This is a genomic window from Micromonospora sp. MA102, from assembly GCF_025460765.1.
Taxonomy (GTDB): Bacteria; Actinomycetota; Actinomycetes; order Mycobacteriales; family Micromonosporaceae; genus Micromonospora; species Micromonospora halotolerans.
In genome coordinates this window covers 504,775-560,721 of record NZ_JAMWEG010000001.1, presented here as the reverse complement: position 1 = coordinate 560,721, position 55,947 = coordinate 504,775, and the positions used below count along the sequence as shown (strand labels likewise).

Annotated in this window: 53 protein-coding genes (1 of these 53 only partly in view); 43 read left to right on the top strand and 10 right to left on the bottom strand. The window is 74.9% G+C overall.

The window, feature by feature from the left end; genetic code table 11:
• Nucleotides 1–567: the 5' portion of an N-acetylmuramoyl-L-alanine amidase gene (locus tag NFX44_RS02705; RefSeq protein WP_262281859.1), read on the bottom strand. It extends 567 nt beyond the left edge of the window; 567 of the gene's 1,134 nt are visible here — the first part of the coding sequence; its start codon is at nt 565–567; its stop codon lies off the left edge, out of view.
• A 285-nt stretch (nt 568–852) separates the two neighbouring features.
• On the opposite strand from NFX44_RS02705, the gene NFX44_RS02700 reads away from it, so the two are divergent.
• The 15 genes from NFX44_RS02700 to NFX44_RS02630 all read left to right on the top strand — a co-directional run bounded on the left by NFX44_RS02700 (nt 853) and on the right by NFX44_RS02630 (nt 19,246).
• A complete protein-coding gene (locus tag NFX44_RS02700; RefSeq protein ID WP_262281858.1) occupies nt 853–1,935 on the top strand; it encodes a LacI family DNA-binding transcriptional regulator in 1,083 nt (360 codons plus the stop codon).
• Entirely contained in the window at nt 1,932–2,864 is a 933-nt protein-coding gene (locus NFX44_RS02695; RefSeq protein ID WP_262281857.1) for a carbohydrate ABC transporter permease, read from the top strand. The genes NFX44_RS02700 and NFX44_RS02695 overlap by 4 nt, the downstream gene beginning before the upstream one ends.
• A gap of 1 nt (nt 2,865) precedes the next feature.
• Nucleotides 2,866–3,705, top strand: a complete 840-nt coding sequence (locus tag NFX44_RS02690) for a carbohydrate ABC transporter permease (protein ID WP_254339735.1) — start codon at nt 2,866–2,868, stop codon at nt 3,703–3,705.
• 40 nt (nt 3,706–3,745) lie between these two features.
• The gene (locus tag NFX44_RS02685) at nt 3,746–5,041 is read left to right on the top strand and encodes an ABC transporter substrate-binding protein (RefSeq protein ID WP_262281856.1); all 1,296 of its coding nucleotides are present in this window, start codon (nt 3,746–3,748) and stop codon (nt 5,039–5,041) included.
• 2 nt (nt 5,042–5,043) lie between these two features.
• The gene (locus NFX44_RS02680; RefSeq protein WP_262281855.1) at nt 5,044–6,177 is read left to right on the top strand and encodes an ADP-ribosylglycohydrolase family protein; all 1,134 of its coding nucleotides are present in this window, start codon (nt 5,044–5,046) and stop codon (nt 6,175–6,177) included.
• Nucleotides 6,174–7,577 (top strand): ADP-ribosylglycohydrolase family protein, encoded by a 1,404-nt coding sequence (locus NFX44_RS02675; protein WP_262281854.1) that lies wholly within the window; start codon nt 6,174–6,176, stop codon nt 7,575–7,577. Before NFX44_RS02680 ends, NFX44_RS02675 begins: the two co-directional genes overlap by 4 nt.
• Complete coding sequence (locus NFX44_RS02670; protein ID WP_262281853.1) at nt 7,574–8,506, top strand: PfkB family carbohydrate kinase; 933 nt, start codon at nt 7,574–7,576, stop codon at nt 8,504–8,506. Before NFX44_RS02675 ends, NFX44_RS02670 begins: the two co-directional genes overlap by 4 nt.
• Complete coding sequence (locus tag NFX44_RS02665) at nt 8,503–10,452, top strand: formylglycine-generating enzyme family protein (RefSeq protein WP_262281852.1); 1,950 nt, start codon at nt 8,503–8,505, stop codon at nt 10,450–10,452. Before NFX44_RS02670 ends, NFX44_RS02665 begins: the two co-directional genes overlap by 4 nt.
• Complete coding sequence (locus tag NFX44_RS02660) at nt 10,449–12,596, top strand: alpha/beta hydrolase-fold protein (RefSeq protein WP_262281851.1); 2,148 nt, start codon at nt 10,449–10,451, stop codon at nt 12,594–12,596. Before NFX44_RS02665 ends, NFX44_RS02660 begins: the two co-directional genes overlap by 4 nt.
• Nucleotides 12,593–13,786: a CaiB/BaiF CoA-transferase family protein gene (locus NFX44_RS02655; RefSeq protein ID WP_262281850.1), complete on the top strand. Its 1,194-nt coding sequence runs from the start codon at nt 12,593–12,595 to the stop codon at nt 13,784–13,786. The genes NFX44_RS02660 and NFX44_RS02655 overlap by 4 nt, the downstream gene beginning before the upstream one ends.
• Entirely contained in the window at nt 13,786–14,607 is an 822-nt protein-coding gene (locus tag NFX44_RS02650) for a CoA ester lyase (protein ID WP_262281849.1), read from the top strand. The genes NFX44_RS02655 and NFX44_RS02650 overlap by 1 nt, the downstream gene beginning before the upstream one ends.
• A 155-nt stretch (nt 14,608–14,762) precedes the next feature.
• Nucleotides 14,763–16,541 carry a hypothetical protein gene (locus tag NFX44_RS02645; protein WP_262281848.1) on the top strand — a complete coding sequence of 593 codons (1,779 nt, stop codon included), beginning with the start codon at nt 14,763–14,765 and terminating at the stop codon, nt 16,539–16,541.
• 336 nt (nt 16,542–16,877) lie between these two features.
• Entirely contained in the window at nt 16,878–17,783 is a 906-nt protein-coding gene (locus tag NFX44_RS02640; protein ID WP_262281847.1) for an SPFH domain-containing protein, read from the top strand.
• A gap of 42 nt (nt 17,784–17,825) precedes the next feature.
• Nucleotides 17,826–18,173, top strand: coding sequence for a PadR family transcriptional regulator (locus tag NFX44_RS02635; RefSeq protein WP_262281846.1), 348 nt, complete (start codon nt 17,826–17,828; stop codon nt 18,171–18,173).
• Nucleotides 18,170–19,246 carry a hypothetical protein gene (locus NFX44_RS02630; RefSeq protein ID WP_262281845.1) on the top strand — a complete coding sequence of 359 codons (1,077 nt, stop codon included), beginning with the start codon at nt 18,170–18,172 and terminating at the stop codon, nt 19,244–19,246. The genes NFX44_RS02635 and NFX44_RS02630 overlap by 4 nt, the downstream gene beginning before the upstream one ends.
• A gap of 22 nt (nt 19,247–19,268) precedes the next feature.
• Here the strand turns inward: NFX44_RS02630 and NFX44_RS02625 are convergent, their stop codons facing one another.
• Genes NFX44_RS02625 through shbA form a run of 4 tightly spaced genes read right to left on the bottom strand, consistent with a single transcriptional unit; the run spans nt 19,269 to nt 22,333 of the window.
• On the bottom strand, nt 19,269–20,270 hold the full coding sequence (locus NFX44_RS02625) for an ATP-binding protein (protein ID WP_262281844.1): 1,002 nt from the start codon (nt 20,268–20,270) through the stop codon (nt 19,269–19,271).
• A gap of 57 nt (nt 20,271–20,327) precedes the next feature.
• Entirely contained in the window at nt 20,328–20,879 is a 552-nt protein-coding gene (locus tag NFX44_RS02620; RefSeq protein WP_262281843.1) for a CHASE3 domain-containing protein, read from the bottom strand.
• 42 nt (nt 20,880–20,921) lie between these two features.
• Complete coding sequence (locus NFX44_RS02615) at nt 20,922–21,758, bottom strand: anti-sigma-D factor RsdA (protein WP_262281842.1); 837 nt, start codon at nt 21,756–21,758, stop codon at nt 20,922–20,924.
• Nucleotides 21,755–22,333 (bottom strand): RNA polymerase sigma factor ShbA, encoded by a 579-nt coding sequence (gene shbA, locus NFX44_RS02610; protein ID WP_262281841.1) that lies wholly within the window; start codon nt 22,331–22,333, stop codon nt 21,755–21,757. The genes NFX44_RS02615 and shbA overlap by 4 nt, the downstream gene beginning before the upstream one ends.
• A 165-nt stretch (nt 22,334–22,498) precedes the next feature.
• Between shbA and NFX44_RS02605 the strand changes: the two genes are divergently transcribed.
• From NFX44_RS02605 to NFX44_RS02530, 16 genes are all read left to right on the top strand, one after another.
• Entirely contained in the window at nt 22,499–23,470 is a 972-nt protein-coding gene (locus NFX44_RS02605; protein ID WP_315974552.1) for an ABC transporter ATP-binding protein, read from the top strand.
• Complete coding sequence (locus tag NFX44_RS02600) at nt 23,467–24,237, top strand: ABC transporter permease (RefSeq protein ID WP_262281840.1); 771 nt, start codon at nt 23,467–23,469, stop codon at nt 24,235–24,237. The genes NFX44_RS02605 and NFX44_RS02600 overlap by 4 nt, the downstream gene beginning before the upstream one ends.
• 1 nt (nt 24,238) lies before the next feature.
• Entirely contained in the window at nt 24,239–25,042 is an 804-nt protein-coding gene (locus NFX44_RS02595) for an ABC transporter permease (RefSeq protein WP_262281839.1), read from the top strand.
• Nucleotides 25,043–25,044: 2 nt separating this feature from the next.
• Nucleotides 25,045–26,334, top strand: coding sequence for an MCE family protein (locus NFX44_RS02590; protein ID WP_262281999.1), 1,290 nt, complete (start codon nt 25,045–25,047; stop codon nt 26,332–26,334).
• Nucleotides 26,331–27,365 carry an MCE family protein gene (locus tag NFX44_RS02585; RefSeq protein ID WP_262281838.1) on the top strand — a complete coding sequence of 345 codons (1,035 nt, stop codon included), beginning with the start codon at nt 26,331–26,333 and terminating at the stop codon, nt 27,363–27,365. Before NFX44_RS02590 ends, NFX44_RS02585 begins: the two co-directional genes overlap by 4 nt.
• Nucleotides 27,362–28,348 carry an MCE family protein gene (locus NFX44_RS02580; RefSeq protein ID WP_262281837.1) on the top strand — a complete coding sequence of 329 codons (987 nt, stop codon included), beginning with the start codon at nt 27,362–27,364 and terminating at the stop codon, nt 28,346–28,348. Before NFX44_RS02585 ends, NFX44_RS02580 begins: the two co-directional genes overlap by 4 nt.
• Complete coding sequence (locus NFX44_RS02575; RefSeq protein WP_262281836.1) at nt 28,348–29,592, top strand: MCE family protein; 1,245 nt, start codon at nt 28,348–28,350, stop codon at nt 29,590–29,592. The genes NFX44_RS02580 and NFX44_RS02575 overlap by 1 nt, the downstream gene beginning before the upstream one ends.
• Nucleotides 29,589–31,025 (top strand): MCE family protein, encoded by a 1,437-nt coding sequence (locus NFX44_RS02570; protein ID WP_262281835.1) that lies wholly within the window; start codon nt 29,589–29,591, stop codon nt 31,023–31,025. The genes NFX44_RS02575 and NFX44_RS02570 overlap by 4 nt, the downstream gene beginning before the upstream one ends.
• The gene (locus NFX44_RS02565) at nt 31,022–32,260 is read left to right on the top strand and encodes an MCE family protein (protein WP_262281834.1); all 1,239 of its coding nucleotides are present in this window, start codon (nt 31,022–31,024) and stop codon (nt 32,258–32,260) included. Before NFX44_RS02570 ends, NFX44_RS02565 begins: the two co-directional genes overlap by 4 nt.
• Nucleotides 32,257–33,069 carry a hypothetical protein gene (locus tag NFX44_RS02560; protein WP_262281833.1) on the top strand — a complete coding sequence of 271 codons (813 nt, stop codon included), beginning with the start codon at nt 32,257–32,259 and terminating at the stop codon, nt 33,067–33,069. The genes NFX44_RS02565 and NFX44_RS02560 overlap by 4 nt, the downstream gene beginning before the upstream one ends.
• Nucleotides 33,070–33,086: 17 nt before the next feature.
• Nucleotides 33,087–33,587, top strand: coding sequence for a hypothetical protein (locus NFX44_RS02555; protein WP_262281832.1), 501 nt, complete (start codon nt 33,087–33,089; stop codon nt 33,585–33,587).
• Nucleotides 33,588–33,827: 240 nt separating this feature from the next.
• The gene (locus tag NFX44_RS02550; RefSeq protein WP_262281831.1) at nt 33,828–35,468 is read left to right on the top strand and encodes a serine/threonine-protein kinase; all 1,641 of its coding nucleotides are present in this window, start codon (nt 33,828–33,830) and stop codon (nt 35,466–35,468) included.
• A 55-nt stretch (nt 35,469–35,523) separates the two neighbouring features.
• The gene (locus NFX44_RS02545; RefSeq protein WP_262281830.1) at nt 35,524–36,438 is read left to right on the top strand and encodes a hypothetical protein; all 915 of its coding nucleotides are present in this window, start codon (nt 35,524–35,526) and stop codon (nt 36,436–36,438) included.
• Between the two features lie 73 nt (nt 36,439–36,511).
• Complete coding sequence (locus NFX44_RS02540) at nt 36,512–37,513, top strand: hypothetical protein (RefSeq protein WP_315974551.1); 1,002 nt, start codon at nt 36,512–36,514, stop codon at nt 37,511–37,513.
• Nucleotides 37,514–37,710: 197 nt separating this feature from the next.
• Nucleotides 37,711–39,063: an MFS transporter gene (locus NFX44_RS02535; RefSeq protein ID WP_262281829.1), complete on the top strand. Its 1,353-nt coding sequence runs from the start codon at nt 37,711–37,713 to the stop codon at nt 39,061–39,063.
• A gap of 95 nt (nt 39,064–39,158) precedes the next feature.
• Nucleotides 39,159–41,012 carry a transketolase gene (locus NFX44_RS02530; protein WP_262281998.1) on the top strand — a complete coding sequence of 618 codons (1,854 nt, stop codon included), beginning with the start codon at nt 39,159–39,161 and terminating at the stop codon, nt 41,010–41,012.
• Nucleotides 41,013–41,052: 40 nt separating this feature from the next.
• On the opposite strand, the gene ligD is transcribed toward NFX44_RS02530, so the two are convergent.
• Nucleotides 41,053–42,006: a non-homologous end-joining DNA ligase gene (gene ligD, locus NFX44_RS02525; RefSeq protein WP_262281997.1), complete on the bottom strand. Its 954-nt coding sequence runs from the start codon at nt 42,004–42,006 to the stop codon at nt 41,053–41,055.
• 133 nt (nt 42,007–42,139) lie between these two features.
• Between ligD and NFX44_RS02520 the strand changes: the two genes are divergently transcribed.
• Together NFX44_RS02520 and NFX44_RS02515 are read left to right on the top strand one after the other, a co-directional pair.
• Nucleotides 42,140–42,529 carry a DUF2267 domain-containing protein gene (locus NFX44_RS02520; protein WP_262281828.1) on the top strand — a complete coding sequence of 130 codons (390 nt, stop codon included), beginning with the start codon at nt 42,140–42,142 and terminating at the stop codon, nt 42,527–42,529.
• 73 nt (nt 42,530–42,602) lie between these two features.
• Nucleotides 42,603–43,397: a maleylpyruvate isomerase family mycothiol-dependent enzyme gene (locus tag NFX44_RS02515; RefSeq protein WP_262281827.1), complete on the top strand. Its 795-nt coding sequence runs from the start codon at nt 42,603–42,605 to the stop codon at nt 43,395–43,397.
• Between the two features lie 19 nt (nt 43,398–43,416).
• Here the strand turns inward: NFX44_RS02515 and NFX44_RS02510 are convergent, their stop codons facing one another.
• The gene (locus tag NFX44_RS02510; protein WP_262281826.1) at nt 43,417–44,151 is read right to left on the bottom strand and encodes a FadR/GntR family transcriptional regulator; all 735 of its coding nucleotides are present in this window, start codon (nt 44,149–44,151) and stop codon (nt 43,417–43,419) included.
• 185 nt (nt 44,152–44,336) lie between these two features.
• Between NFX44_RS02510 and NFX44_RS02505 the strand changes: the two genes are divergently transcribed.
• The 8 genes from NFX44_RS02505 to NFX44_RS02470 all read left to right on the top strand — a co-directional run bounded on the left by NFX44_RS02505 (nt 44,337) and on the right by NFX44_RS02470 (nt 51,962).
• Nucleotides 44,337–45,578, top strand: a complete 1,242-nt coding sequence (locus tag NFX44_RS02505) for a sugar ABC transporter substrate-binding protein (protein WP_262281825.1) — start codon at nt 44,337–44,339, stop codon at nt 45,576–45,578.
• A 76-nt stretch (nt 45,579–45,654) separates the two neighbouring features.
• Nucleotides 45,655–46,602, top strand: a complete 948-nt coding sequence (locus tag NFX44_RS02500) for a carbohydrate ABC transporter permease (RefSeq protein WP_262281824.1) — start codon at nt 45,655–45,657, stop codon at nt 46,600–46,602.
• Nucleotides 46,599–47,414, top strand: a complete 816-nt coding sequence (locus NFX44_RS02495; RefSeq protein ID WP_262281823.1) for a carbohydrate ABC transporter permease — start codon at nt 46,599–46,601, stop codon at nt 47,412–47,414. Before NFX44_RS02500 ends, NFX44_RS02495 begins: the two co-directional genes overlap by 4 nt.
• A gap of 5 nt (nt 47,415–47,419) precedes the next feature.
• Complete coding sequence (gene dgoD / locus NFX44_RS02490) at nt 47,420–48,568, top strand: galactonate dehydratase (protein WP_262281822.1); 1,149 nt, start codon at nt 47,420–47,422, stop codon at nt 48,566–48,568.
• A gap of 2 nt (nt 48,569–48,570) precedes the next feature.
• Nucleotides 48,571–49,194: a bifunctional 4-hydroxy-2-oxoglutarate aldolase/2-dehydro-3-deoxy-phosphogluconate aldolase gene (locus tag NFX44_RS02485; protein WP_262281821.1), complete on the top strand. Its 624-nt coding sequence runs from the start codon at nt 48,571–48,573 to the stop codon at nt 49,192–49,194.
• Entirely contained in the window at nt 49,191–50,174 is a 984-nt protein-coding gene (locus NFX44_RS02480; RefSeq protein ID WP_262281820.1) for a sugar kinase, read from the top strand. Before NFX44_RS02485 ends, NFX44_RS02480 begins: the two co-directional genes overlap by 4 nt.
• 23 nt (nt 50,175–50,197) lie before the next feature.
• A complete protein-coding gene (gene manD / locus NFX44_RS02475) occupies nt 50,198–51,427 on the top strand; it encodes a D-mannonate dehydratase ManD (protein WP_262281819.1) in 1,230 nt (409 codons plus the stop codon).
• Nucleotides 51,417–51,962, top strand: coding sequence for a gluconokinase (locus NFX44_RS02470; protein ID WP_262281818.1), 546 nt, complete (start codon nt 51,417–51,419; stop codon nt 51,960–51,962). Before manD ends, NFX44_RS02470 begins: the two co-directional genes overlap by 11 nt.
• 43 nt (nt 51,963–52,005) lie before the next feature.
• On the opposite strand, the gene NFX44_RS02465 is transcribed toward NFX44_RS02470, so the two are convergent.
• Both NFX44_RS02465 and NFX44_RS02460 read right to left on the bottom strand, forming a co-directional pair.
• Complete coding sequence (locus NFX44_RS02465) at nt 52,006–52,425, bottom strand: YchJ family protein (protein WP_262281817.1); 420 nt, start codon at nt 52,423–52,425, stop codon at nt 52,006–52,008.
• A gap of 21 nt (nt 52,426–52,446) precedes the next feature.
• Complete coding sequence (locus NFX44_RS02460; protein WP_262281816.1) at nt 52,447–53,058, bottom strand: histone H1; 612 nt, start codon at nt 53,056–53,058, stop codon at nt 52,447–52,449.
• 212 nt (nt 53,059–53,270) lie between these two features.
• Here NFX44_RS02460 and NFX44_RS02455 point away from each other — a divergent pair, with 212 nt between their 5' ends.
• Nucleotides 53,271–53,888: a DsbA family protein gene (locus tag NFX44_RS02455; RefSeq protein ID WP_262281815.1), complete on the top strand. Its 618-nt coding sequence runs from the start codon at nt 53,271–53,273 to the stop codon at nt 53,886–53,888.
• Between the two features lie 2 nt (nt 53,889–53,890).
• A complete protein-coding gene (locus NFX44_RS02450; protein ID WP_262281814.1) occupies nt 53,891–55,114 on the top strand; it encodes an MFS transporter in 1,224 nt (407 codons plus the stop codon).
• Nucleotides 55,115–55,122: 8 nt separating this feature from the next.
• Here NFX44_RS02450 and NFX44_RS02445 read toward each other — a convergent pair whose 3' ends face one another.
• A complete protein-coding gene (locus tag NFX44_RS02445) occupies nt 55,123–55,899 on the bottom strand; it encodes an SGNH/GDSL hydrolase family protein (protein ID WP_262281813.1) in 777 nt (258 codons plus the stop codon).
• Nucleotides 55,900–55,947 lie beyond the last annotated feature (48 nt).

Here is a 55,947-nt window from a genome sequence, read left to right as displayed (position 1 = left end):
CGCGTGCAGCCCGTACTGCTGGCAGACGGTGGTGCAGAGCTTCACCAGCGAGTCGAACAGCTCCTCGGGCGGCGTCTCGGTGACGTAGGTGCCCTCGTTCTCGATGCCGATGGCCCGGCCGTTCTCGCCGGGGCAGTGCGCCGAGATCATCTGCCGGTCGCCGGCCTGCAACCGCTCCAGGCTGCCGTGCCGGCCCTCCAGCACGTGGCCGCCCCGGCTGACCGTGAAGTGCTGCCCGGTGTCCGACCACCGGTTGGTGTCCATGTGCAGGTCCTGGCAGTCGCGGGCGAGCTGCTTGGCGTGCTCCTCGGAGTAGTCCGTGCTGTTCGGGAACGCCATGTGGTGCACGATGATCTTGTTGGTCGCGATCGCGCTGATCGACAGCGGGTCCGCCGGCGGGCGGGCGCCCCACTCGTCGCAGCTGATGATCCAGTCGAGGTCCGCGCCCGGCGCGGCCTGCGCGGCGGCCGGGAAGGCGAGTTCGCTCCCGACGACCGCCACCGCGGCGGCGCCGAGGCCGGCCCGCAGCAGGGTACGACGGTCCAGCTCGGGGTGGTCGAAGTGCATGGCATCTCCTCAATGGCCCGACGGGTGTGCGGGCATGTAAAGGAACTCCAACTGCTGCGCGCGAAGTGGAGAATATTGCCAGGGACGGTGGGAGCGCCAGAGGACAAATGTGACGACGACCGATTACCGGGCCCGGGCCGATCGGCCCCCGAACCGTCCGGCTCGGCCCGTCCGGCCCAGCTCAGCCCCGGTTGGAAACGTTTTCGTAACGAGCCCTTGACCTGACCGTCGGGTCGGGCGCAGACTCCCGGAAACGTTTACAGCAAGCAGCTGGAGGTGCCGGGCGTGGGTCGTAAACGTTTACAGGAGTCGGCCGACGGCCGGCCCACCGTCCACACCGTCGCCGCCCGCGCCGGTGTCTCCATCGCGTCCGCCTCGCGCGTGCTCAACGGCGTCGGCGGCAGCCCGGAGACGGTGCGCAAGGTGCGCGAGGCGGCGGCCGAGGTCGGGTACGTGCCCAACGCCATCGCCCGCTCGCTCCAGTCGCAGCGCACCGGCCTCGTCGCGCTCGCCGTCGAGGACATCGGCAACCCGGTGTACGTCGAGATGATGCGCGCCATCGAGTCCGTGGTCGCCGCCTCCGGGCGGCAGCTCCTGGTGCACGCCACGGGCGGCCGGATCGACAACGAGACCGCGCTGCTGCGGCGGCTGGCCCACCGCTACGTCGACGGGATGATCGTCTCGCCGATCCGGGTCACCGGCGACCACCTCGCCGCGCTGGTCGACAGCCCGGTGCCGGTGGTCGTGGTCGGGCAACTCGCCGCCGACGCGCCGGTGGACAACGTCCGCACCGACTCGCGTACCGGCGTGGGGTTGGCCGTCGACCACCTGGTCGCGGCCGGGCGGCGGCGGATCGGCTTCGTCAACGGCCCGCTGGACACCGTTCCCGGCGCGGCCCGCGACGCCGGCTTCCGGGCCGCCCTCGCCGGGCACGGCATCGCGCTCGACGAGCGCCTGGTCGAGGTCGGCGACTTCCGGTACGCGGCCGGCCGGGCCGCCACCGAGCGCCTCCTGGCCCGGGCCCACCCCGACGCGCTGGTCTGCGCCAACGACCTGATCGCCGTCGGCGCGCTGCACGCGCTGCTCGCCGCCGGCCGGCGCGTCCCCGACGACGTGGCGCTGGTCGGCATGGACGACACCGAACTGGCCCGGATGATGTTCCCGCAGCTCTCCAGCGTCTCCCTCGGCTCGGCCGAGCGCGGTCGCCGCGCCGCCGAACTGCTGCTGTCGCGCATCGCCGACCCGAGCCTGCCGCCGCGCCGCGAGCAGGTCGCCCCCAGCCTCGCCGTGCGCGCCTCCAGCGCCACGACGCCGCTCCTCGTCCCCGAGCCGGCGCCCGCGCCGCGTACCCCGGAGGTGACGGCATGACCACGGTGGCCGAACGGCCCGACGTCGCCCGCGCCGACGGGCCCCGCAGGGCCCGGTCCCGCTCCGACCGGATGGGCATCTACCTGCTGCTGCTCCCGTCGCTGCTGCCCATCGTGGTGCTGTCGGTCTTCCCGCTGGTGCGGGGCATCTGGCTCGGCTTCACCGACGCCCGGGCCGGCCGCAACGTCGAGATCAGCTTCACCGGGCTGGCCAACTACCGGGAACTGCTCGGCGACGAGCTGTTCTGGAACTCGTTCAAGATCGGCCTGCTCTGGGCGGTCGGGGTGACCGTGCTCCAGTTCGTGCTCGCCCTCGGCCTCGCCCTGCTGCTCAACCAGCAGCTGCGCTTCCGCGGGCTGGCCCGGGTGCTGGCCGTGGTGCCCTGGGCGATGCCGCCCGTGGTCGTCGGCATCCTGTGGAAGCTGGTCTACCACCCGGACGCCGGCCTGCTGAACGAGTTCTTCCACCGGGTCGGCGCGGACGGGCTGCGCACCAACTGGCTCGGCGACTTCAGCACCGCCCTGCCCGCGGTCATCATCGTCGGCGTCTGGGCCGGCATGCCGCAGACCACCGTGGTGCTCCTCGCCGGGTTGCAGGGCGTGCCGCGCGAGCTGCACGAGGCGGCCGCCGTGGACGGCGCGAGCACCTGGCACCGGTTCCGCAACGTCACGCTGCCCGCCATCGCGCCGGTCGTCGTGGCGATCACCTCGCTGGACTTCATCTGGAACTTCAACTCGTTCGGCCTGGTCTACGTGCTCACCGCGGGCGGGCCGGGCGGCAAGACCATGCTGCCGATGCTCTTCGCCTACGAGGAGGCGTTCCGCTACGGCAACTACGGCTACGCCGCCGCCCTCGGCAACGTCATGGTCGTGATCATCGTCGCGCTGCTCGCGGTCTACCTGCGGCGCCGACTCCGGGAGGCGAACTGACATGTTCGGAAAGCCGAGCCGCACCGGGCGGACCCTCCAGTACGTCGCGCTGACCGGCTACCTGATCTTCCTCGGGTTCCCGCTGGTCTGGCTGCTCTCCACCGCGTTCAAGCCGCCGCGTGAACTGGTGCGGCTGCACCCCACGCTCATCCCCAGCAACCCCACCGTGCAGAACTTCGTGCAGGCCTTCACCGAGCAGCAGCTCGGCCGGGCCGCGCTGAACAGCCTCCAGGTGTCGCTCGCCTCGGCGGTGCTCACCGTGCTGGTCGCGCTGCCCGCCTCGTACGCGCTCGCGCGGTTCCGGACCAAGCTGGGCACCGTGGCGCTCGGCTGGGTGCTGCTGTCGCAGCTCTTCCCGTTCGTGCTGCTGATCATCCCGATCTTCCTGATCCTGCGGCAGGTCGGGCTGGCCAACACCCACGCCGGCCTGGTGCTGATCTACGTGGTCTGGGCGCTGCCGTTCGCCCTGTGGATGCTGCAGGGCTTCGTTCGCAACATCCCGCGCGAGCTGGAGGAGGCGGCCAGCGTCGACGGCGCCAGCCGGCTCCAGGTGCTGCGCCGGGTGGTCTTCCCGCTGCTCGCGCCGGGCATCGTGGCGACCGCGCTGTTCTCCTTCATCTCCGCCTGGAACGAGTTCTTCTTCGCGCTGGTGCTGGTCAAGACGCCCGAGCTGGCGACCCTGCCGGTCGCCCTGGCCCGGTTCGTCGGCATCGAGGGCACCGCCCGCCTGGGTCCCCTGGCGGCCGGTTCGCTGCTGGCCACCCTGCCGAGCCTGATCTTCTTCGCGGTCATGCAACGCCGCCTTTCGTCCGGGTCGCTCGCCGGCGCGGTCAAGGGCTGACCACATCCCCCCCACAACCACCACCAAGGAGGAATCCCCCATGCTCCGTAGCAGGTTCCGCCGACTCGCCGCGGCCGCCGCGGTCGCGGTCGTCGGGCTCGGCGCCCTCACCGCGTGCGGTGACGGCGGCGGCGAGGACGAGAACTCGTCCGGCCCGGTCAAGCTGCGCTTCCTCAGCCTCGCCTGGCAGAAGGAGTCGCTCCAGGCCAACAAGGACCTGGTCGCCAAGTGGAACGCCGAGCACCCGGACATCCAGGTCGAGTACGTCCAGGGCGACTGGAACTCGATCCACGACCAGCTGGTCACCTCGTTCGAGGGCGGCGACGTGGCCGACATCGTGCACTACGAGGCCTCGGCCATCGGCGAGTTCAGCAAGCAGGGCTACCTGGCCGACGTCTCCAAGCTGCTGAGTGACGACTTCAAGGGCCAGATCGACCCGGGCGTCTGGGACACCGCCACCTTCGACGGCAAGGTCACCGGAGTGCCGTTCCTGCTGGAGTCGCAGGTCGTCATCGCCAACAAGAAGCTGCTCGACGCCGCCGGCGTCGCCGTTCCGCCCGCCGACGGCGGCTGGACCTGGGACGAGTTCCAGGCCAACGCCCAGAAGCTCACCAAGCCCGGCCAGTACGGCGCCGCGTGGGCGCTCAAGTCGCCCACCAACCGGGTGCTGAACCTGGCGCTGAACTACGACGGCAAGTTCTTCTACGGCGACGGCGGCAAGACCGAGGTCAAGGTCGGCGACGCGGAGAAGGAGGTGCCGAAGCGGATCCACGACATGATCTACGCGACCAAGTCGGCCTCTCCGGAGGCGCTGGGCATGAGCGGCGCGGACACCCTGCCGGGCTTCTTCGGCGGCAAGTACGCGATGCTTCCCGGCTCGGTCTCGCTGCGCCAGCAGATGGTCGAGCAGGCCCCCGCCGGCTTCGAGTGGGTCACCCTCCCGCCGGTCAAGGGCCTCTCCGCCAAGCAGGCGGCCAACCCGCAGACCCTGTCCATCGCCGAGGACAGCAAGCACAAGAAGCAGGCCGCGCAGTTCCTGGAGTGGTTCCTGAACCCGACCAACATGGCCGCCCTGGCCAAGGGTGACTGGCTGGTGCCCACCGGCAAGCAGGCGAACCAGGAGCTGGTCAAGCTCACCGGCGGCAAGCAGGGCTGGGACGTCGCCGCGGACAGCGCCGCCGACCTGACCGTCGCCCCGTTCCAAAAGGCCGACGGCTACCCGGAGTGGAAGACCAAGTACGCCACTCCGGCCCTCCAGCAGTACTTCGCCAACAAGATCACCCTGGACCAGCTCGCCACGCAGCTGGTCGACGGTGGCAAGCAGGTTCTGAGGTAACCATGTCACTCTTGCTCGACACGTCGGTCGGTTGCCTGGTCGGCGCCGCGGTGGGCGACGCCCTCGGCGGGGCCACCGAGACGGCACTCCCGGAGCAGATCCGCGCCCGCTTCGGCGGCTGGGTCGAGGGGATCGTCCCCCCGTACCACGCCGACTGGGCCACCGCGCGGCCACTCGCGCCGTACCACAAGGGCGACGGGCACATCACCGACGACACGTTGATGACCCACGCGCTGGTGCGGGCGTACGCGGCCAAACGGGACCACCTCGACGCGTACGACGTGGTGGAACTGCTCGTCCCCGACCTGATCGAGCGGGTGGTGTACATCCCGGACCTGGAGCGGGAGGGGGTGACCTTCCACCGCCTGGCCGCGGCCGAGCGGTGGTTGGTCACCCGCCTGCACCACGCCCACGCCGACCCGCGCGAGGCGGGCGTGGGCAACATCGTGAACTGCGGCGCCGCCATGTACATGGCCCCGGTCGGCATCGTCAACGCCGGCGACCCGGCCGGCGCCTACGCCGAGGCCGTGGAGATCGCCGGGGCGCACCAGCACAGCTACGGGCGGGAGGCCGCGGCGGTCTTCGCCGCCGCGGTCGCCGCGGCCGCGACCCCCGGCGCGGGCGTCGACGACGTCGTGGCCGCCGCCCTGGACCTGGCCCGCGACGGCACCCGCGCCGCCATCGACGCGGTGGTCAAGGAGGCTCGCGGGCACGACGACTGGAAGGCCGCCATCCCGGCGCTGCGCGCCGCGGTGGCCCCCTACGACACGGTGGGGGAGGAGTACCGCAGCCCCGGCCTGGGCGCCCGCCGCCCGAGCCGGCTGCACGCCATCGAGGAGCTGCCGGTGGCGCTGGGCATGCTCGTGGTGGCCGGCGGCGACTACCGGGCGGCCGTGCTCGGCTCGGTCAACTACGGCCGGGACGCCGACTCCACGGCCACCATGGCCGGCGCGATCGCCGGTGCGCTCGGCGGCGCCGCGGCGGTGCCGGCCGAGTGGTCGGAGGTGGTCGCCGGCGCGTCCCGCACCGACCTGGTCGAACCCGCCCGGGTCCTCGCCGGGGTCGCCACCGAGGTGTTCGACCGCGACCGGGAGCGCTTCGCCCGGCGCGCCGAGCGGTTCGGCGGGCTGGCATGAGCGCTGCGGGCGCCGTGGCCGCCGGCCGGCCGAGGGGGACGGCCGGCGGGCTGCGGCTAACCTGGGTGCAGCCGGAGGACCTGCTGCCGCACGAGCTGGCCGCCAGCCGCGACGAGGGCCGCGACGTCACCGCGCTGGCCGACCGCTGGGCGGCGGCCGGCGGCGACGTCACGGCACCGGTCAGCGGGGCCTCGCCGGTGCCGGCGCCGCCGGCGCTGCGGGCCCTCGCCGTCGACCTGCTCGACGCCGCCGACGCGCTGCCCGGCCCGGACATCGCCGACGAGCCCGACGACCTCGACGGGGTCCGCAAGACCTGGCCGGGCGCCTGGGACCTGCCGACCACCGTCGAGCGGGACCGGCTGCACGGCGCCTGGCTCGGCCGGGCAGCCGGCTGCCTGCTCGGCAAGCCGGTGGAGAAGATCCCCCGCCACGGCATCCGGGAGATCCTCACCGCCACCGGCCGGTGGCCGCTGCGCGACTGGTTCACGGCGCGGGGTCTGCCGGCCGACGTGGCCGCCCGCTGGCCGTGGAACCGGCGCAGCGCCCCGAACAGCCTCGCCGAGAACATCGCCGGCATGCCCGAGGACGACGACCTCAACTTCCCGCTCCTGGCGCTGCGCGTCCTGGAGACCCACGGACCCGGCTTCACCAGCGCCGACGTGGCCCAGGCCTGGCTGGACTGGCTGCCCGCCGGGCGGGTCTTCACCGCCGAACGGGTCGCCTACCGCAACCTGCTGCTCGGCCTCACCCCGCCGGACACCGCCCGCCGGCACAACCCGTTCCGGGAGTGGATCGGCGCGCAGATCCGCACCGACGTGTACGGCTGGACCAACCCCGGCCGCCCCGACCGGGCCGCCGAGGCCGCCTGGCGCGACGCGGCCGTGAGCCACGTCCGGGCCGGCGCGTACGGGGCGGTCTGGGTGGCCGCCATGGCCGCGGCGGCGCCGGTGGCCGGCGACGTGGACGCGGTGCTGGACGCGGGCGAGTCGGTGCTGCCCCCGGGCAGCCGGTTCACCGCGGCCGTCCGGGAGGCGCGCGCACTCGGCGCCGCCGGTGACGACTGGGAGAGCATCGTGGACACCCTCTACGCGCGGCACGGCCACCTGCACTGGGTGCACGTCCGCAACAACGCCGCGCTGGTCGCGGCGGCCCTGGCGTACGGGCGGGGCGACCTGGAACGCTCCATCTGCGCGGTGGTCGCCGGCGGCTGGGACACCGACTCCAACGGCGCCACCGTCGGCGCGGTCACCGGCGCCCTCACCGGGGCCGCCCGGCTGCCCGGACGCTGGGTCGCGCCGCTGCGCAACCGGCTGGCCAGCAGCATCGCCGGATTCGACGGCATCGGCTTCGACACCCTCGCCGACCGCACCCTGGCCCTGGCCCACGGGAGCGCGGCGTGAGCGCCCGGGTGGTGGTGGTCGGCAGCGCCAACCTGGACCTCGTGGTCACCGCGCCGCAGCTGCCCCGCCCCGGCGAGACGGTCCTCGGCGACGACTTCCGGATGGTGCCCGGCGGCAAGGGCGCCAACCAGGCGGTCGCCGCCGCCCGGGCCGGCGCCGACTGCGCCTTCGTGGGCGCCATCGGCGGCGACGGGTTCGGCGGGCTGCTGCGGGACAACCTGGCCGCGGCCGGCGTCGACGTCGTCGGCCTGCGCACGGTCGACGGGCCGTCCGGGGTCGCGCTGATCGCGGTGGACCACGCGGCGGAGAACTGCATCGTGGTCGCCCCCGGCGCGAACAGCGCGCTGGCCCTCGACGACGCCGACCGCGACGCGGTGGCGGCGGCCGGCGTGCTGCTGCTCCAACTGGAGGTGCCGCTGTCGGAGGTCACCCGGGCCGCCGGCTGGGCCGGCGCCGGTGGCGCCGCCGTGGTGCTCAACGCCGCCCCGGCCCGGCCGCTGCCCACCGAGCTGCTCGACCTGGTCGACGTGCTGGTGGTCAACGAGCACGAGGCCGCCGTCGTGGCCGGGGTGTTCACCGACGAGCCGGCCGCCCTGCTCGACGCGCTGGTCGGCCTGGTGCCCCGGGTGGTGCTCACCCTCGGCGCGCGCGGCGCCGCCTACGCCGACCGGGACGGCGCCCGGATCGAGGTGCCGGCCCCGACGATCGACGCGGTGGACACCACGGCCGCCGGCGACGCGTTCACCGGCGCGCTCGCGGTCGCCCTGGCCGAACGCGGCGGGCTCACGGGCGACACCGCCACCGGCGTGCTGCGCTGGGCGTGCGCCGCCGGCGCGGCCTGCGCCCAACGCCCCGGCGCGTCCACGGCCCTGCCGGAGCGGGCCGCCATCGACGCGCTCGCCGCCGCCACCTACGGAGGGGTCCAGTGAGCTTCAACCCGTACGTGCCGCGGCCGATCGACCGGCCCACCGAGGTCCCGCTCGGCGGCCACGCCGACCTGACCACCCTGGACGAGGCGAAGATCTTCGCCGCCCCCGACGACCCCGCCGACTGGCCGGCCTGGCGGGAGCAGCTCACCCGGTGGCGGGCCGACGCCCGCGCCCGGCTCGGCTACACCGGCGCGCACTACGACGAGATCGCCGGCGACTGTTTCAGCGTCTGCCTCGCCTGGCTCTGGGACGAGACGCTGTACGACCACGACCGCGGCACCTTCACCGTCGAGGAGTTCCTCGACGCGGCGCGGCGCGACTTCGGCGGCTTCGACGGCGTGGTGCTCTGGCACGCGTACCCGGTGATCGGGCTGGACGAGCGCAACCAGTTCGACTGGTACCGGGACGTGCCCGAGCTGCCCGAGGTGGTCCGCGCGTTCCAGGCCGCCGGGGTGCGGGTGTTCGTCGACTACAACCCGTGGGACACCGGCACCCGGCGGGAGGCCGGCACGGACGCCGAGGAGGTCGCCGCGCTGGCCGACCGGCTGGGCGTCGACGGGGTCTTCCTGGACACCCTGAAGGAGGGCGCCGGCGAGCTGCGCAAGGCCCTCGACGCGGTCCGCCCCGGCCTGGTCCTGGAGGGGGAGAGCCGGGTGCCGCTGGCCCGGATCGCCGACCACGCCATGTCCTGGGCGCAGTGGTTCGCCGACTCGGACACCCCCGGCGTGCTGCGCGCCAAGTGGTTCGAACGCCGGCACGTCCTGCACCACACCCGCCGCTGGCACCGGGACCACCTCGACGAGCTGCACTCCGCCTGGCTCAACGGCTGCGGGGTGCTGGTCTGGGAGAGCGTCTTCGGTGTCTGGGTCGGCTGGAACGAGCGGGACCGGGCCGTGCTGCGGGCCATGCGCCGGGTGCAGGCCAGCCACGCCGCCTGGCTGCGCGCCGAGGACTGGGTCCCGCTCGCCGACCACCCCGGCGCCGGCCAGGTGTACGCGTCCCGCTGGACCCACGACGACCAGCCGCTGTGGACGGTGGTCAACCGGGGCGCCGACCACGACGGCCCGTGGCTGCTCACCGACGCCCGGCCGGGGCGCTTCGTCGACCTGGTCACCGGCGCCGAGCTGACCGTCACCGAACTTGAGGACGGCCGGGTGGCCGTCGGCGGGCCCCTGCCCGCCGGGGCGATCGCCGCCGTGGTCGCCACCGAGACGCCGGCGCCCCGGCACGAGCCGCCGACCGGGGACCCGTCGTTCCCGGCCCGCGCCGCCGTGCGCGCCCGCACCCCGTGGTCACCCCTCGCCGCCCTGCCCGACGGCATGGTGACCATGGAGGGTGGCCGGCACGAGCTGACCGTGCGCCACCGGGTCCGGGAGACCGGCCTCTACGGCGAGGCCCCGTACGTCGACGAGTGGAAGCCGCTGCCGCCGCGCCTGCACCACACCGGCACGCTGCGCCGCCAGGTCCGCCTCGGCCGCTTCGCCATCGACACCCACGAGGTCACCCACGGCGAGTACGCGCGTTTCCTCGCCGCCACCGGCTACCGGCCGGTCCGGCCGGAGCGGTTCACCGCCGGGCAGGGCCCCGCCGACGCCCCGGTCACCGGTGTCGACCTCGCCGATGCCCGCGCGTACGCCGACTGGGCCGGGCTGCGGCTGCCCACCGAGGACGAGTGGCAGGTGGCCGCCGAGGCGGGCCTGCTGGTCCGGCGGGAGCCCCTCGTCTGGAACCTGACCGAGAGCGAGCACTCCGACGGGCGTACCCGCTTCGTCATCCTCAAGGGCGGCTGCGCCTACCGGGCGGAGGGCTCCGACTGGTATCTCGACGGCGGCCCGCAGCCGCCGGACGTGTCGGTGAAGCTGCTGCTCACCGGCGCCGGCCTGACCCGCTCCACCTCGATCGGTTTCCGCTGCGCCGCCGACCTGCCCGAAGGAGCCCTCCGATGAGAAGAGCGCGGCGCCCCGGCGCCGCCCTGGTCGCCCTGCTGACCGCCGTCGGGCTCGCCGGCCTCGCCACGGAGACCGCCGTCGCCGGAAAGGAGCGGTCCGGCACCCTCACCACCGCGACCGCCCCCTCGCCGGCCCTCGGCGCCGCCATCGACTACACCGTCTACCTGCCGCACGGCTACGCCGACGCGGCGAACGCCGGCACCCGCTACCCGGTGCTCTACCTGCTGCACGGGCGCGGCGACACCATGCAGGCGTGGACCCGGGTGAAGAGCGACCTGGACCGGCTCATCGCCGACGGCGAGGTGCCGCCGGTGATCGCCGTGCTGCCCGACGCGCCGTGGAGCGAGCGCGGCAACTGGTACGTCGACTCCGCGTACACCGGCGCCGACCACCCCGGCCGGCCGGTGGAGACCGCGCTGACCCGCGACCTGGTCGCGCACGTCGACGCCACCTACCGCACCGCCGCGCACCGGAACGCCCGGCTGGTCGGCGGCTACTCGATGGGCGGCGCCGGCGCGCTGCGCTACGCCCTGGCCCACCAGGACATCTTCGCCAACGCGCTGGTGCTCAGCCCGGCCGTCTACCGGCCGCTGCCGCCGGCCGACTCGTCGGCCCGCGAGTTCGGCGCGTTCGGCGACGGCGACCAGCCCTTCTCCGACGCGGTGTACCAGCGGCTGAACTACCCGGCCCTGCTGCCCGGCCTCGACGCCGAGTCGCCGGTGCGGATGTTCATCGCCGTCGGCGACGACGAGTGGGCCAACCCCGACCCGGCCGACGCCGCGCACGACCTCGACTACGAGGCCGCCACCCTCTACAACACGGTGCGCCGGGCCGACGGCGTCGCCGCCGAGTTCCGCGTCCTGGACGGCGGGCACGACTGGGACGTCTGGCGGCCCGCGTTCGTCGACGGACTGAAGCACCTGGCCGCCACCCTCAGCGTCACCCCGCCGGCCGGGCTGCCCGCCCCGCTGCACGGCACCGCCGGCGCCGACTGGGCCGGCGGTGTCGCCGCCCACCCGGACGGCGACGTCACCCTCGGCTACGCGGCCACCGGCGCCGTCGCCGGACAGCCGTACGCCGGCGGCCTCGACGCCGTGGTCACCCGGCTCGCCGCCGACCGCACGGTCCGCTGGACCAGCCAGTTCGGCACCGCCGCCAACGACCGGCTCTACGGGACCGTGCCACTGCCCGACGGTGGCGTGCTCACCGCCGGGTACACCCGCGGCGACCTCGACGGCCGGCACCCGGACAGCCCAGCCGACGACGCGTTCGTGGCGAAGCTGACCGCCACCGGGCAGCGGGCCTGGCTCACCCAGGCCGGCGACCCCGCCAAGGCCGACCGGTTCTACGCGCTCACCGCCGCCCCGGACGGCGGGGCCTACGTCGCCGGCTACACCAGCGGCGCGTTCGGCGGGACCAGCGCCGGCGACAAGGACGCCGTCCTCGCCCGGCTCGCCCCCGACGGCACGCTGGCCTGGACCCGGCAGTTCGGCGGCCCCGGCGAGGACAAGGCGTACGCCGTGGCGGCCGACGCGAACGGCGTCTACGTGGCCGGCGGCACCTCGGGGGTGCTGCCCGGCACCACGCCGCTCGGCGGCGCCGACGGCTGGCTCGCCCGGTTCACCCCGGACGGCACCCGCGACTGGCTCACCGTGGCCGGCGGCACGGGCGACGACCTGCTCGGCGGCGTCACGGTCACCGGCGCCGGCCAGGTGGTGGCCACCGGCGCCACGGCCGGGGACGTGCTCACCGTGGCGTACACGGCCAGGGGTGCGCAGCGCTGGCGGACCGTCACCGGCGGGCGCGGCGCGGACGCCGGCACCGACGTGCTGGCCCTCGCCGACGGCACCGTCGCGGTGGTCGGCTTCACGGGCAGCACCCTCGGCGTGCCGGCCGGCGGCGCGGACGTGCTCACCCTGCGCCTCGACGGCAAGGGCCGGCAGGTCGCCGTCGCCCAGTACGGCACCGCCCGCGACGACGCCGCCGACCCGTTCGGCGAGGAGAACGTCTACGCCACCGTCGGGCCCGACGGCCGGCTGCTGGTCAGTGGCCGCACCGCCGGCACGCCCGACGGCGGCGCCGCGCTCGGCAACGGGGACGTGTTCCTCGCCGCCGTCGACCCGGTGAAGGGGACGCCATGACCACGACCGCTCCGCTGCACGGCGTCAAGGTGGTCGACCTGGCCACCCTCTTCGCCGGCCCGCTGGCCGCCGCGTTCCTCGGCGACTTCGGCGCCGACGTGGTCAAGGTCGAACATCCCGCCAAGCCGGACCCGTCCCGGGGGCACGGCCCCGCCAAGGACGGCGTCGGCCTGTGGTGGAAGGTGCTCGGCCGCAACAAGCGGACCGTCACGCTCAACCTCTCCCGGCCCGAGGGCGCGGACCTGCTGCGCCGGCTGCTCGCCGACGCCGACGTGCTGGTGGAGAACTTCCGCCCCGGCACCCTGGAACGCTGGGGTCTCGGCCCGGAGGAGCTGCACGCGGTCAACCCGCGGCTGGTGATCGCCCGGATCAGCGGCTTCGGGCAGGTCGGCCCGTACGCGCCGCGGCCCGGGTTCGGCACCCTCGCCGAGGCGATGAGCGGGTTCGCCGCGGCCACCGGGGAACCCGACGGGCCGCCGACCCTGCCGCCGTTCGGGCTGGCCGACTCGGTCACCGCGCTCGCCGCCGCGTACGCCGTCATGCTGGCCCTGCGCGGCCGGGACCTCACCGGCCGGGGCCAGGTGGTCGACCTCGCCATCATCGAGCCGATCATGGCGATGCTCGGCCCGCAGATCACCTGGTACGACCAGCTCGGCTACGTCCAGCCCCGGCTGGGCAACCGGTCCAACAACAACGCCCCCCGCAACACCTACCGGTGCGCCGACGGGCGGTGGATAGCCGTGTCCACCAGCGCGCAGAGCATCGCCGAGCGGGTGGTCCGGCTCGTCGGCCGCCCGGAACTCGTGGACGAGCCGTGGTTCGCCACCGGCAGCGGCCGGGCCGCGCACGCCGACGAACTCGACGCGGCGGTCGGCGCGTGGGTGGGCAAGCGGGACCGCGACGAGGTGGTGGCCGCGTTCGAGGCGGCCCAGGCCGCCGTGGCCCCCGTCTACGACGTGCGCGACATCCTGGCCGACCCGCAGTACGCGGCGCTCGGCACCGTGGTCACCGTGCCCGACGAGGAACTGGGCGAGGTGCGGATGCAGAACGTGCCGTTCCGGATGTCGGACAGCCCGGGGGAGATCCGGCACGCCGGCCGCCGCCACGGCCAGGACACCGACGCGGTGTTCGGCGCGCTCGGCCTGACCGGCGACGACCTGGCCGCGCTGCGCGAGCGCGGGGTGATCTGATGCTGCTCACCTGGCTCTACGTGCCCGGCGACCGGCCCGACCGGTTCGCCAAGGCGGTCGCGGCCGGCGCCGACGCGGTCATCCTCGACCTGGAGGACGCCGTGGTGGCCGGTCGCAAGGCGTACGCCCGTGACGCCGTCGCCGAGTTCCTGGCCGACCCGCAGCCGCTGCCCGTGCAGGTGCGGGTCACCGAGCTGACCGGTCCGGATCTCGACGCCGACCTGGCCGCCGTGGCGGGCCGGCCGGGGCTGGCCGGGCTGCGGCTGCCCAAGGTGGAGTCACCGGCGACGGTGGCGGCGGTGGCCGCCCGGGTCGACACCCCGCTGCACCCGCTGGTCGAGTCGGCCGTCGGGCTGGAGTCCGCGTACGCCGTCGCGACCGCCCACCCGGCGGTGGCCTCGCTCGGGCTCGGCGAGGCCGACCTCCGCTCCGACCTGGGCGTCGCCGACGACGACGGCCTGCTCTGGGCGCGCGGCCGGATCGTGGTCGCGGCCCGCGCGGCCGGCCTGCCGCCGCCGGCCATGTCGGTGTACGCCGACGTGGCCGACCTCGACGGCCTGGCCGCCTCCTGCGCGGCCGGCCGGCGGCTCGGCTTCCTGGGCCGGGCCGCCATCCACCCGCGCCAGCTGCCGGTGATCGCCGACGCGTTCCGCCCCGCCGAGCGGGAGGTGGACCGGGCCCGCGAGCTGCTCGCCGCGGTCGCCGACGCGCACACCCGCGACTCCGGCACCGTGGTGCTGCCCGACGGGCGGTTCGCCGACCGGGCCATGGTGGCGGCCGCCCGCCGGGTCGTCGACCTGGCCGCCCGCTACGCCGCCTGACGCCGCGGCCCGTCCGCCGCGCCGCCCGATTCGACGGCCCGTCCGCCGCGCCGCCTGACCCGACGGTCCGGCGCCGCCCGCACGATCGCCGGATGCCGGCCCGGTGCCACCGCCCGTACGCTGGCCCGGGCCGGCACGGGGAGCGGGGGAGCGGCATGGGCGATCGGGCGCGGCTGGACCGGCGGAGCCTGCTCGCCGCCGCCGGTGGCCTCGCGGTCGCCGGGATCGGCGTGCCGGTCGGCCTGGCCGCCACCGGCGACCCGCCTCCGCCGGCGCGCGGACGGCGGCCGATCAGCATGGCCATGCACCTGCACGCCTCGTTCAGCGAGGGCGTCGCCAGCTACGCCGCCCACCTCGACCAGGCCCGCCGCAACGCCGTCGACGTGGTCTGGTGGACCGACCACGACTTCCGCGTCGCCGCCCACGACCACCGCCGGGTCGTGAACTTCGACGGCCCCGAGGAGCCGGAGGGCGGCCTGGCCTGGACCTGGAAGGCGTCCACCGAGGGCACGCTCACCGCGTCCGCCGCCGACTTCGTCGCCGCCCCCGCCGACGAGCCCGGCCGCGCGTTGCGGCTCACCGCCGCCGGTGCCGGCACCCTCTGGTACGCGGGCAAGGCGTGGAACTTCACGCACACCGGGAACATCTCCGACACCACCCTGCACCTCGACGTGTTGCCCGAGGTGGCCGGCCCGGACGCCGCGCTGATCGTCGAGATCGCGCTGTCCCACCACCCGGCCGGCGCCGGCCGCCCCGCCGGCCAGCTCGTCCTCCGCTACCGCCTCGGCGCGGCGACCGCGACCCGGCACCGCGCCGACGGCCGGCACGGCACCGTCGACCTGCCCGCCCCGACCGGCGCCCGGCGGCGGCACACCCTCGACCTGCTGGCCGACGTGCGGCGGCTGTGGCCGGACCTCGTCGCCGGGGACAACTCGCTGCGCGGCCTGCGCCTCGGGGTGCAGGTCGGTTCCGGCGCCCGCGGGGTGTTCGTGGTCGACCGGCTGGTGTTCAACCGGGCCCGACGCGCCGGGCAGGGCGGCGAGGAGCTGCGCGCCGAGGTGCTGCGCGGGTACGACGGGGCGTACCCGGGGGTCACCCACCACCGCGCGTTCGAGGTGTCGATGGTCCGGCACCTCAACTGGTTCGGCGGCGACCAGACGCTGCCGCCCTTCCCGTCGCCGCCGTACCGGGACAACGACGTCGGCGCGACAGAGCGGATGGTGGAGTTCCTGCACGGCCACGGCGGGGTGGTCTGCTGGAACCACCCGCTCGACGTGGAACGGCGCGAATCGCTCGCGCACCTGCTCGTGGAGCGGCACGCGCTCGGCGCCGACCTGATCGAGATCGGTCGCAGCCCGGTCGACGACCACCTCTGGGCGTACGACGTGGCGGCCCGCAACGCCATCCCGGTCACCGCCGTCGGGGTGACCGACGACCACGCCGGCACCGACTGGCGGGCCGGGCCGGACCGGCACGTCACGTACGTCTGGGCGGCCTCGACCGGCCGGGACGATCTCGTGGCGGCGCTGCGTGCCGGGCAGGCCTGGTTCACCGACCTGGCCCGCTACCGGGGCGCCCTCGACCTGGAGATCGGTGGCCGCAGCGCGATGGGCGCCGTGGTGACCACCGAGGCCGCCGACCTGACCGTGCGGCTGCGCGCCACCGACCTGCCGGCCGGCGCCACCCTTGAGGTGGTCACCGGCGCGGTCGACCGGGCCGGCGTCGCGGACCCGACCCCGGCGATCAGCATCGGACACATTTCCTGGCGGCAGCTCCGTGAGGGCTGGCACGACCTGTCCGTCGCCGTCGGCGCCGGGAGCTACGTCCGCACCCAGGTCCGGGGGCGCGACGGCGTGCTCGTCGGCGCCGGCAACCCGGTCTGGCTGCTGCGCCAGGCCGCGCCGCACGGCATCCCGCCGGCCCGCCGCTTCTGATCCCGCGATCGCCGTTAGGTGCGCCAGATGCGGCGCTCAGGTCCGGACGGCCGTGGCGTCGAGGCCCCGGATCCGCCGGCTTCCGGCGCGGAGCCGGTCATGGCCCGTGAGCCCCTACGAACCTGATGACGTGGGTGACTCATTACGGGACCCGGCCGCGGCGGCGCGGGGCTGAGTCATCGACGACATCAGGTTCGTAGGCGCTGAGCCTGCCCACCGACCCGGAACCCTCCCCGGACCGGGCGTTCGCGGTCTCGACTCGGCGCAGGCGTGAAGCGCGGGGGAGCGGGTACGCGCGCGGCCGGGAGGCGGGCGCCTCCGGGATCGAGGGGGACCATGGCAGCCGCCGCCGTCGTCGTGCTGGTCATCGTCGTCGCGCTCGTGGTGCTCGTGGCGTCGCTGAGCATCCGGCTCGTGCAGCAGTACCAGCGCGGGGTGGTGTTCCGTTTCGGCCGGGTGCTGGAGCACATCCGGCAGCCCGGCTTCCAGGTCATCATCCCGGTGGCCGACCGGATGGTGCGGGTGAGCATGCAGACCACGGTCATCGGGGTGCCCGCGCAGGGCGTGATCACCCGGGACAACGTGACGCTCACCGTCGACGCGGTCGTCTACTACCGGGTGGTCGACCCGGTGAAGGTGCTGGTCAACGTCCGCGACTACCCGTCGGCGGTGCTCCAGGTCGCGCAGACCGCGCTGCGGTCGGTGATCGGCAAGGCCGACCTGGACACCCTGCTACGCGACCGGGACCGGATCAACGCGGAGCTCAAGTCGGTCATCGACGCGCCCACCGAGAAGCCGTGGGGCCTGCTCATCGAGCGGGTGGAGGTCAAGGACGTGTCGCTGCCGGAGGGGATGAAGCGGTCGATGTCCCGGCAGGCCGAGGCCGAGCGGGAGCGCCGGGCCCGGGTGATCGCGGCGGACGGCGAGTTCCAGGCGTCGCGGCGGCTCGCCGACGCCTCGCGGGCGATGGCGAACACGCCGGGGGCGTACCAGCTGCGGCTGCTCCAGACGGTGGTGGACGTGGCGGCGGAGAAGAACAGCACCCTGGTCATGCCGTTCCCCGTCGAGCTGCTGCGCTTCTTCGACCGGCTCGCCGGCGGGGGCACCGAGCAGGCCGCACCGGCCGGGCCGGGCGCGACGGAGCACGCCGGGCCGGGCCTGGCGGGTCCGGCGCTCGGGCCGGTCACGGAGGGCGTCGCCGCGGCCGCCGCCGACGGGGACGGGCGGCGGCCGGCGCCGTGACGGTACTGCGCATATACCGATAGCCGGTATATGCTCGCCGGCATGACCGACAGCCCCCTACGGGAACCGACGTTCCTGGTCCTCACCGCGCTGGCCGAGACACCCCGGCACGGCTACGCGGTCATCGAGGACGTGCTGCGCATCTCCGACGGGCGGGTCCGGTTGCGCGCCGGCACCCTCTACGCCGCCCTCGACCGGCTGCGCGCCGACGGCCTCATCGAGGTCGACCGCGAGGAGGTCGTGCAGTCCCGGTTGCGCCGCTACTACCGGCTCACCGCGCCGGGCGCGACCCGGCTCGCCGACGAGGCGGCCCGGCTGCGCCGCAACGCCGACACCGCCGGCCGCCGGCTGCGCGCCGCCGGCCTGCTGCCCGGGGGAGGGATGGCGTGAGCGCCGCCGAGCTCGAGCGCCGCTACCGCCGGCTGCTCGCCGTCCACCCCTGGGAGCACCGCCGGGTGTACGAGGAGGAGATGGTGGCCGTCCTCCTGGCCGGCACGCGGCCCGGACAGACCCGGCCGGGGTTCCGGGACACAATCGACCTGATCGGCGCCGGCCTGCGGGCCCGGCTACGGGTGGGCGCACGGGGGTTCACCGAGCCGGCCTGGGCCGACGCCGCGGCCGTCACGGGCGTCCTCGTGGCGCTGGTCCTCTGCGCCGCGGCCGGGCGCAACCTGCTCGACCAGCTTCTGGTCGACCCGTCCCTGCCGCCGCCGGTGCGCCCCGCGGGCCCCGACCTGGTCGACTGGCTGCGGGTGGCCGGCTGGGCGGCGGTGGCGGTGACCGCGCTGGCCGGGTTGCCCCGCGCGGCCGCCGGCCTGGCCTGGACCGGGGTCGCCGGGTGGCTCGTGCTGGTCGGGCCGGGGGTGGCCGAGCAGCCGACGTACGTCGTCGACACCCTGCCCCAGTTCGCCCTCGCCGTGGTGGCGGCCGCCGCGCTCACCGTGCCCGCCCCGGCCCGCCGGGCCGTCGCGGTCCTCGGCGTGCGCCGGCTCGTGGTGCTGGTGGCCGCCGGCCTCGCGGTGGTGTCGGTTCTGGCGGTCAGCCGACTGGCCCGGCCCCCCTTCCAGGTCGCCGCCGACAGCCGCACCGTCTACGTCCTCTACGACCTGGAAGCCCGCAGCGAGCTGGTGATCTGGCTCTACGTCGCCGGGCTCGCCGCCGCGGCCCTGGCCGCCGTCGCCACCCTGGTGAGCCTGGGCCGGCCGGTCCGCCGGCGGGTCGCCGTCCTGCTGGCGCCGGTTGTCGCTCTGGTGCTGGTCATCGACACCGCGCTGGCCGGCTGGGCGGTGTCCACCGCCCACATGGGACACGCCATCGCGCTGGTGCCGGCCCAGTGGCTCCTGCTGGTGCTGGTCCCGCCGGTCACGTTCCTGGCCGGGGTGCTGCTGGTGCGCCGGCGCGAGGAGACGCTGCGGATGGTGGCGCTGGGCCGGGCCGCCGACCGGGAACGCCCCGTCGGCTGAGCCGCCGCCGGTGGCCCCGCGCTCAGGCCGGGGCCACCGGCGTCCGCTCGCCCGCCTGCTCCGGCACGGCGGCCGTGCCGGCCGGCCTCGGCAGGGTGAAGACGAACCGGGCGCCCTCGGCGTATCCGTCGTCCAGCCGCAGCGTGCCGCCGTGGTACTCGATGATCTTCTTGCAGATGGCCAGCCCGATCCCGGTGCCGTCGTAGCCGCCGCGCGGGTGCAGTCGCTGGAAGATCAGGAAGATCTTGTCGGCGTAGCGGGGGTCGATGCCGATGCCGTTGTCCGCCACGGCGAACTCCCACCCGGCGTCGTCCCCGGTGACCGCCACCCGGATCCGGGGCGCCCGGTCCGGGTGCCGGAACTTCACGGCGTTGCCGAGCAGGTTCTGCCAGAGCATGGTGAGCAGCGTCGGGTCGCCGTGCACCACGGGCAGCGGGTCCGCCACGATCTCGGCGCCCGCCTCGGCGATCCGGTCGGACAGGTTCGACTCGGCCTGCGCGAGCATGGCGGCCAGGTCCACCTCCCGGTCCTCGCCGTAGACGCGGCCGATCCGGGAGAACGCCAGCAGGTCGTTGATCAGGCTCTGCATCCGGGTCGCCCCGTCCACCGCGTACCCGATGTACTGGCGGGCCCGGTCGTCGAGCTGGTCGGCGTAGCGGCGGTGCAGCATCTGGCAGAACGACGCCACCTTGCGCAGCGGCTCCTGGAGGTCGTGCGAGGCCACGTAGGCGAACTGCTCCAGGTCCTCGTTGGACCGGCGCAGCTCGGCGGCCTGCTGTTCGAGGGCGTCCCGGTGCCGGCGGCTGGTGTGCAGAGCGTCGACCATCCGCTGCCGCATGGTCTCCACATCGGCGGTGAGCCGGGCGATGTCGGCCGGCCCCTCCGCGGCGAGGCGGTGCTCGAAGTCGCCGCCGGCCACCCGGCGCACCGAGGCGCCCAGCCGGTCCAGCGGGCGCAGCACCGTGGTGCGGACCAGCACCGAGATGACGATGCTGGACAGCAGCAGGGTGGCCAGGATCGCCACGAACAGGAGGTCGCGCAGCGCGCGGGCGCGGTCGAGGTCGGCCCGGCCGGCCGCCTGTTACCGGTCCAGTCGGGCCTCCAGGCCGGTCAGCGCGGCCTGCGCGGCGTCGAACGCGACCCCGCCCCGCCGCACCACGGGCGCCAGCTCCGCCGCGCCCTCGCCGGCCCGCCGGGCGGCGATCAGCCGGGCCGGGTACTCGGCCCGCCAGCGCTCCGCGAGAGCCAGCGCGCCGTCCAGCTCACGGCGCGCGTCCGGCTCGCCGCTGAGCAGGTCGCGGGCGCGCCGCGCGGTCGCGCGCTCGGCGGCCACGCCGTCCTCGTACCGGCGCAGCGCCTCCGGGTCGCCGGTGACGACGTACCCGCGGACCGCCGCCACCTGCTCCAGCAGGCCGCTCTCCAGCCGGCTCACCGCGGTGCGGGCCGGGGAGATGTGGTCGGCCAGCCGGTCGGAGACCGCGGCGGTGTGGGACAGGGCCGCCGCGCCGATCCCGCCACCGGCGAGGACCAGCACCGTCATCCCGAGCATCATGACGCTGAGCCGCCGGCTCGTGGTCATCCGCGCCCGGCGTCCCTCGGTGACGGTCGTGGCCGCCGTCGCTGCGCTGCTCACGGCAGCACAGTAACGGAGTGCCGGTCGCGCGCGCGGATTCGCTCAGTCGAGCAACCCGCCCCCGGTGGGCAGCGGCAGCTCGGGCAGCGGAAGCCCGGACACCGACACCGACGGCAGCGGCAACGGCAGCCGGGGCAGCGGCAGCAGCGGGCTGCCCGCCGGGCTGGGCGGACGGCTCGACCCGGCCCTCGGCGTGCCGCCCGAGGTGGCGGGGGCCGGCCGTGGCGTACCGGTGACGGTCGGGCTCGGGACGGCGGTGGGCGCGGGCGTGGCCGTGGCCGTGGCGGGCGGCGCGCCGCCCGGCGGCGCGGTCGCCGCACGGGCCGCCGCCAGGTCGCGGGCCAGGACGTCGAGCGCGGCGCCCAGCCGGGTGACCGCCGCCGGGTCCTCGACCCGGGTGAGGTCGCGGCGGCCCTGCGCGACCAGCGCCTCGGCGTCGTCGAGCCGGCCGGCGTCCAGGGCCGCGCGCGCCTTGCCGATGGTGTCCTCGATCCCGCGCACCTCGGCCTGCTGGGGGTGCAGCAGCCGGGTCAGCGACCAGAGCGGGCTGCCCGGTCCGGCGTCGCGGCTGCCGATGCCGAGCCCGGAGACCAGCGCCAGCAGCGCCACGGCGGCGGCCGCCAGCCGCAGTGTCCAGGGGCGGGGGCGGCGGGCCGCGCGTCGCGCGGGCGCCTCGCCGGCGGGTTCCGGCGCGCCCGGGCGGACCGCGGTGGCCGGCTCGTCGGCGAGTTCCGCCCGCCAGAGGGCGAGCACCCCGGCGAGCGCGTCGCCCTCGGGTGCGGCCTCACCGCGGCCGAGCGCGTCGAGCAGCGCGTCGTCGCGCGCGATGGTCCCCAGGTCCATCACGTCGTCGCCGTCGCCCGGCGTGCGCCCGGTCATGCCGCCACCTCGTCCAGTGAGCCCCCGGCCAGGGTACGGAGCCGCGTCAGGGCCCGGGACTGGGCCATCCGGACCGCGGCCGCGGACATGCCCACGATGCCGCCGACCTCCTCGGCGGACAGTCCCGCCGCGACCCGCAGCAGGATGATCTCCCGCTGCACGTCGGGGAGCCGGTCGAGCAGCGCGGAGAGCCGCCGGGCCAGGTCGCTCGCCACGGCCTGCTGCTCGGGACCGGGCGCGGCGTCCGGCCGGTCGACGGGGCTGTCGGTGGGGGTCACCGCGGCGTCGCGGACGGCGGAGCGCTGCGCGTCGGCCACCTTGTGCGCGGCGATGCCGTAGACGAACGCGGCGAACGGGACGCCCTGCTCGCGGTAGCGGGGGAGGGCGCGCAGCACGGCCACGCACACCTCCTGGGCCACATCGTCGGCGGTGGTGTACGCCCCGCCCACCCGGCCCAGCCGGGCCCGGCAGTAGCGGACCAGCCCCGGCCGTACGCCGACGAGCAGCTCCTCGACCGCCGCCGGGTCGCCCGCGGCGGCCCGGCGGACGAGCTCGGATTCGATCACTGTCGTCATGGCGTTCGTGGAACATCCTCATCGCCGGCCGGTTTCCGGCACGTTATCGACACCTCCGGGGTTTTGCATAGCTTGCCGGTCGTCCCCGGCCCATGACGCAAAGTAGTTGTTGCGTCCGGTCGACCCCGCCCGATGTCCCAGATGAGACACGAAGGGAGGGGAACGATGGGCGTCGAGGTCGCGGTACGCGGACTGACCAAGTCCTTCGGCGGGCACCCGGTCTGGTCGGACCTCACCCTGACCCTGCCCGCCGGGGAGATCTCCGTCCTGTTGGGACCCTCCGGCACGGGCAAGTCCGTGTTCCTCAAGACGCTTGTCGGTCTGCTGAGGCCGGACCGGGGCTCCGTCCTCATCGCGGGCCGGGACCTGCCGAAGCTCTCCGAACGCGAGCTGTACGAGGTCCGCAAGCTGTTCGGTGTGCTGTTCCAGGACGGCGCGCTGTTCGGCTCGATGACCATCTACGACAACGTGGCGTTCCCGTTGCGCGAGCACACCCGCCGGTCCGAGTCGGAGATCCGGGCCGTGGTCACCGAGAAGCTGGAGATGGTCGGCCTGGTGGGGGCCGAGCACAAGCTGCCCGGCGAGATCTCCGGCGGGATGCGCAAGCGGGCCGGGCTGGCCCGGGCGCTCGTCCTCGACCCGGAGATCATCCTCTTCGACGAGCCGGACTCCGGGCTGGACCCGGTGCGCACCGCCTACCTGAACCAGCTCATCGTCGATCTCAACCAGCGCACCGGGGCGACCTTCCTGATCGTCACCCACGACATCAACACCGCCCGGACCGTGCCGGACAACATCGGCCTGATCTACCACGGGCACCTGGCCATGTTCGGGCCGCGGGAGATGCTGCTGTCCAGCACCGAGCCGGTGGTCCGGCAGTTCCTCAACGCCCAGCGGATCGGCCCGATCGGCATGGCCGAGGAGAAGGACGCCGAGGAACTCGCGGCCGAGGCGCAGGCCGGCGCGGAACTCCCGCCGCTGCCGCCGATCCCGCTGCAACTGCCCCCGTCGGACGGGCGGCCGCGCCGGGCCGAGCGCCCGCCGGGCCAGTGGTGCCGCGAGCACGGCGTCACCCCGCCGCCCGGGTCGTTCGAGGGCCGCTGGGCGGCCGACCCGAGCGAGGAGGTGGCGGTATGAGCGCCCCGGTCGCCGCGGTCCGGAACACCGGCGAGTTCTTCGCGTTCTGCCTGGACACCCTGCGCGGGCTGGGCCGGCGGCCGGTGCAGGTCCGCGAGTTCGTGCAGCAGGCCTGGTTCATCAGCTCGGTGTCCATCCTGCCCGCCGCGCTGGTCGCCATCCCGTTCGGCGCGGTCATCGCGCTCCAGCTCGGTTCGCTGGTCCGCCAGCTCGGCGCGCAGTCGTTCACCGGCGCCGCCTCCGTGCTCGCCGTGGTCCGCGAGGCCGGCCCGATCGTCACCGCGCTCATCATCGCCGGCGCGGGCGGCTCGGCCATCTGCGCCGACCTCGGCGCCCGGAAGATCCGCGAGGAGCTGGACGCCATGCAGGTGCTCGGGATCGACCCGATCCACCGCCTCGTGGTGCCCCGGGTGCTCGCCTCGATGCTGGTCGCCGTGCTGCTCAACGGCCTGGTCAGCGTCGTCGGGGTGACCGGCGGCTACGCGTTCAACGTGGTGCTCCAGGGCGGCACGCCCGGGGCGTATCTGGCCAGCTTCCAGGCCCTCGGCCAGCTCCCCGACCTGCTGGTGGGCGAGGTGAAGGCGCTGCTGTTCGGTGCCGCCGCCGCGCTGGTCGCCAGCCACCAGGGGATGACCGCGAAGGGCGGGCCGAAGGGCGTCGGCGACGCGGTCAACCGCAGCGTGGTGATCACCTTCATGCTGCTGTTCGCGCTGAACTTCGTGGTCACGGCCGTGTATTTCCAGGTCGTCCCGCAGAAGGGGAGCTGACGTGACGGTCCTGCGGTATCTCGACGACCTGGGCGGGCAGCTCGCCTTCCACCTGCGCGCCCTGGCCTGGGCGCCGCGCACCCTGCGCCGCTACCGGCGCGAGGTGGTCCGGCTGCTGGCCGAGGTCAGCTTCGGCACCGGCGCGCTCGCCGTGCTCGGCGGCACCGTCGGCGTGATCTGCTTCCTCACCTTCTTCACCGGCACCGAGGTCGGGCTCCAGGGCTACCAGGCGCTCGACCAGATCGGCAGCAGCGCCTTCACCGGCTTCGTCTCGGCGTACTTCAACACCCGGGAGATCTCGCCGCTGGTGGCCGCGCTGGCGCTGTCGGCCACCGTCGGCTGCGGCTTCACGGCCCAGCTGGGCGCCATGCGGATCTCCGAGGAGGTCGACGCGCTGGAGGTGATGGGCGTGCCCTCGCTGCCGTTCCTGGTCACCACCCGCATGATCGCCGGCTTCGTCGCCGTCGTCCCGCTGTACGTGGTCGGCCTGCTGGCCAGCTACCTGGCCACCCGCACCATCGCGGTCGGCTACTTCGGACAGTCCGCCGGCACCTACGACTACTACTTCCACCTGTTCCTGCCGCCCGAGGACGTGCTCTGGTCCTTCGGCAAGGTGCTGGTGTTCAGCGTGATCGTGGTGCTCGTGCACTGCTGGTACGGCTACACCGCCCAGGGCGGGCCGGCCGCGGTCGGCGTCGCCGTCGGCCGCGCCGTGCGCACCGCGATCGTCGCGGTCAACGTCGTCGACTTCTTCCTGTCCCTGGCCATCTGGGGCGCCACCACCACCGTCCGGATCGCGGGGTGACCATGCGACACCGTCTGCTCGGCCTCGTCTTCGTCGCCCTGCTCGCCGCGGCGCTGACCGCCGCCGTGCTGCAGTACCGCGGGGCGTTCACCCCGGTCGACCGGGTCACCCTCCGCGCCGACCGCGCCGGCCTGCACCTCCTGGAAGGCGCCGACGTGAAGGTACGCGGGGTGGTGGTCGGCGCCGTCCGCTCGGTCCGCAGCGACGGCCACGGCGCGGCGATCGGGCTGGCCCTCGACCCGGCCACCACCGGCCGGATCCCCGCCGACGTGACGGCCCGGCTGCTGCCCAAGACCCTCTTCGGCGAGCGGTACGTGGAACTCGTCCCGCCCCCGGGCAGCACCGCCGGACCGATCCGCGACGGCGCGGTCATCACCCAGGACCGCAGCCGCACGGCCGTCGAGTTGGAACGGGTGCTCGACGAGGCGCTGCCGCTGCTCCAGTCCGTCCGCCCCGACCAGCTCGCCACGACCCTCGGCGCGATCACCACCGCCCTGGAGGGGCGCGGCGACCGGCTCGGCGCGAACCTGACCCGGCTCGGCGCGTACCTGCGGCAGGTCAACCCGCAGCTGCCGACCCTCACCGAGGACCTGCGCCAGCTCGCCACGGTGCTGGACAGCTACGACGCGGCGCTGCCCGACCTGCTCGCCCTGCTGCGCGACGTGACCGTCACCGCCCGCACCATCGGCGACCAGCGCGACCAGCTCGCCGCGTTCCTCGCCGACACGACCGACACGGCCGACACCGCCCGCGGCTTCCTGGACCGGCACGGCGACCAGCTCATCCGGCTCGGCCAGGTCAGCCGCCCGGTGCTCGAACTGCTGGCCGCCTACGCGCCGGAGTACCCGTGTCTGGTGCACGGGCTGGTCGACCTGCAACCCAGGGTCGAGGAGGCCTTCGAGGGCGGTCGCATGCACATCACCCTGGAGGTGACCCGCGACGGCGGCCCGTACGAGCGGGGCCGCGACGAGCCCGTCTACGCCGCCCACGACGGCCCGGACTGCCGCGGCCTGCCGAGCCCCCAGGTGCCCGCGCCGGAGGTGGCCGTCGCCGACGGCTACGACTACGGCGCCGCCCGTACCCCGAAGCCCCTGCCCGTGGGTGTGCCGGCCGGCGGGGCGCCCGCGGCGCCGGCCTCCCCGGAGATGGGCCGGGCCGGCACCGGCGAGGAGCGGGCCCTCGTGAAGCCGCTGGTCGGCGGGCTCACCGGGACACCACCCGCCGAGGTGCCCGACATCGCGGTGCTGCTCTGGGGCCCGCTGCTGCGCGGCGCGGTGGTGACCGCCCGATGACCGGGAAGACGACCCCCGCGCTGGTCAAGCTGCTGGTGTTCGCGGCGATCACGCTGCTGGCCACCGGGCTGCTCGCGCAGACCCTCGGCGCGTTCCCGCCCGACGGCACCACCTACCGGGCCCGGTTCACCGACGTGACCGGCCTGCTCGCCGGCGACGACGTGCGGATCGCCGGCGTGCGGGTGGGCAGGGTGGCCGACATCCGGGTGGTCGACGACACGACCGCCGAGGTCGCCTTTACCGTCGACCGCACGGTGCCGGTGGCCGTCGGCGTCCGGGCCGCCGTCCGCTACCGCAACCTCGTCGGCCAGCGCTACCTGGCGCTGACCGAGGGCCCCGGCGACCCCCGCCCGCTGCGTCCCGACGGCCTCATCCCGCTCGCTCAGACCACACCGGCGCTCGACCTGACCGTGCTGTTCAACGGCTTCCGGCCGCTGTTCACGGCGCTCGACCCCGCCGAGGTCAACAAGCTGGCGTACGAGATCGTCCAGGTGCTCCAGGGCGAGGGCGGCACGGTGGCCAGCCTGCTGCGACGCACCGCCTCGCTGACCAGCACCCTCGCCGACCGGGACGCGGTGATCGGCCGGGTGGTCACCAACCTCAACCAGGTGCTGGGCACCCTGGCCGGCCACGACCGGGAGCTGGACCAGAGCGTCACCCAGCTCCAGCAGTTCGTCTCGGGGCTGTCCGCCGACCGCACCGCCATCGGCGAGGCGCTGGTCAGCCTCGGCGAGCTGACCGACACCACCGCCGGGCTGCTGCGCCAGACCCGGCCGCCGCTCGCCGCCGACGTCCGTGCCCTCGACGAGCTGGCCGGCACGCTCGGCCGCAACTCCGAGGTCATCGACGCCACCCTGGGCCGGCTGCCGCAGCGCTACGAGTCGCTGACCCGGGTCGCCTCCTACGGCTCCTGGTTCAACTTCTACCTCTGCGACTTCGACGGCCGGCTCGCCGTCGACGGCCACGCGCCGCTCACCGTGCCCGGCGTCGACGCCACCGCCGCCCGCTGCGCCACCGGAGGTGCCCGGTGAGACCGTTCCGCGAACGCAACCCGGTGATCGTCGGCGCGGTCGGGCTGACCGTGCTCGTCGCCGCCCTGCTCGGCGCGTTCCAGCTCGACCGGATCGCCGCGCTCACCGGCCGGTCGTACGCCGCCGCGTTCCACGACGCCAGCGGCCTGGCCACCGGCAACGAGGTGCGGGTGGCCGGGGTACGGGTCGGGGTGGTCACCGCCGTGGAACTCGCCCGCGAGCCGCAGCCGTACGTGCGGGTCGGGTTCCGGGTCGACGACGACGGCGTGCGCCTCGGCCGGGACACCGGCGCGACCATCCGGATCAAGACGGTGCTCGGGCAGAAGTACCTGGCGCTCGCCCCGGCCGGCCCCGGGAAGCTGCCCGAGCGCGGGCAGATCCCGCTGGACCGCACGGCCGCCCCGTTCGACGTGGTGCAGGCCGTCACGGGTCTCGCCGACACCCTCGACAAGGTCGACACCGACCAGCTCGCCCGGGCGTTCACCACCCTGTCGGAGACCTTCGCCGACACCCCGCCCAGCGTGCACACCTCGCTGACCGGGCTGTCCCGGCTGTCCCGCACCGTCTCGGACCGCGACGCCGAGCTGCGTACCCTGCTGGCCCGGGCGCGCGGCGTCACGGGTGTGCTCGCCGAACGGGACGAGGAGTTCCGCAAGCTGGTCACCGACGGGGAGAAGCTGCTCACCGAGGTCAGCCGGCGCCGGGACGCCATCCACCAGCTCCTGGTCGGCACCGACCAGCTCGCCACGCAGCTCTCCGGGCTGGTCGCCGACAACCGCACCCGGCTGGAACCGGCGCTGCGCAAGCTGCGCGAGGTGGTCGCCGTGCTGCAACGCAACCGCGACGACCTGGAGCAGACCATCCGTCGGATGGGCCCGTTCGTCACCGCCTTCGCCAACGTCGTCGGCAACGGGCGCTGGTTCGACTCGTACGTGGACGGACTGCTCCAGCCGTACCTGCCCGCCGCCACCGGAGGTCGCTGATGCCCGGTCGGATCCAGCGCTGGCGGCGACCGCTCGCCGCGGCCACCGTGCTGCTCACCGCCCTCGCCGTCGGGACGGCCGTGTGGCGTCACCAACCACCCGACCGGCGGGTGGTCGCCTACTTCACCCGCGCGGTCGGCGTGTACGCCGGCTCCGACGTGCGGATCCTCGGCGTCCGCGTCGGCGAGGTCGAGAAGGTGGTCCCGCAGGGGCGGGTGGTCCGCGTCGAGATGCGCTACGACCCGCGGCTGCGGCTGCCGGCCGGCGCGCAGGCGCTCATCGTCCCGCCCAGCGTGGTCAGCGACCGCTACGTGCAGCTCACCCCGGCGTACACCGGCGGCGCCGAGCTGGGCGACGGGGCGCAGATCCCGGTCGACCGGACCGCCGCGCCCATGGAGATCGACGACATCTACGCCGCGCTCGACGAGTTCAACCGGACCCTCGGCCCGACCGGCGCCAACGCCGACGGGGCCCTGTCCGACCTGGTCGCCACCGGCAGGGCCAACCTGGAGGGCAACGGCGCCGACCTGCACGACACCCTCGACGGGGCCTCCCGCGCGCTGAGCACCCTGTCCGCCGGGCGCGGCGACCTCTTCGGCACGGTGGCCAACCTGCAACGCTTCACCACCACCCTGGCCCGCAGCGACCAGCAGGTACGCGGCTTCCAGCAGCAGCTCGCCGACGTCGCCGAGCAGCTCGCCGGGGAGAAGGAGGAGCTGGCCCGGGCGCTGCGCAACCTGGCCGCCGCGCTCGACGACGTGACCACCTTCGTCCGGCAGAACCGGACCGCCCTGACCTCGAACGTCACCGCGCTCACCGACATCACCCGGGTCCTGGTCCGCCAGCAGCGGGCGGTCATCCAGATCCTCGACGTGGCGCCGCTCGCCATCGGCAACCTCAACCTCGCCTACAACCCCCGCTCCGGCACCCTGGACACCCGGGACAACCCGCTCGGCCCGTACGACCCGGCCACCTTCGCCTGCTCGCTGATGGTCGACCAGCTTCCCGTCGCCGAGGTGCCGGCGATCTGCACCAAGCTCGCGCAGACCCTGCGCCAGCGCGGGCTGCCCCTCACCGACCAGCTGCGTAAGCTGCTCAAGCTGCCGCCCGGCGCCCCGGCGGGAGGCGGGTCCTCACCGGGATCCATCAGCTCCCCCGGTGCGCCGACCGCCGACGAGGCGCCGGGCGGCTCCTCCACCCCGAGCGACCCCACGCTCGGCGGCATCCTGCGGGGTCCGGCGTGACCGCCCGACCGGCCCGGGCGCGGACGGCCGCCCGGCTGCTGGCCGGCGCGCTGGCCGTGGCCCTGCTGCCCGCCGGCTGCGGCCTGCCCGAGGTGGCGGACCTGCCGCTGCCCGGTGGGCGCCCGACCAGCCCCGGCTACACGGTCAGCGCGGAGTTCACCGACGTGCTGGACCTGGTGCCCCGGGCCGCGGTCAAGGTCGACGACGTCACCGTCGGCAGCGTCGAGAAGATCTCGCTGGACGGCTGGCACGCCCGGGTCCGGCTGCGCGTCGACCGGGCGGTGCGGCTGCCGGCGAACGCCACCGCCGCCGTCCGGCAGAGCAGCCTGCTCGGCGAGAAGTACGTGGCCCTGGCCCCGCCACCGGCCGAGCCGGCCCGGGGTGAACTCGCCGACGGCGACCTCATCCCGCTGTCCCGGACCACCCGCGGCGCCGAGGTGGAGGAGGTCCTCGCCGCCCTGGGCCTGCTGCTCAACGGCGGCGGCCTGGCCCAGCTGCGCACCATCAACGCCGAGCTGAACCGGGCCCTCGCCGGCCGCGAACCGGCGCTGCGGGACACCCTGACCGAGCTGGACACCTTCCTCGGCGGGCTGGACCGGCAGAAGGCCGACATCGTCCGCGCGATCGACGCCCTCGACCGGCTCAGCGGCCGGCTGGCCCGGCAGCGGCAGGTCGTCGGCGACGCGCTGGACTCCCTCGCCCCGGGCCTCACCGTGCTGGCCCGGCAACGGGCCCAGCTCACCAAGGCACTCACCGCGCTGGGCCGGCTCGGCATCGTGGGCACCCGGGTGGTGGAGCGCAGCCGGGCGGACACGGTGGCCGCCGTGACGTCCCTGCAACCGATCCTGGAGCAGCTCGCCCGGGCCGGTGACGACCTGCCCAGGTCGCTGGACTTCATGCTGTCGTACCCGTTCCCGCCGAACGTGACCGGCGCGATCGTCGGCGACTTCGTGAACCTGTCCGTCACGGCCGACCTGGACGCCGCCAGCATCCTGGCCAACCTGGTGGCCGCCGCGCCCGCGCCGGCGCCGCGGACCTCCCGGCCGGCGACCCCGACGGCGCCCCGTCCGCCCGCCACCGGCGGCCCGGCCCGGCCCGGCCCCCGGCCCGGCGGCGGCGTCCTGCCCGACCTGCCCGACCTGCCGCTGCTCAAGTGCCTGCCGGACCTGAAGGACTTCCCGGCCATCTTCACCCCGCCCAAGGAGTGCGGGCTGCCGGCGGGCTGCAAGCTGCTCAAGCCCGGCTCCACCGTGCCGCTGGGTGGCCTCCTGCTGCCCAAGGGCCTCGTGCCGCCCGGCACGGCGTTCCCCGCCGGCACCGAACTTCCCGCCGGCACCGTGCTCACCACAGAGTGCGTGCTCCCGCTGACCGGCGCCGTCACCGGCCAGATCGGCGACCTGACCGACGTGCTCGGGGGAGGGCTGATCCCGTGATCGGACGCACCGTGAAGCTCCAGGTGCTCGCCTTCGTGCTGGTGAGCATCCTCGGCGTCGGCTACGTCGGCGTCCGCTACGTCGGCCTCGGCGACCGGCTGCTGCACGCCGGCTACGTCGTCCACGTCGACCTGGCCCGCGCCGGAGGGCTGTTCGCCAACGCCCCGGTCACCTATCGCGGCGTGCCCGTCGGCCGGGTCACCGCGGTCGCCCTGCGCGGCGACGGGGTCCGCGCCGACCTGCGCCTCGACCGGGACGTCCGGGTCCCCGACGCGCTGCGCGCCGTGGTCGCCCAGCGCTCCGCCGTCGGCGAGCAGTACCTCGACCTGCGCCCCGAGCGCGACGGCGGACCGTACCTCGCCGACGGGGCGGTGATCCCGGCCGACCGGACCGGCCTCCCGCTGGCACCGGAGACCCTGCTGACCAACCTGGACGCGCTGGTCCGCTCGGTCGACCCGGACGACCTGACCGTGCTCGTCACCGAGCTGGGCACCGCGTTCGAGGGCAACGAGCAGGCCCTGGCCCGGATCCTCGACGCCGGTGACGCCCTGCTCACCGAGGCGGACCGGCGGCTGCCCGAGACCCTCGCGCTGATCCGCGACGCCCGCACCGTGCTGACCACCCAGGCCGAGTCCACCGAGGCGCTGCGCCGCTGGTCGGCCGGGCTGGCGCAGCTCGCCGCCACGCTCCGCTCCGCCGACCCGGACCTGCGGCGGCTGCTGGCCGGCGGACCGCCCGCCGGCGTCGAGCTGCGGGCGCTGCTGCGCGGCCTGGAACCCGACGTCGGCGTGCTGCTCGGCAACCTGGTCACCGTCAACGGGATCGCCGCCCGGCGGCTGCCCGGCATCGAGCAACTCCTGGTGGTGTACCCGATCGCGGTGGCCGGCGGCTACACCGTCACCCCCGGCGACGGCACCGCCCACCTCGGCCTGGTGGTCAACGTGGGCAACCCGCCGTCCTGCGTCTACAGCGGGGGTGCCACCGGCTGCGACGCCGGCGAGCGCGCCGCCGGAGCGAGCGTGCGCGGTGCCGGCAACGCGCCCCGGCCCTCCGGCGCCGACCCCACGCCCCCGCCCGAGGCCGACGGGGGCGGCGACCCCGGGTACGACGCCGCCACCGGCCTGGTGCTCGGCGCCGACGGCCGCCCGTTGCAGTTCGGCGGCACCGGCGGCCAGTACCGCACCGCCGGGGCCCAGTCCTGGAAACAGCTGTTGCTCGCCGGGGTGACCCCGTGACCGGCGTACCCGAGGAGGTGGCGGTGCCCAGCCGCAGGAACACCACGTTGAAGGTCATCAAGGGCGCGAAGGCCGGCGGCCCGACCGTGCCGCGCCGCCGCCTGGTCAGCCGGGCGGTCCCCGCATCCGACGAGCCGATCGAGCGGGTGCTGGAACGGCTCGACCGGGAGCCGGTCGAGGATCCCATCGAGGCCGGGGACCTCACGGTCGTCGGCGACCCGGCCGAGGTCGAGGACCTGCCCGAGCCCGACCCCGAGCCCGCCGATCCCGACGTCGACGCCGGGCCGGACGCCGACGCCGAGCCGGCCGGCACCGCCCCGCCCGGCCGGCGCCGGGCGCTCATCGCGCTGCTCGTGGTGCTGCTGGCCGCCGCCCTGGCCGGCGCCGGCGTGCAGGGCCACCGCTGGTACGTCGACCGGGCCACCGACCAGGCCCGCCGGGAGGCCGTGGCCGCCGCCCGGCAGACCGCGGTCAACTTCGTCTCGGTCAGCGCCGCCAGCGTCGACCGGGACCTGAGCCGGATCACCGCCGGCGCCACCGGTGACTTCAAGGACGAGTTCACCCGCGGCCAGGCCCAGGTCCGCGCCGCCGTCGTGGAGAACAAGGTCCAGTCCCAGGGGACCGTGCTGCGCGCCGGGCTCGTCTCCGGCGACCGGCGACACGCGGTGGTGCTGGTGGCGGTCGACGCCACCGTCCGCAACGTCAAGTCGCCCGACGGGCGGCCCTCGCACTACCGGATCCAGCTCGACCTGGTTCGGGACCGGGACTCGGGGGACTGGCTCGTGACCAAGCTCCAGTTCGTCGGATGACCGACAGGAGGAGACCGATGCGCCTACCGACCGTCCTGCGTCGACCCCGGCCGCGGCCCGTGCCGCTGCTCGTCGTCGCGCTGCTGCTGGCCGGCGCCGTGGCGGTGGCCGGCTGGACCGCCGACCGCCGCGCCGACCAGCGCGACCAGGCCGTACGCCAGGCCCTGGCCACCGCTCCGGCCGCCGCCAAGGCCCTCTTCTCCTACGACTACCGCACCTTCGACGACAGCGTCGCCAACGGCCGCACCTTCGCCACCGGCGCGTTCGCCGACGAGTACGCGCAGACCACCACGGCGCTCAAGGCGACCGCCGCGAAGCAGCAGGCCGTGGTGCTCGCCGAGGTGTCCGCCACCGGCGTGGTCGACGCCCGGCCGGACCGGGTGGAGCTGCTGCTCTACCTCAACCAGTACCGGCGCAACGTGACCACCGCGGGGGAGAAGGTGGACCAGAACCGGGTGGTGCTCACGCTGGTCCCGGTGCACGGCGAGTGGAAGGTCGTCCAGGCCACCGCCATCTGACCGGCAAGCTTGCCGGCGTCTGCTAGCAGTTGGCGGTGTGTCCGTTCCCGACCATCCGCCCGCCGCCCCGCCCGGCCCACGCACGACCGACCCCGGAACCGGCCGGCACCCCGGTTCCGGGGTCTCCGTCCGGCGCGGGGAAGCACCCGTTGCGCCGATGGACTCCTGCGCCGGCGCGACCAGAATGACCAGCGTGGCGGAGGCCGACACCCGCCCCTGGAACGCCGTGGAGGCCGTCGCATGAGCGGCTGGCAGCTGTCCGGCTACACGCCGGTCCGTCGGCTCGGCGCCGGTGCGTCGGGCAGCGTCGTGCTCGCCACCCACGACGCCACCGGCACCCCGGTCGCCATCAAGTACCTGGTCCGCGACATCGGCGCGGACTCCTCCTTCCGGACCGCCTTCCGGGCGGAGGCCCGGCTCCTCGGCGAGATCGACGACCGGCACGTCAGCCGCCTCTACGAGTACGTCGAGTCGCCGCACGGCGCGGCCATCGTGATGGAGCTGGTCGACGGGGTCTCGCTGCGCCAGATGCTGCGGGCGCACGGCCCCACCACCCCCGAGGCGGCGCTGTGCGTGTTGAAGGGCTCGCTCACCGGCCTCGCCGCCGCCCACGCCCGTGGCGTGGTGCACCGGGACTACAAGCCGGAGAACGTGCTGGTCACCGGGGAGGGGCTGAGTAAGCTCGCCGACTTCGGCATCGCCATGCCGGTCGGCCAGGGCTCGGACACCACCGTCTCGGGCACCCCCCGCTACATGGCTCCGGAGCAGTGGACGGGCGCGCCGGCCAGCCCGGCGTGCGACATCTACGCGGCCACCGCCACCTTCTTCGAGTGCCTCACCGGCCGGCCCCCGTACGAGGGGCCGGACCTGTTCGCCCTGCGCGAGCAGCACGCCTCCGCGCCGATCCCGACCGACCCGGCCCCCGCGCCCGTGCACGAGCTGCTCCGCTACGGCATGGCCAAGCGTCCCGACGAGCGGCCCCAGCCCGCCCAGGTGTTCCTGGAGATCCTCGACCGGGTGGCCGGTGCCGGATACGGCGGGGAGTGGGAGGAGCGCGGGCTGCGCGAGCTGGCCCGCCGGGCCGCCCTGCTCGCCGCGCTCTGGCCGTTCCCCGACGGCGCGGGCGGCGCCACCAGCCTGGCCAGCACCACGCTCGGCGCGACGGCAGGGCGCGGCGGCCGGTTCCGCCGCGGCCGCGCGCGGACCGCGCTGGCGGGCGTCGGCCTGGTCGCCGCCCTACTGGCCGGCGGGGCCGGCTACAGCTACACCGCCCACGACGACCCGGTCACCGCCGACGGCCCGACCGACCCGGCCGGCCCGGCCGTCGCCGGCGCCACGACCACCGACCCGAGCGGCGGCACCCCGACCGAGCCGCCGGCGCCGTCCGCGAGCGCCACCCCGTCCGCGTCGGCGACGCCGGGTGCCAGGCCGAGCGGCTCCCGCTCCGCGACCCCCACCCGCCCACCGGTACGCACCAGCGCGCCCGCCGCGAGCCCGTCGACCAGCACCTCGCCGCCGCCACCACCCGACGTCACCGCCCCCTCCGTGAGCGGCGTCGCCGCCGATCCGGGGCAGCTCGAACCGGACGGCTGCCGGTACGGGTACAAGACCAGCACGGTCACGGCCACCGTCACCGACGACCGCAGCGGGCCGGCCGCCCTCAAGGTCACCTTCCGCTACACCCTGGGAGGCGCCACCGGAACGGGGTCGATGGCCTCGGCCGGGCGCGGCGTGTTCCGGGGCACCCTCGGCCCGCTGCCGGCGCCGAAGCAGAGCACCCGCATCCCGATCCAGGTCACCGCCGTCGACGCCGCCGGCAACGCGACCACCTCGGCGTCCCCGGTGTACGTGACGCTCTACAACTACTGCACCCCCGGCTAGGAGTGGTGACCGTGCCCGCTGCCCAGACCCGCGCCGTGACCCGGGTACGGCCCTCGTGACCCGCCCCGAGGAGCCGACCGAGGCGCTGCCCACCCGCGCGCTGCCCGCCGACCCCGGCGCGACCGTCGACCTGGGCCGCGGCGGTGCCGTGGATCCGGCCGACGCCACCGTTCACCTCGGCCCGACGGACCGGACGGTGCACCTCGGCGCGGCGGAGCCGACCGCGCAGTTCGGGGCCCCGACCGTCGGCCCGCCGGGCGCCGCCGAGCCGACCGTGCACTTCGGAGCGGCGGCGGACCGGACCGCGCGGTTCGGCGCCCCGGACGCCGCCGAGCCGACCGGGTACCACACCACGTGGCCCCGGCAGCACCCCACCGGGCCGGCCACGGCGGCCGGCGGCGGGTCCACCGCCGGGGCGTACCGGGAGGCGACGGCGGACGCGCGGGCGGTGAGCGGGGCACCGGCGCCCGGCGGGGAGCTGCGCTTCGGGCCCGGTGTCCCGGCCACCCCGCCGCCGGCCCCGGCCTGGCCGGTGATGCCTCCGGCGCGGCGGTCCCGACCGGTCTGGCGCCGGGTCGTCTCGGTGCTGTCCACCCTGCTCACCGCGGCGCTGCTGGTGGTGGTCGGGCTCTACCTGTGGCAGCGGCTGCGCCCGCTGGAGGTCGAGGCCGTCACCGTGGCGGTGCCCCGGCCACCCGGCGTGGCCTGCGACGTCACCGTCGACGTGGTGGCCACCGTACGGACCAACGGGCGCGGCGGCGTGATCCGCTACCAGTGGTTCCGGTCGGACGCCCCGCCCGGCGGCCTGCTCACCGAGCGGGTCGGCCGCGGCCAGCGGACCGCCACCCTCACTCTCCAGTGGACGATCAGCGGGGTCGGCACGACCGTCGAGAGCGCCACCGTCAACATCGTCGAACCGTCGCCGCTGCAGGCCGACACGCAGGTCCGCTACCGCTGCCCCGGGGGCTGACCGCGTTTCCCGGACGGCTGGTCAGGGTAGCTCCAGGCGAACCGACCCTGACTGTGTGCGTGGAGGCCCTTCGATGAAAGACAACTTCGGCGACGCGGTGGGCGACGCGTTCCGCTCGGTGATGCTGTTCCTGCCCAAGGCGGTCGCCTTCATCGCCATCCTGATCGTGGGCTGGCTGGTCGCCAAGGCCGTGCTGAAGATCGTGGACAAGGTCCTGGAGCGGGTCCACTTCGACCGGGCCGTCGAGCGCGGTGGCATCAAGACCGCCCTCGCGCGCTCGAAGTACGACGCCAGCGACATCGTCGCCAAGCTGGCCTACTACGCGGTGCTGCTGGTCACCCTCCAGCTCGCCTTCGGCATCTGGGGCCCGAACCCGATCTCCGACCTGATCGCCGGCGTCGTCGCCTGGCTGCCCCGGGCGTTCGTCGCCATCGTCATCGTGGTGGTGGCCGCGGCCATCGCCCGGGCGGTGAAGGACATCATCTCCAGCGCCCTCGGCGGCCTCTCCTACGGCCGGGTGCTCGCCAACATCGCCTCGGTGTTCATCCTCGGCCTCGGCGTCATCGCCGCGCTCAACCAGATCGGCGTCGCCACCACGGTGACCACTCCGGTGCTGATCGCCGTGCTCGCCACCGTCGGCGGCATCCTGATCGTCGGCGTGGGCGGCGGCCTGGTCCGCCCCATGCAGAGCCGCTGGGAGAACTGGCTGGCCCGGGCCGAGGAGGAGTCGCGGACCATCGCCACCCACGCCCGCGCGTACCAGGCCGGGCGGCGGGACGTCGAGGCGCGGTTCGGCGGGACGCCCGGCCCGTACGCCGAGGCCGAGCTGACCCGGCCGGTGGCCGGTGAGGGCGAGGCGGACCGGACCCAGCCGGTCGCCCCGTACGGCCGGGTCGAGCCGACCCAGCCGGTCGCACCGTACGGCGCGGCGGAGCCGACCCAGCCGGTGCCGGCGTACGCCGACCCGGACCGCACCCAGCCGACCACGCCTCGGCAGCCGACGGCCGAGCAGGCCGCGGACAGCGAGGCCACGATGGTCATCCCGCAGGCGGACGTGGACCGGTCCCGCCGCTGACCGACCGACCTCCGACCGGGGTGGGGCCCTTCCGGGTCCCACCCCGGTCCGTGTGCGTGGGGCGGCGCGGGGGCCGGGCGCCCGGTTACGATCGGCACGTGCACTGGCGACATTGATGCCCTGCCGAGGGTCTAGCCCGCGGGCCACCGCGGACACCGCACGTCCGGTGTCCGTCACGTCCCCGTGGGAAGGTCCCCATGCTCGTCGTCTCCGCGCGCGTGCCCGCCGAGCGCCGGCTCGCCGTCACGCTCTACGCCTACGCGTTCCTCACCGACCTGGTCCTGCTCTACCCGGTCTACACGCTGCTCTTCGCCGACACCGGGCTGTCGGTCGGGCAGATCTCCTCGCTCTTCGTCCTCTGGTCGGCCGCCGGCATCCTGCTGGAGGTGCCCTCGGGCGCCTGGGCCGACGCCGTCTCGCGGCGGCTGCTGCTCTGCCTCGCCCCGCTGCTGACCGCCGCCGGCTTCGCCCTCTGGGTGCTCGTCCCGTCCTACCCGGCGTTCGCCGCCGGCTTCCTGCTCTGGGGCGCGGGCGGCGCGCTGCGTTCCGGCGCCCTGGAGGCGCTGGTCTGGACCGAGCTGGACCGGCTCGGCGCCGCCGGCCGGTACGCCCGCCTGGCGGGCCGGGCGAGGACCGCCGAGCTGCTCGGGGTGGTCGGCGCCATGGGGCTGGCCGCGCCGGTGCTGGCCCTCGGCGGCTACCCGGCCGTGGGTGCCGCGAGCGTGGCGGCGTGCCTGGCCGCCGCGGCGGTCGCCACCCGGTTCCCGGAGCACCGGGCGGCGCGAGCAATGTGCCACCGCCAAGCCGGCACGCACCAGCCCGGCACGGACCAGGCCGGCGGCGACGAGCCCGGCACGTGCCAGGCCGGCGGCGACCGGCCCGGCACGGATCAGGCCGGCGGCGACCGGTCCGACGCGGACGAGCCCGGCTGGCTGGCCAGCCTTCGCGGCGGGCTGGCCGAGGCCCGCGCCGACCGGTCGGTGCGGGCGGCGCTGCTGCTGGTGCCGGCGGTCGCCGCCGTGTGGGGCGGCCTGGACGAGTACACGCCGCTGCTGGCCCGGGACACCGGGGTCCCGGCGGCCACCGTGCCGCTGCTGCTCGTGCTGGTCTGGGCCGGCACCACCGTGGGCGGGCTGCTGGCTCCGGTGGGGGAGCGGCTGACCGACCGGGGCTTCGCCGCGCTGCTGGCCGGCGCCGCGCTGGCCCTGGCCGCGGGCGCACTGCTGCGTCACCCGGCCGGGTTCGTCCTGGTGGGCGTCGCGTTCGCGGCGTTCCAGCTCGCCACCGTGCTGGCCGATGTCCGGTTGCAGGCCCGGATCAGCGGGCCCGACCGGGCGACGGTCACCTCGGTGGCGGGGATGGCCACCGACGTGACGATCATCGCGGTCTACGCCGGGTACGGCCTCGTGGCGGGGGCCGCCGGCCACGCGGTGGCGTTCGCGGTGGCCGTGCTGCCCTACCTGGCGCTGGCCGGCCGCCTGGCCACCCGCCGTCCCGCCCGCCGGGTTCGGGCGAATAGGTCGTTGTCCGAAAATACCGGTGTTTCCTGATTACCGTATGGGCGGAAGTGGCCGACGCCGGTCGTCCCGGGCGGCCTGGGCGACCGGCGCTGGGCTGGTCGGGACGGAGGCGACGCGGCGTGACGATGGAAGCAGAGCGCACCCTGCGCGACGAGGAGCTGGCCGGGCTGGCGGACCTCGCCGCCCAGCTGCGGATCGACTCGATCCGGTGCAGCACCCGGGCCGGCTCGGGCCACCCCACGTCGAGCCTGTCCGCGGCCGACCTGCTCGCGGTGCTGATCTCCCGCCACCTGCGCTACGACTGGTCCTACCCGGGCAACCGGGCAAACGACCACCTGATCTTCTCCAAGGGACACGCCTCGCCGCTGCTGTACGCGGTCTTCCGGGCGACCGGCGCGATCAGCGAGCAGGAGCTGCTGGACTGCTACCGCCAGTCGGGCTCCCGCCTCCAGGGTCATCCCACCCCGGTCCTGCCCTGGGTGGACGTCGCGACCGGCTCGCTCGGCCAGGGGCTGCCGGTCGGCGTCGGCGTCGCCCTGGCCGGGCGGTACCTCGACAAGCTGCCGTTCCACGTCTGGGTGCTCTGCGGCGACAGCGAGACGGCCGAGGGCTCCATCTGGGAGGCCCTGGACAAGGCCGGCCACTTCGGGCTCCGCAACCTCACCGCGATCGTGGACGTGAACCGGTTCGGCCAGCGGGGCCCGACCGAGCTGGAGTGGGACCTGGACACCTACCGCCGGCGCGTCGAGGCGTTCGGCTGCCACCCCATCGTCGTCGACGGACACGACCTGGCCGCGATCGACGAGGCGTTCGGGCAGGCCCGGGAGGCGACCGGCCCGACGGTCGTGCTGGCCCGGACGGTCAAGGGCAAGGGCGTGCCGGAGATCGAGAACCGGCCGGACTGGCACGGCAAGGCGCTCGAAGCGGACCAGGCCGAGCGGGCCGTCCAGGCCCTCGGCGGGGTGCGGCAGATCCGGGTCGCCGGGCCGCGGCCCGCCGCCGCGCCGCCGGCCCCCGCCGCCGCCGGGCCGCCACCGGAGCTGCCCCGGTACGAGAAGGGGGCGAAGGTGGCCACCCGCAACGCGTACGGGGACGCGCTGCGCGCGCTGGGCGTCCGGCCGGACGTGGTGGTCCTCGACGGCGAGGTCAGCGACTCGACCCGGACGGACAAGTTCGCCGAGGCGTACCCGGACCGGTTCTTCGAGATGTTCATCGCCGAGCAGCAGCTGGTCGCCGCCGCGGTGGGCCTGCGGGTCCGTGGCTACCGGCCGTTCGTGGCCACCTTCGCCGCGTTCCTGTCCCGCGCCTACGACTTCATCCGGATGGCCGGCATCTCGCGGGCCGACATCGCCCTCGCCGGCTCGCACGCGGGCGTGGAGATCGGCCCGGACGGCCCCTCCCAGATGGGGTTGGAGGACCTCGCTGCCCTGCGCGCCGTGCACGGGTCGACAGTGCTCTACCCGAGCGACGCCGTCTCCTGCGCGGCCCTGGTCGCCGCCATGGTCGACCGGGAGGGCGTCAGCTACCTGCGCACGACCCGCGGCAAGTACCCGGTGCTCTACGACAACGGGGAGGACTTCCCGGTCGGCGGCAGCAAGCTGCTGCGCGACGGGACCGACGTGGCGCTCATCGGCGCCGGGGTGACCGTGCACAACTGCCTCGCGGCCGCCGACGAGCTGGCCCGCGAGGGCATCGACGCCCGGGTGATCGACCTGTACTCGGTGAAGCCGGTCGACCGGCAGCGGCTGCTCGACGCCGTGCGGGACACCGGCGGCCGGTTGGTGGTGGTCGAGGACCACTACCCGCAGGGCGGGCTGGGTTCCGCCGTGCTGGAGGAGCTGGCCGACCTGGCCGAGCCGGTGCGGGTCAACCACCTGGCCGTGCGCGGTCTGCCCGGCTCCGGAACCCCGGCCCAGCAGATGGACCGGGCGGGCATCGGCGCCTTCGCCATCGTCGGCGCGGCGCGCGCCCTGGCCTGACGGTTCCCCGGCGCGGGAACCGGTCGCGCCGGCCTCCGGCTCACCGTCGCAGCCGGATCTCGGCCGGATCGCGGTCGCTGCGCAGGCCCTTCCACGAGGGGTGGCGCAGCCGGCCGTCGGGCGTCCACGACCGGAAGGTGACGTCCCCGACCAGCACGGGGTCGACCCAGACGGCGTGCCGGGCGTGCTCGCGCGGCACCGGGGCGGCGAAGGGCGGGTCCGGCCGGGTCAGCGGCTCCAGGCGGCTTGCCAGGTCCCGCAGCACGGCCTGGGTGAAGCCGGTACCCACCTGCCCGATGTAGTGCAGCCGGTCGTGCTCGTCGTAGCTGCCGAGCAGCAGCGACCCGATGGCGCCGGACCGCCGGCCGGAGCCCGGCTTCCAGCCGCCCACGATCACCTCGACGGTCTCGTTGAGCGGCACCTTGACCCACGCCGCGCCCCGGCGGCCCGGCTCGTACGGCGACCGGAGCTGCTTGGCGACCACCCCTTCGAGTCCGAGGTCGGCCGCGGCCGTGGCCAGGTCCCGGCCGGCCTCGCCGGTCCAGTAGGGCGGCGTCTCGACGGTCTCGCCGCTGAGCGCCAGTCCCTCCAGCGCGGCGCGCCGCTCGGTGTACGGCAGGACCGTGGTGTCCCGACCGTCGAGGTGCAGCAGGTCGAACAGGTAGTACCGGACCGGGGTCGAGGCGATAAGCGCGGCGGCCGGCGCCCGGACGTGCATCCGCCGCTGGAGCGCGGAGAAGCTGGGCCGGCCGCCGGCGTCGAGCGCCACGATCTCGCCGTCGAGCACCGCCCGCCGGCCGGCCAGGAGGTCGGCGAGCTCGCCCAGCTCCGGGTACGCCCGGGTGACGTCCCGGTCGTTGCGGCTGAGCAGCCGCAGCCCACGGTTGACGTACGCGACCGCCCGCACGCCGTCCCACTTGAACTCGTAGCCCCAGCCGGGCCCGGTGGGCAGCGCGCCGAGCCCGGCGAGCATCGGCGGCACGAGCGTCGGCATCCTGGCGGCCACGTCCCGATCCTGGCCGTCGCGGCCCGGCGCGACGGCGGTTTCCGGGCTTTCGCCCGCACGGCGGTCGTTTGTGGTGGTCGCCTGCGGGTAGCCACGCGGTCTCCGGGACGGAAGGACCGACATGGCGGAGCTGGAGTTCGTGGCGAAGGTGGCCGAACGCGCGGGCGTCCCGGCCGACACCGCGCGATCCCTGACCGAGGCCACCCTGCGCACCCTCGCCGAGCGGATCAGCGGCGGCGAGGCGGCGGACCTGGCCGACCACGTGGCGCACGAGCTGCGACCGCTGCTGGCCCGGGCCCGTCCCGAGGAGCCGGAGGCCTTCGGGTACGACGAGTTCCTGCGCCGGGTGGCCGACCGTGCCGGCACGGCGCCGGATCTGGCCGAGCGCGGCGCGCGGGCCGTGCTGCAGACCCTGCACCGGGTGGTCGGGCACGTCGAGTTCGAGCAGGCCCTGGCCGAGCTGCCGCGGGAGATCGGGGCGCTGGCCCAGCCGGTGCCCCGCACGCCCTGACCGGGCGGGGGCGGGACGAAACGCCCATCGGTGGCTCCACCGGGGGCGGCCGGCCGGCCACTACCGTGGGCTGATGGCCGCCCTGAGCTTCGACCGCCACCGCGCCGAGATCGTCGCCCAGAGCGACCTGCTCCGCACCCACCTCGACGGCGCCGACCTGACCACGCCCGTCGCCTCCTGTCCGGGCTGGAACGTCGGCCAGCTGGCCCGGCACCTCGGCGGCGGGCAGCGCTGGGCGGCCGAGGTGGTGCGCACGCGTGCCGAGCGGCCGCCGTCGGACACCCACTTCCGCGACCTGTCCCCGTACGCCGACGAGGAGCCGGCGGTGGTCGGTCCCTGGCTGGTGGAGGGCGCCGCCGCGCTGGCCGACGCGCTCGGCGCGGCGGGGCCCGACGTGGCGACCTGGACGCCGCTGGCGGTGCCGGCCGCGGGGGTGTTCTGGGCGCGGCGGTTCGCCAACGAGACGCTGCTGCACCGGGCCGACGCCGCCCTCGCGCTGGGCGTGGACTTCGCCGTCGACCCGGCGATGGCGGTCGACGCGCTGGACGAGTGGATGGAGCTGGGCTCCCTGCCGCAGATGCTGGACTTCTATCCGCACCGGCGCGACCTGCTCGGCCCCGGGCGCACCCTGCACCTGCACGCCACCGACGTGCCCGCCGGGCTGGGCGCCGAGTGGCTGGTGGACCTCACGGGGGACACCGTCGCGTGGCGGCGGGCGCACGAGAAGGCGGCCGTGGCGGTCCGTGGCCCGGTGACCGAGCTGCTGCTGATGGTCTACCGGCGGCGTCCGGTCGACCCGGCGGTGGTCGAGGTCCTCGGCGACGGGAAGCTGCTGGACCTCTGGCTGGCGAGCGTCGCGTTCGGCTGAGCGTCGGGCCGGGGTCGGCTCAGCGGTCCGGCTCGGTGGTCTGCTCCCACAGCGACTTCATCTCGTCGAACGCCTGCTCCATGATCTGCACCATGGACCGGCGGGCCGCGTCGCCGTCGCGGCGCTGCAGCGCGGAGGCCACGTCGGCGTGCAACTGCAACGCCTGCTGGTCGGGGTGGTGCGGCATGAGGTGGTAGTGGTGCCGGCCGGTGAGCACCTCGGCGACCAGTTCCCGCAGCTTGCCGAACATCTCGTTGCCGGAGGCGGCGAGGATTCGCCGGTGGAACTCGATGTCCAGGCGCAGGAAGCGGTCCTCGTCCCCGGCCTGCCCGGCGGCCCACATCTTCGCCGCGATCCCGACCAGGTCGCTCGCGTCGTCGGGGGAGATCCGGCGGGCGGCCAGCCAGGCGGCGTGCGGCTCGACCGCGGTCCGCAGCTCGGTGATCGAGCGGAGCTGGGCCATCCTTCCGGCGGAGGCCAGCCGCCAGCGGATCACCTGCGGGTCGAAGACGTTCCACGCCTCGGCGGGGCGGATCAGGACACCGACCCGGCGGCGCGTCTCGATGAGGCCCATCGAGGCGAGCACCCGGAGGACCTCGCGGATCACCGACCGGGAGACCGCGTACCGCTCGACGAGTTCGTCGATGTTGAGCACGGAGCCGCCGGCCAGTTCGCCGCCGCAGACGGCCGTGCCGAGTTCGTCGAGCACGCGGGCGTGCAGCCCGGTCTCGCCCCCGGAGGAGGAGTGATCCACGCGTCGGAGCATATCAGTGAGGGAACAACCCTTGAATAAGTCAGCTTTTTCGGCCTAGCATCCCGTGGTTAAGCGGACGTTACAGCGTTGTGGCGCTCTTCCCCCGGGGCGGCGACCACGAGAAAAGGAGAGATGACGTGCGACGTCGATCGATATTCGGTACGTCTCTGGCCGTGGTTGCCGCCATGGGTCTGGCCGCCTGCGGCGGCGGTGGCGACGACAGCGGCGCGTCCAAGACGGTGCGCGTGACCCTGGCGAACCACGTGTGGACGGAGAACATCAAGGCGGCCCTGCCCGAGTTCGAGAAGCAGACCGGGCTCAAGGTCGAGATCACCCAGCTCGGCGAGGACCAGCTCTCCGACCAGTACAACGTCAAGCTCAACGCCGGCTCGTCCGACCTCGACGTGATGATGTACCGCCCCCTCCAGGAGGGGAAGCTCTTCGCCAAGAACAAGTACCTGGCCGACCTGTCCGACCAGGTCAAGTCCAACAAGGACTGGGATTACTCCGACTTCCAGCCCAGCCCGGTCGAGGCCACCACGTACGAGGGCAAGCCGGTGGGCGTGCCGATCATCACCGAGCAGGAGGTCCTCTACTACCGCAAGGACCTGCTCGCCAAGGCCGGCCTGAGCGCCCCGCCGAAGACCCTCGACGAGCTGAAGGCCGCCGCCACGAAGATCAAGGCCAGCGTTCCGGGCACCGCGGGCTTCGTGGCCCGGACCGGCAAGTCGCCGGCGGTCACCCAGTTCTCCAGCTTCCTCTACAGCTTCGGCGGTGACTTCGTCGACGGCAGCGGCAAGGCGAGCGTCAACAGCGACGCCGCCAAGCAGGCGTACGCCTTCTACGGCGGCCTGATCAAGGACTCGGGCCCGGCCAACGTCAGCACCGACATGAGCTGGCCCGAGGCGATGGCCATCTTCACCCAGGGCAAGGCCGCCTTCTACACCGAGGCCAACTCGCTCTACAAGAACGCCACCGACCCGGCCAAGTCCAAGGTGTCCGACACCGTCGGCTTCGCGCCGTTCCCGGCCGGCCCGGCAGGCTCCAAGCCGTACAACATCCCCTCCTGGGCGCTGGGCGTGAACGACGCCTCGAAGAACAAGAGCAACGCCTGGAAGTTCATCGAGTGGGCCACCGGCAAGGAGCAGACCCTCGCTCAGCAGAAGGCCGGCGTGCCGGGGGCCCGTACCTCGGTCTGGGCCAATCCGGAGGGCACCGCGAACTACCCGAAGGACCTGGTCGAGGCCATCACCGCGAGCACCAAGGACGGCGTCGCCCACGACCGGCCCGTGGTCGTGAAGGTGGGCCAGGCCCGCGAGCTCGTCGGTCAGCCGATCGTCGACGCGATCACCGGCAAGGACGCGGCGGCCGCGGCCGACACCGCCAACGAGGCCTTCCAGAAGTTCCTGGACGACGAGGCCAGGTAAGCCGCGCGCGGGTGGCGGGGCGGACCGCCCCGCCACCCGCGTACCCCGTCGGCCCGCCCACCCCCGGGAGATCCCCATGGCAACCGTCACCACCCCCCGCCGCGCGCCCGGTGGCGCCGGCGTCATGCCCGACACGCCCGGCTGGGCGCGCTGGGCCAACGACCACCGCAAGTGGCTCTTCGCCGCGCCGGCCATGACCTTCGTCGCCGCGCTGATCGTCATCCCGCTGGTCTGGACCGGCTGGCTCAGCCTCACCGACGCCGAGGGGTCGGTCCGCGCCGAGAGCGAGTTCGTCGGCCTGCGGAACTACCTCGACGTGCTGTCGGACACCGACCGGTTCTGGCCGGCCGTCGGCCGCACCGCCGCCTTCACCGTCGTCGCGCTGCTGTTCGAGGTGGTGCTCGGGATGGCGGTCGCGCTGCTGCTGTGGCGGCCCTTCAAGGGCCAGAAGTGGGTGCGCGTCGCCATCCTCATGCCGCTGGTCGCCACCCCGGTCGCGGTCGGCATGATGTGGCGGCTCATCTTCGACCCGAACATCGGCCTGGCCAACCAGGTGCTCGGCTGGTTCGGCATCGGCCCGCAGCCGTGGCTCGCCGGCCAGCACTCCGCGCTGCCCACCACCATCTTCATCGACGTGTGGCAGTGGACCCCCATGGTGGTGCTGATCCTGCTCGCCGGGCTGACCTCGCTGTCCGACGAGCCGCAGGAAGCGGCCCGGATCGACGGCGCCAGCACGTGGCAGCGCTTCCGGCACGTCACGCTGCCGCTGCTCATGCCCACCGTGGTGGTGGCGGTCCTGCTGCGCGGCATCGACGCGCTGAAGACCTTCGACATCCTCTACGCCACCAAGGGCCGCGGCGGCGGTTCGTTCCACGAGGTGGAGACCTTGAACGTGTACGCCTACGGGCTGAGCTTCGACTACAACGAGTACGGCGTCTCCTCCACCGTCCTCATCCTCTTCTTCCTGATCATCATCGGGTCGATGTGGGCCCTGACCGCCCGGCGCAAGGAGGCCAAGCGATGAAGCCGCGTCCCGCGTACCGGGTGTTCCGGGTGGTGGCCCTCGTCGTCGTGGTGCTGGCACTGGTCACGCCGCTGCTCTGGATGATCGCCGCGTCGTTCAAGACCAACGTGGACATCTACGACACCGGCAAGGCGCTCGTCTTCTCGCCCACCCTGGACAACTACGCGACAGTGCTCAAGCAGTCGCACTACGTCCAGTTCATCGGCAACAGCCTGTGGGTGGCGTTCGCCGCCACCGTGCTGTCGCTGCTGCTCGGCGTGCCGGCCGCGTACTCGATGAGCCGGTTCAACATGAAGAAGTCGGCCCTCGTGGTGCTGATGGCCCGGGTCATCCCCGGCGTCTCGCTGCTGGTGCCCTGGTACTACGTCTTCTCGAACCTGAAGCTGGTCGGCGGCTTCACCGTGCTGATCCTCAGCCACATGTTCGTCTCGCTGCCGTTGATCGTCTACATCATGATGGGCTTCTTCGACGGCCTGCCGGAGGAGCTGGAGGAGGCGGCGCTGGTCGACGGCCTCACCCACATCGGCGCGTTCCGCCGGATCACCCTCCCGCTGTCCGTGCCCGGCATCGCCACGGCCGGCATCCTGTCCTTCATCTTCTCCTGGAACAACTTCATGTTCGCCCTGGTCCTCTCCGGCGCGGACACCAAGACCCTGCCGGTGGCGATCTTCGACTTCGTCGGGTACGCCAGCATCGACTGGGGCGGCCTCATGGCGGCAGCCACCGTGGTGACCCTGCCGATCATGGTGATCGCCCTGTTCGTGCAGAAGTACGTGGTCTCCGGCCTGACGGCCGGCGCGACGAAGGGCTGAGCACCGTGACCACCATCGTGCGCGTCGAGACCTTCCTGGTGGCGCCCCGCTGGCTCTTCGTCCGGGTGGAGACCGACTCGGGGATCGTCGGCTGGGGCGAGGCCACCTGCGAGGGCCGCTCGGAGACCGTCCGCGCCGCCGTCGAGCAGCTCGCCGAACTGCTGGTCGGCCGGGACGCCCTGCGCATCGAGGACCACTGGCAGGTGCTGACCAAGGGGTCGTTCTACCGGGGCGGGCCGATCCTCGCCAGCGCCGTGGCCGGCCTCGACCAGGCGCTCTGGGACATCGCCGGCAAGCACTGGGGCGCGCCCGTGCACCAGCTGCTCGGCGGCCCGGTCCGCGACCGGATCCGGGTGTACGGCTGGGTCGGCGGCGACGAGCCCGGCGAGGTCCGCGACCAGATCGGCGCCGCCCTCGACACGGGCCTGACCGCGGTCAAGATGAACGCCTCCGGCCGGATGAGCGCCGTGGCCTCGGTGGCCGAGCTCGACGCCGTGGTCCAGCGGGTGGCCGCCGCCCGGGAGGTGCTCGGCGACCAACGGGACGTCGCGGTCGACTTCCACGGCCGGTTCAACCTGGCCAGCGCCCGCCGGGTCGCCCCGCTGCTGGAGCCCTACCGGCCGTTCTTCCTCGAGGAGCCGGTGGTGCCGGAGAACTCGCACCTCATCGGGGAGTTCGTCCGCTCCACCACCACGCCGGTGTCCACCGGGGAGCGGCTCTACAGCCGGCAGGAGTTCCTGCCGGTCCTCCAGGCCGGCATCGCGGTCGCCCAGCCGGACCTCTCGCACGCCGGTGGCATCACCGAGGTCCGCAAGATCGCCGCGCTGGCCGAGGTGTACGACGTGCAGCTCGCCCCGCACTGCCCGCTCGGTCCGATCGCCCTCGCGGCCTGCCTCCAGGTCGGCTTCGCCACCCCGAACTACCTGATCCAGGAGCAGAGCATCGGCATCCACTACAACCTCGGCGCCGAGGTGCTCGACTACTGCCTCGACAAGACGCCACTGACCTTCGTGGACGGGTACGTCGAGCGACTCACCGCCCCGGGTCTGGGTATCGAGATCGACGAGGCGGCGGTGCGCGCCGCCGACAAGCGCGGCCACGCCTGGCGCAGCCCCCTGTGGCGGCACCGGGACGGCTCCTACGCGGAATGGTGACCATGACCCTCGACCTCACCGCCGAACTCACCGCCACCCGCCTGCTGGCGGTCATCCGCGGCACCGACCCGGCCGCCGCGATCGCCACCGGCACCGCCCTGCTCGCCGAGGGCGTCCGCGTGGTCGAGGTGGCCCTGACCACGCCCGGCGCGCTGGACGCCATCGCCGCGATCCGGGCCGCCGCCCCGCCCGGTTCCCTGGTCGGCGCGGGCACCGTGCTCACGCCGGCGGCCGTCGCCGACGTGGCCGCGGCCGGCGCGCAGTTCGTCGTCACCCCGGCCGTCGTCGACTCGATCGGCGAGGCGGCCCGCCGTGGGCTGCCGGTGGCCGCCGGTGCGCTCACCCCGACCGAGGCGTACGCGGCGGTCCGGGCGGGAGCCGCCGCCGTGAAGCTCTTCCCGGCCTCGCTAGGCGGCCCGGCGTACCTCAAGGCGCTGCGCGACCCGTTCCCGGACATCCCGTTCGTCGCGGTGGGCGGGGTGGGGCTGGCCGAGCTGCCCGGCTACCTCGCCGCCGGGGCGATCGCCGTGGGCGTCGGCGGCCCGCTGGTCGGCGACGCCGCCTCCGGCGGCGACCTCGACGCCCTCCGCGCCCGCGCCCGCGCCTACCTGGCCGCCGTCGCATGACCGGCGTTCCACCCCGCACCCCGGCGGTGACCGGCCTCGACCTGCTCACCTTCGGCGAGGCGCTGGTCTCGCTGCGGTCGACCGGGCCGCTCACGACCGGTGGCCCGCTCACCCCGCACCTGGCCGGGGCCGAGGCCAACGTGGCGATCGGGCTGGCCCGGCTCGGTCACCGCGCGGCCTTCGCCGGGCGGGTCAGCGACGACGAGCTGGGCGGCTTCCTGCTGCGCCAGCTCCGCGCCGAGGGTGTCGACGTGACCCACGTGGTCCGCGACCCCGGGCGCCCCGCCGGGCTCATGTTCCTGGAGCGGCGCACCGCCGACCTCACCCGGGTGCTCTACCAGCGGGCCGGCTCGGCCGGGTCGGCGCTGGGCGTCGACGACCTGCGGCCCGCCCTGGCGGCCGGCGCCCGGGTGCTGCACCTCACCGGGATCACCCCGGCGCTCTCCGCGGGCGCGCGGGAAGCCGCCGGATGGGCGGCGGAGACCGCCGCGCGGGCCGGGACGCTGGTCTGCCTGGACGTCAACCACCGGGCGAAGCTGTGGTCCCGGGACGAGGCGCGGGCCGTGCTCACCCCGCTCGCCGGGCACGCCTCGGTCGTGGTCGCCTCGGCCGACGAGCTGGACCTGGTCGGCGCGCCCGGCGCGGACGAGGAGACCGTGGTGGCCGGGCTGCTCGCCCGGGGCGTGTCGACCGTGCTCGTGAAGCTCGGCGGCGACGGCGCCCGGGCGTACACCCCTGACGGCCGCCGGGACGAGGCGGCGCTGCCCGTGACGGCGGTCGACACCGTCGGCGCGGGGGACGCCTTCACGGCCGGCTACCTCTCCGGCCACCTGGACGGGCTCGACCTGGCCGGGCGGCTGCGCCGCGCGGTCACCCTCGGCGCCTTCGCCGTCGCCGGAGCGGGCGACTGGGAGGGCCTGCCGCGCCGGGACGAGCTGTCCCTCCTGGACTCCCGGCAGCCCGGCGACACCCTTCGCTGACCCACCCCGAGAAAGGCATCCGCGTGAAGATCGTCGCAGCGGACGTGATCGTCTCCAGCCCTGACCGCAACTTCGTCACCCTCAAGATCACTACTGACGAGGGCCTCACCGGGCTGGGCGACGGCACCCTCAACGGCCGGGAGCTGGCCGTCGCGTCCTACCTGGCCGACCACGTCGTCCCCCTGCTGATCGGGCGCGACCCGCACCGCATCGAGGACACCTGGCAGTTCCTGTACCGGTCGGCCTACTGGCGGCGCGGGCCGGTCACCATGGCCGCCATCGCCGCCGTCGACGTGGCGCTCTGGGACATCAAGGCGAAGGCCGCCGGGATGCCGCTCTACCAGCTCCTCGGCGGCGCCTCCCGGACCGGGATCATGGCCTACGGGCACGCGTCCGGCCGCGACCTGCCCGAGCTGTTCGACTCCATCCGCGCGCACCTGGAGCTGGGCTACCGGTCCATCCGGGTGCAGACCGCGGTGCCCGGCATCAACGCCGTGTACGGCGTCGCCGCCCAGCCCAGCATCGACGGCAAGCGGTACGACTACGAGCCCGCCCAGCGCATCCCGCTGCCCGCCGAGGAGGACTGGGACACCCGCGCCTACCTGCGGCACCTGCCCGCCGTGTTCGAGGCGGTCCGCGGCGAGTTCGGCCCCGAGCTGCCGCTGCTGCACGACGGCCACCACCGGATGACCCCCATCCAGGCCGCGAAGCTGGGCAAGGCGCTGGAGCCGTACGACCTGTTCTGGCTGGAGGACTGCACCCCGGCGGAGAACCAGGAGGCGTTGCGGCTGGTCCGCCAGCACACCACCACCCCGCTGGCCATCGGCGAGGTCTTCAACACCGTGTGGGACTACCAGACGCTGATCCGCGACCAGCTCATCGACTACGTCCGGTCCGCGGTCACCCACACCGGGGGCATCACCGCCATGCGCAAGCTGCTCGACTTCGCGGCCCAGTACCAGATCAAGTCCGGCATCCACGGCCCCACCGACATCTCGCCGGTCGGCATGGCCGCCGCGCTCCACCTGGACCTGGCCATCCACAACTTCGGCATCCAGGAGTACATGCAGCACGGCCCGCTCACCAACGAGGTGTTCCGGCAGTCCTTCACCTTCGCCGACGGCTACCTGCACCCGGGCGACCAGCCCGGCCTCGGCGTGGAACTCGACGAGGAGGCGGCCGCCCGCTTCCCGTACCAGCCGGCGTACCTGCCGTTCAACCGGCTCAAGGACGGCACCGTCCATGACTGGTGACCGGCCGCCCACCCGGCACGTCGTGGTGATGGGCGTGTCCGGCGCGGGCAAGACGACGGTGGCCCGGGGCATCAGCGAGCTGACCGGCCTGCGGTTCGCCGAGGCCGACGAGTTCCACTCGGCCGCCAACGTGGCCCGGATGCGCGCCGGCGTCCCGCTCGACGACGCGGACCGCTGGCCGTGGTTGCGCGCCCTGGCCGGGTGGATGGCGGACCGGCACGCCGAGGGGGTCTCCACCGTGCTGACCTGCTCGGCGCTGAAGCGCGCGTACCGGGACGTGCTGCGGCAGGGGCCGGCGGAGGTGGAGTTCCTGCACCTGGACGGGACCGCCGAGCTGATCCGGGACCGGCTGGACCGGCGGGTGGGACACTACATGCCGGCCAGCCTGCTGGACTCGCAGCGGGCCATCCTGGAGCACCTGGAGCCGGACGAGGCCGGTGTGGTGCTGGAGGTGGCGGCAGCGCCGGACGAGCTGGTCCGGGCGGCGGTGAGCCGGCTCCGTCTGCCGGTGCGCACCGGGGTCGCCGGCGCCTGACGGGCACCGGCGGGCCGGCGGGGCGGACCCCGCCGGCCGGCGGTCAGTCGGGATGCGCGTCCAGATAGACCCAGCGGCCGTCCTCCCGGACGAACCGGCTGTGCTCGGCCACGGTGCCGGGCCGGCCGGCCTCCCGGTAGTGCGCGCGGAACCGGACCGTGCCCTCGGTGTCGAACAACCCGCCCCGGCCCGTGTCGAGCACCTCCAGCCGGGTCCACCGGGTGCCCGGGTCCAGCTCCAGCCGGGACGGGCGGGTGGTCGAGTGCCAGGTGCGCAGCAGGTGCGCGGCATCGCCCACCGCGAAGGCGCTGTACCGGGAGCGCATCAACGCCTCGGCGGTCGCCGCCGCCGAGACGCCCCGGTGGACCGGGCCGCAGCAGTCCGCGTACGGCAGGCCGGAGCCGCACGGACAGGGTCCGCTGGTCGGATCGTCCGCGCTGGCGCGGGCACCGCGTTTCGCCACCCGCTCATTCTCGCCGACGGCTCACCGGCCGCTCGTCCGGGCCGTCCGCCGGTTGCCGAACGACTCCATGGTGGTGGCCTTCTTCGCCGGCGCCCGCGTCTCCGCTACCCGGCGCGCCTCGGCGGCGCGGTCGGCGGCCTTCTTGACGGTGGTCGCGTGGGCCGTACCCTTGGCGGCCGGCGCCTTCTTCGCCGTGGTCCGCGTGGCCGGTGCCTTCTTCACCGTGCTTCTGGTGCCGGGCGCCTTCTTGGCCACAGCCTTCCTGGCGGGGGCCTTCGTCGCCACGGTCTTCCTGGCGGGCGCCTTCTTCGCCACGGTCTTGCTGGCGGGCGCCTTCTTGGCGGCGGCCTTGGTGGCCGGTGCCTTCTTCGCCGCCGTGGCCTTCTTCGCGGCGACGGCCTTGGCGGTGGGCCTGCGGGTGGGCGTGGCGGTGGCGGCCGAGGTGGCCTTCTTCCGCGCCGCCCGCGCGGTGGTCGGGGTCGGCTTCCCGCCGGGGGTCTTGGCGGCGCTCGCCCCGGTCGCCCGCTTGGTGGCGGTCGCGACCTTCTTCGCCGCCGCCTTGTTCGGCATCGGGGCCTTGCGCGCCCCGGTGGCCTTCCTGGCGCTGCTCGGTCTGGTGGCCGCCTGGGCCATCGGTCCTCCTCGCGGTCCGCCGCGGCCCGGACGGGTGCGTCCGGCGACGTCGGGCCGGCCGGCCCGCGCGGCGCGCGTGTCTTCCCGCCGCGTCGGTGGTCAAACACGCGATGGATTGGCCCAATGAAACGTGCGTGGATCGGCACTGCCGGTGGGCCGATCACCCGCCTAGCGTGGGATCGGCAACAGCGAACGAGAGGACCTGGACGACCATGACGACAGTTGACATGTGGTTCGACCCGCGCTGCCCGTGGGCCTGGAACGCCTCCCGCTGGCTGCTGGAGGTGGAGCGGGTCCGCGAGGTCCGGCTCCGCTTCCACGTGATGAGCCTGTCCCTGCTCAACGAGGGGCGCGAGGGGCTGGAGGAGTGGTACCGGGAGTGGCTGAAGCCGGGCCTGGGGCCGGTCCGGGTCTGCGTGGCCGCCGCGCAGAAGTGCGGCCCGGAGGTGCTGCGCGACCTCTACACGGCGCTGGGCGAGCGGATCCACCACGAGCGCGCCCCCATCGGCCGGGAGCTGTACGTGGCCGCGCTGACCGAGGTCGGCCTGCCCGTCGACCTGGCCGACGCCGCGGAGACCACCGATCACGACGAGGCCCTGCGGGCCAGCCACCAGGCCGGGCTGACCCCGGTCGGCGAGGACCTCGGCACGCCGACCATCCACGTCACCGGCGCCGACGGGCGGCTGAACGCCTTCTTCGGGCCGGTGGTGGCGCCCATCCCGCGCGGCGAGGACGCCGGCCGGCTCTGGGACGGGGTGCTGCTGGTCTCCGGCACCGCCGGGTTCTTCGAGCTGAAGCGGGCGCGGACCCGCCGGCCGATCGAGCGTTGACCGTGTCCGGCCGCCTGCTGCCCGCGCCCGGCCCGGCCCGGACGCTCGCCCTGGCCCAGCTGGCCAACTCGGTCGGCGACGGCGCCTTCCTCGTCACCTCCGCGCTCTACTTCACGCAGGTGGTGGGCCTGTCACCCGGCCAGGTCGGGCTCGGGCTCTCCGCCGGCTGGGCGGTAGGCCTGCTGGCCGGCGTGCCGGCCGGCCACGCCGCCGACCGGCGCGACGCCCGCCGGGTCGCCGTCGGGCTGGCCGCGGCCACCGCGCTGGCGGTCGCCGCCTTCCTGCTGATCCGCCAGCCCGCCGGGTTCGTCCTGGTGGCCTGCCTCTACGCCGGCTGCCAGACCGCGCTGGCGGCGGTGCGGCAGGCGCTGCTGGCCCGGCTGGTCGAGCCGGAACTGCGGACCGGGGTACGGGCGCGGTTGCAGTCGGTGGCCAACGCCGGGCTCGGCCTGGGCGCGGCGCTCGGCGGACTGGCGCTCTGGGCGCACACCGCCGGGGCGTACCGGTCGGTGCTCCTGCTCGACGCGGCGGCCTTCCTGACCACCGCGGTGCTGCTGCGGCGGCTTCCCGCCCGGCCCGGCCCGGCGGCCCCGGCCGCGGCGGCCGGCGGGCGCCTCGCGGTGCTCCGGGACCGGCGGTACGCGCTGCTCACCGCGCTGAACGCGGTCCTCATGCTGTACCTGCCGCTGCTCAGTCTCGTGCTGCCGCTCTGGGTGGCCCGGCGCACCGCGGCGCCGGCCTGGCTGGCGGCGGCCCTGCTGGTGGTCAACACGGCGGCGGTGATGCTCGCCCAGGTGCGGGTGGCCCGGCGGGTGACCGACCCGGCCGGCGCGGTGCGTGCGCTGCGCCGGGCCGGCGCGGCCATGGTCGTCGCCTGCGCGCTCTTCGCCCTGTCGGCCACCGCCACCGGGCCGTGGCCGGCCGCGGCGCTGCTGCTGCTCGGCGCGGGCGCCCAGGTGTACGCCGAGATGGCGCACGGCGCCGGCGCCTGGCAGCTCAGCTTCGACCTGGCCCCGGCCGACCGGCACGGCCTCTACCAGGGCTTCTTCGGCGTCGGCGTGCCGCTGGCCCGGATGCTCGGCCCGGTGCTGCTGACCTGGCTGATCGTCGAGGGGGGCGGACCGGGCTGGTTGGCCTTCGCCGCCCTCTACGCCACCGCGGCGACCGCCATCGGCCCGGCGGTGCGGGGCGCGGGCCGACCGGCCCCGGCGCCGGCGGCCGGCTGATCGGGCGCTCAGGACGCGGGCAGCTCCACAGGCAGCGGCACCGGCCGCTTCGCCACCCGGTCGTCGCCGGAGGAGCGCCCGCGCAGGTGCCGGCCCAGCCAGGGCACCAGGTGCCGCCGGGTCCAGGCCAGCTCGGCGCGGACCGCCTCCCGCCGGGGCCGGCGGGCGGCCACCGGCAGGGGGCGCGACCACGAGTCGTCGTAATCGGGCAGCCCGGCGGTGTGCGCGAGCGCCGCGGCGATCCGCTCGTGGCCGGCCGTGTTGGCGTGCAGCCGGTCGTCGCTCCACAGTCGGGGGTCCGACGCCACCGGGTGCGCCCCCAGGTCGAGCAGGGTGGCCCCGGTCTCGGCGGTGGCCGCCCGGACCGCGTCGTTGAGCGCCAGCACCCGGCCGCGCAGCGGGCGGGCCAGCGGCATCACCGGCGCCGGGTCGGGCAGGGTGAAGGTGAGCACCGTGGCGCCCTGGCCGACCAGCGCGCGCTGCATGGCGCGCACGTCCTCGACCACCCGGTCGGCGTCGAACGACGGTCGCAGCACGTCGTTCATGCCGGCCACCACGGTCGCCAGGTCGGGGGCCAGCTCCAGCGCCACCGGCAGCTGCTCGCTCCGGATCCGCGCGGTGGTGCGGCCGCGGATCGCGAGGTTGGCGTATTCCAGGCCGCCCTGCGCGCGGGCCACCGCGAGGGCGAACCGGTCGGCCCAGCCCCGGTAGCCGCCCGCCCCGTCCGGGTCGTCCAGGCCCTCGGTGGTGCTGTCGCCGATCGCCACGTACCGCCGCCACATCATGCGCGCCAGCCTACGAAATTCGCCGCGGTCGGTTTCGGGGACAGCGCC

What these genes read in the sequence shown, in the direction of transcription:
- shbA (WP_262281841.1), bottom strand. Translation starts at nt 22,333, where the DNA reads ATGACGACAGTGATCGAATCCGAGCTCGTCCGCCGGGCCGCCGCGGGC.
- NFX44_RS02445 (WP_262281813.1), bottom strand. Translation starts at nt 55,899, where the DNA reads ATGATGTGGCGGCGGTACGTGGCGATCGGCGACAGCACCACCGAGGGC.
- NFX44_RS02575 (WP_262281836.1), top strand. Translation starts at nt 28,348, where the DNA reads ATGCCCGGTCGGATCCAGCGCTGGCGGCGACCGCTCGCCGCGGCCACC.
- NFX44_RS02685 (WP_262281856.1), top strand. Translation starts at nt 3,746, where the DNA reads ATGCTCCGTAGCAGGTTCCGCCGACTCGCCGCGGCCGCCGCGGTCGCG.
- NFX44_RS02635 (WP_262281846.1), top strand. Translation starts at nt 17,826, where the DNA reads ATGACCGACAGCCCCCTACGGGAACCGACGTTCCTGGTCCTCACCGCG.
- NFX44_RS02585 (WP_262281838.1), top strand. Translation starts at nt 26,331, where the DNA reads ATGACCGGGAAGACGACCCCCGCGCTGGTCAAGCTGCTGGTGTTCGCG.
- NFX44_RS02555 (WP_262281832.1), top strand. Translation starts at nt 33,087, where the DNA reads ATGCGCCTACCGACCGTCCTGCGTCGACCCCGGCCGCGGCCCGTGCCG.
- NFX44_RS02505 (WP_262281825.1), top strand. Translation starts at nt 44,337, where the DNA reads ATGGGTCTGGCCGCCTGCGGCGGCGGTGGCGACGACAGCGGCGCGTCC.
- NFX44_RS02540 (WP_315974551.1), top strand. Translation starts at nt 36,512, where the DNA reads ATGAAAGACAACTTCGGCGACGCGGTGGGCGACGCGTTCCGCTCGGTG.
- NFX44_RS02655 (WP_262281850.1), top strand. Translation starts at nt 12,593, where the DNA reads ATGACCACGACCGCTCCGCTGCACGGCGTCAAGGTGGTCGACCTGGCC.
- NFX44_RS02645 (WP_262281848.1), top strand. Translation starts at nt 14,763, where the DNA reads ATGGGCGATCGGGCGCGGCTGGACCGGCGGAGCCTGCTCGCCGCCGCC.
- ligD (WP_262281997.1), bottom strand. Translation starts at nt 42,006, where the DNA reads ATGCCGACGCTCGTGCCGCCGATGCTCGCCGGGCTCGGCGCGCTGCCC.
- NFX44_RS02515 (WP_262281827.1), top strand. Translation starts at nt 42,603, where the DNA reads ATGGCCGCCCTGAGCTTCGACCGCCACCGCGCCGAGATCGTCGCCCAG.
- NFX44_RS02615 (WP_262281842.1), bottom strand. Translation starts at nt 21,758, where the DNA reads ATGACCGGGCGCACGCCGGGCGACGGCGACGACGTGATGGACCTGGGG.
- NFX44_RS02480 (WP_262281820.1), top strand. Translation starts at nt 49,191, where the DNA reads ATGACCGGCGTTCCACCCCGCACCCCGGCGGTGACCGGCCTCGACCTG.
- NFX44_RS02650 (WP_262281849.1), top strand. Translation starts at nt 13,786, where the DNA reads ATGCTGCTCACCTGGCTCTACGTGCCCGGCGACCGGCCCGACCGGTTC.
- NFX44_RS02640 (WP_262281847.1), top strand. Translation starts at nt 16,878, where the DNA reads ATGGCAGCCGCCGCCGTCGTCGTGCTGGTCATCGTCGTCGCGCTCGTG.
- NFX44_RS02605 (WP_315974552.1), top strand. Translation starts at nt 22,499, where the DNA reads ATGGGCGTCGAGGTCGCGGTACGCGGACTGACCAAGTCCTTCGGCGGG.
- NFX44_RS02660 (WP_262281851.1), top strand. Translation starts at nt 10,449, where the DNA reads ATGAGAAGAGCGCGGCGCCCCGGCGCCGCCCTGGTCGCCCTGCTGACC.
- NFX44_RS02500 (WP_262281824.1), top strand. Translation starts at nt 45,655, where the DNA reads ATGGCAACCGTCACCACCCCCCGCCGCGCGCCCGGTGGCGCCGGCGTC.
- NFX44_RS02455 (WP_262281815.1), top strand. Translation starts at nt 53,271, where the DNA reads ATGACGACAGTTGACATGTGGTTCGACCCGCGCTGCCCGTGGGCCTGG.
- NFX44_RS02460 (WP_262281816.1), bottom strand. Translation starts at nt 53,058, where the DNA reads ATGGCCCAGGCGGCCACCAGACCGAGCAGCGCCAGGAAGGCCACCGGG.
- NFX44_RS02470 (WP_262281818.1), top strand. Translation starts at nt 51,417, where the DNA reads ATGACTGGTGACCGGCCGCCCACCCGGCACGTCGTGGTGATGGGCGTG.
- NFX44_RS02680 (WP_262281855.1), top strand. Translation starts at nt 5,044, where the DNA reads ATGTCACTCTTGCTCGACACGTCGGTCGGTTGCCTGGTCGGCGCCGCG.
- NFX44_RS02550 (WP_262281831.1), top strand. Translation starts at nt 33,828, where the DNA reads ATGAGCGGCTGGCAGCTGTCCGGCTACACGCCGGTCCGTCGGCTCGGC.
- NFX44_RS02695 (WP_262281857.1), top strand. Translation starts at nt 1,932, where the DNA reads ATGACCACGGTGGCCGAACGGCCCGACGTCGCCCGCGCCGACGGGCCC.
- NFX44_RS02690 (WP_254339735.1), top strand. Translation starts at nt 2,866, where the DNA reads ATGTTCGGAAAGCCGAGCCGCACCGGGCGGACCCTCCAGTACGTCGCG.
- NFX44_RS02530 (WP_262281998.1), top strand. Translation starts at nt 39,159, where the DNA reads ATGGAAGCAGAGCGCACCCTGCGCGACGAGGAGCTGGCCGGGCTGGCG.
- NFX44_RS02520 (WP_262281828.1), top strand. Translation starts at nt 42,140, where the DNA reads ATGGCGGAGCTGGAGTTCGTGGCGAAGGTGGCCGAACGCGCGGGCGTC.
- NFX44_RS02495 (WP_262281823.1), top strand. Translation starts at nt 46,599, where the DNA reads ATGAAGCCGCGTCCCGCGTACCGGGTGTTCCGGGTGGTGGCCCTCGTC.
- NFX44_RS02590 (WP_262281999.1), top strand. Translation starts at nt 25,045, where the DNA reads ATGCGACACCGTCTGCTCGGCCTCGTCTTCGTCGCCCTGCTCGCCGCG.
- NFX44_RS02600 (WP_262281840.1), top strand. Translation starts at nt 23,467, where the DNA reads ATGAGCGCCCCGGTCGCCGCGGTCCGGAACACCGGCGAGTTCTTCGCG.
- NFX44_RS02675 (WP_262281854.1), top strand. Translation starts at nt 6,174, where the DNA reads ATGAGCGCTGCGGGCGCCGTGGCCGCCGGCCGGCCGAGGGGGACGGCC.
- NFX44_RS02485 (WP_262281821.1), top strand. Translation starts at nt 48,571, where the DNA reads ATGACCCTCGACCTCACCGCCGAACTCACCGCCACCCGCCTGCTGGCG.
- NFX44_RS02535 (WP_262281829.1), top strand. Translation starts at nt 37,711, where the DNA reads ATGCTCGTCGTCTCCGCGCGCGTGCCCGCCGAGCGCCGGCTCGCCGTC.